This is a genomic window from Mycobacterium sp. E787 (genome assembly GCF_001668725.1).
In the GTDB taxonomy this organism is placed as follows: Bacteria; Actinomycetota; Actinomycetes; order Mycobacteriales; family Mycobacteriaceae; genus Mycobacterium.
In genome coordinates, this window is the sequence record NZ_LZKL01000085.1 from 57,532 (window position 1) to 102,739 (window position 45,208).

Sequence of the window (45,208 nt, forward strand, 5' to 3'; positions counted from 1 at the left end):
CGCGAAAGCCGACGAGCTGGCCGCACCCCTCGACCTGCTGCTGAGCAGTGCCACCAAACCGTTTGCCAGCCGGATGATGCCGGACGCCACCTGGGCCCGCTTCGGCGCCAACCTCGCGCAGCGTCCCGGCGCGGTGGCCGGCCGGGCCGCCGCCCTCACCCGCGAACTCGGCGCCATCGCGGCCGGCAACTCGCACCGCGTGCCGGCCCGGGCCGACAAGCGCTTCAGCGACACCGCCTGGCAGGACAATCCATTGCTGCACCGGATCATGCAGGCCTATCTGGCGACCGCCGAGGCCGCCGAGGGGCTGCTCGCCGAAGCCGAGCTGGATTGGCGCGACAATCAGCGGATGCAGTTCGTCGTCGACAACCTCGTCGAGGGCCTGGCGCCCAGCAACAACCCGCTGATCAGCCCGCTCGGCTGGAAGGCGATGATCGACACCGGCGGCCTGAGCGCCGTCCGGGGCGTCAAAGCCTTTGCGCGGGACATGCTTTCGAAGCCTCGGGTCCCCGCAATGGTGGAGCCGGACGCCTTCGCGGTGGGCGAGACCCTGGCGGTCACCAAGGGGGCGGTCGTGCTGCAGACCTCGATGTTCGAGCTGATCCAGTACGCCCCGCAGACACCGAAGGTCAATGCGATCCCGTTGTTGATGGTGCCGCCGGTGATCAACAAGTTCTACATCATGGACATCGCACCCGGGCGCAGCATGATCGAGTACTTCGTGCAGCAGGGCCAGCAGGTCTTCGCCATCTCCTGGCGCAATCCGCAAAAGCGGCACCGGGATTGGGGCTTCGACGCGTACGGCGCCGCGATCGTCGAGGCGATGGACGCGGTGCAGAAGATCGCCGGGACGGACAGCACCCATCTGTTGGCCACCTGCTCGGGCGGAATCCTGGCCGCGATGACGGCGGCGCACCTGGCTGACATCGGCGAGGGTGACCGGGTGGCCGGCCTGAACCTATCGGTCACCGTGCTGGACGAGACGCGCGCCGGTTTCGCGGCCGCCATGATGAGCGATCGCGGCGCCCAGGCGGCGATCCGCGTCTCGGGCCGCAAGGGCTATCTCGACGGGCGCGACATGGCGGAGATCTTCGCCTGGCTGCGGCCCACCGATCTGGTCTGGCGGTACTGGGTGAACAACTACGTGCAGGGCCGCAAGCCCGCGGCGTTCGACGTGTTGTTCTGGAATGCCGACACCACCCGGATGACCGCCGCATTGCACCGCGACATGATTTTGATGGCGCAACGCAACGCCCTCGTCACCCCTGGCGCGCTCACCATGCTGGACAGCCCGGTCGACCTGGGGAAGGTCACCGCCGACGCGTACGTCGTCGGAGGCGTCGCCGATCACATCTCACCGTGGCAGGCGACCTATCGCAGCGCCCGACTGCTCGGCAGCAAGGACAACCGCTACGTGCTGTCCACCAGCGGCCACATTGCGGCGTTGGTCAACCCGCCGGGCAACCCGAAGGCGTCCTACCGCACCGGACCGGTCGACGCCGAGGATCCGCAACAGTGGCTGGAGTCGTCGACGCAGTCGAGCGACTCCTGGTGGCCGGACTACGTCGAGTGGCTCGACGAGCGCAGCGGCCCGAAGGTCGATGCTCCGAAAGCGCTCGGCGGCGAGGGGCTTCCGCCACTTGGGCCGGCCCCCGGCGGTTATGTGATGGAGAAGTGAGCAAGCGTGGCGCACCGCAGAGGCGCCTGCGCGTGGTAACGCCGAGCACGATCGGCGAGGAGCGCTACGTCAGTGCCGGCGGGCAGCGGATCCGGGTGAACGTGCGCGAAGGCACGGGCGTGCCGCTGGTGCTGTGCAACGGCATCGGGGCGAGCCTGGAGGTGCTCGATCCGCTGGTCGAGCAGCTGCCGATGACCGTGGTCAGGTTCGACGTGCCGGGCACCGGGGGATCGCCGACGTCGCCGCTGCCGTATGGGTTTCCCTACCTGGCCTGGGTTTTGGGCCGGGTGCTGTCCAAGCTCGACATCGGCGTGGTGGACATCTTCGGGCTGTCGTGGGGCGGCGCGCTGGCGCAGCAGTTCGCCTTCCAGAATCCGCGTCGTTGCCGGCGGATGGTGTTGGTGGCGACCGGCACCGGCGTGCTCATGGTGCCCGCCCGCTTATCGGTGCTGTCGAAAATGATCACCCCGCGGCGGTTTTCGGATCCCGACTACGCCGCGTCGATCGCCGGTGATCTCTACGGCGGTACCGTGCGCGCCCACGGTGAAGACGTGGCGCGCCTGTTCGTGCGGCAGTTGCACGCCGGGTCGAAGCTCGGCTACCTGCACCAACTGCTCGCGGGCTCGGTGTGGACCAGCCTGTTCGCGCTGCCCGCGGTGCGGCAGGAGACGCTGATCGTCTCGGGCACCGACGACCCGATCATCCCGGTGGTCAACGCGCACATCCTGCACCGGCTGCTGCCCCATGCGATTCTCTACCTGCATTCGGGCGGCCACATCGACATCGTGCACAACGCGACCGAACTCGCACCCGTCATCGAGGGCTTTCTCAGCGAGGCGGGCGACCGAGCCTGAGCCGCGGCGCGTTCCGCGCGCTTCGAGCCTGACCGCACTGCGAAAATCCACCCGGAAAACCGCAGCCCGGTTACGCTCGCGGGCTCAGGCCGCGATGTCGGCGGTGATCGCGGCGGTGAGCCGGATCAGATCCTGCGGCGCGACACCGACGTCCCAGCCGCGCCTTCCCGCGCTGCAGTACACCCGCTCCCAGTCGAGGGCGCCGGCGTCGATGACCGTGGGCAGCGCCCGGCGCTGACCGAACGGCGAAATGGCGCCGACGACGTAGCCGGTGGCCCGCTGGGCGGCCGCCGGTTCGGCCATGCTCGCCTTGGCGACACCCAGCGCGGCGGCGGCCGCCTTCAGCGACAGCCGGGCCGGTGCGGGCAGCACCGCGACCGCCAGCCCGCCAGGCACCGCCATGACCAGGGTCTTGTAGATCTGCCCCGGCGCGATCCCGTGCGCTTCGGTCAGCGCGTGCACCGCCTCGGCGCCGTACGACGCTTCGCGGGGATCGTGGGAGAATCTGACGACCTCGTGCGCAACGCCGGCCTGCACCAGTGCGGCGATCGCCGGCGTGGCGGCACCGGCCACGACTACGTCCCATGGTCGTGACCCGCTGCGCCCGGCTGCGCCGCGCTTGCGATCACGACTACGTCCCATGGTCGTGACCCGCTGCGCCTGGCTGCGCCGCGCTTGCGATCACGACTACGGACCCGTGTACCCCGGCGGGTTGACGCCGTCCACCCAGAAGTCGACGCCGAGCTGCGAACCCGGTACGCAGTTGTACACCGACAGGTCGGTGACGCCCGATTCCACCAGCACGTCTTCGCACAGCAGCGTGTTGCCGGTGTACTCGCGGGCGGGCTTGTTGAGGATGACGTAGGCCGCGTCGGAGTACACCTCGGGCTTGCGGGCCCGGCCCATGGCCTCGTCGCCGCCGAGCAGGTTCTGCACCGCGGCCGTGGCCACCAAGGTGCGCGGCCACAGCGTGTTCGACGCGATGCCCGCCTCGCGCATCTCCTCGGCAATCCCCAACGCGCACAACGTCATTCCGAACTTGGCCATCATGTACGCGGTCGGCTTGAGCCACTCCTTGCCGAGCAGCACCGGCGGCGACAGCGTCAGGATGTGCGGGTTCTCCCGGCCCTTCAGATGGGGGATGCAGGCCTGCGACACCGCATACGTGCCGCGCACCTGGATGCCGTTCATCAGGTCGAACCGCTTCATCGGCACCTCGGTGATGGAGCCCAGGTTGATCGCCGAGGCGTTGTTGACGCAGATGTCGATGCCGCCGAATTGCTCGACGGTCTTGGCCACCGCGGACTCCACCGAATCGGGGTCGCGCACGTCCCCGACGATCGGCAGGGCCTGTCCGCCCGCGTCCTCGAGCTCCTTGGCGGCGGTGAACACCGTGCCCGGCAGCTTCGGGTGCGGCTCGGCGGTCTTGGCGATCAGGGCGATGTTGGCGCCATCCTGTGCGGCGCGTTTGGCGATGGCCAGGCCGATACCGCGACTGGCGCCGGAGATGAACATGGTCTTGCCGTTCAGGGACATGGCGTCACACTAACGCCACCGGGAGACCCGGGAATTAGCTGGTCGCCCGGCGCTGTTACAGCAGTCGGTTTCTGATGCAGACGCGGCAGGCCCAGGCAGACACTGTCGGGGGCAGCCTCTAGATTGGGAGGAGCAGTCTGGTGCCAACGGCGACGTGCCTGCTTGCGCGCCCGGCGGCGCTTTCGATGCCGCTCGGCGACACCGCTGCGGAAGGGACCGTGTTAATCGAAATGGCCGATATCGACGGCGCTAGCGGTTTAGAGGCTCTCGAGCCGGCACCGCCGGAGGAGACCGACGAGGAGCTGATGGCGCGCTTCGAGCGCGACGCGATTCCCCTGCTGGACCAGCTGTACGGCGGCGCGCTGCGCATGACGCGCAACCCCGCCGACGCGGAGGACCTGCTGCAGGAGACGATGGTGAAGGCCTACGCGGGATTCCGCTCGTTTCGGGCCGGCACCAACCTCAAGGCGTGGCTGTACCGCATCCTGACCAACACCTATATCAACAGCTACCGCAAGAGGCAGCGTCAGCCGGCGGAATACCCGACCGAGGAGATCACCGACTGGCAGTTGGCGTCCAACGCCGAGCATTCCTCGACGGGGTTGCGTTCGGCGGAGGTCGAGGCGCTGGAATCGCTGCCCGACGACGAGATCAAAGCGGCGCTGCAGGCCCTGCCGGAGGAGTTCCGGATGGCGGTCTACTACGCCGACGTCGAGGGATTTCCGTACAAGGAAATCGCCGAGATCATGGATACGCCGATCGGGACGGTAATGTCACGGCTGCACCGCGGCAGACGGCAACTCCGCGGTCTGTTGGCCGACGTGGCCAAGGAGCGCGGTTTCAACCGCGGTCAGCAAGCGCACGAGGAGGTGTCGTCATGAGCGAGTCCGCCGGTCCCCCCGACCCGCGCGCCGACGACGACAGCCACTCCCACGGCATCGGGTGTGCCGAAGTGATTGCCGAGGTATGGACCCTGCTCGACGGCGAGTGCACCCCGGAGGCCAAGGAGCGGCTGCGCCATCATCTCGAGGCGTGCCCCGGGTGCTTCCAGCACTACGGCATCGAGGAGCGGCTCAAGGCCCTGATCGCGACGAAATGCACCGGCGAGAAGGCCCCCGAGGGGCTGAAGGAGCGCCTCCGGCTGGAAATCCGCCGGACCACCATCATCCGCGGAGCGGACTAGCGGCCCCGACTAGGAGTTGGGCCGCTTGCCGTGGTTGGCCTTGCTGTACTTGCGGTCGCGCTTCTTCCGGCCACGCTTGGCCATCGTCATCCTCCGTGATTGCTTCGTCGCTGATTGGTTCGCCGAGAAAGGGCGCCGGGCGCCCGTCAGGTTGCCTCACATTGTCTCACGCCCCGCGTCCCGCCCTCGGAACCGGTCCTATGGTTCGATATACATGACCTTGATGCACCAGCAGCCAGCATGCACAGATGGCCCGGGACGAGTGGGGTGAAGATGGCGGAGGATGTTCGCGCCGAGATCGTGGCCAGCGTGCTCGAGGTTGTTGTGAGCGAGGGTGACCCGATCGGCAAGGGCGACGTCGTCGTGCTGCTGGAGTCGATGAAGATGGAGATCCCCGTCCTGGCCGAGGTCGACGGCACGGTCAGCAAGGTCAGTGTGGCGGTGGGCGACGTCATTCAGGCGGGCGACCTCATCGCCGTGATCAGCTAGCCGCTTGACGCTTTCTCTCTGCCGCCCGGAAACGACGCGGGAGTAATCCATGTCCACGCTCGGTGACCTGCTTGCCGAACACACGATGCTGCCGGGCAACGCGGTCGACCACCTGCACGCGGTGGTGGGGGAGTGGCAGCTGCTGGCCGACCTGTCCTTCGCTGACTACCTGATGTGGGTGCGCCGCGACGACGGCATGCTGGTGTGCGTGGCGCAGTGCCGACCCAACACCGCGCCCACGGTTCTGCAAACCGATGCGGTGGGCACCGTCGTCACCGCCGACCGGCTGCCGCTCGTCGACGAGGTGTTCGTCTCCGGCGCCGGCGTGGTGGAAGCCGATGCGGGCCAAGAGCATTCGTGGCCGCTGCCCGGCCCCCACGTCACGGCCTCCCCGGTGCGGTACGGCGGCCACGTGGTCGCGGCGATCACACGACACCAGACCGCCGAAGCGGCCGACCGCACGCCCGGCCAGCTGGAGACCGCCTACCGCGACTGCGCCATGGACTTGGTGCAGATGCTTGCCGAGGGCACCTTTCCCGACGTCGGGGACGTCGTCATGTCGCGCTCCACCCCGCGCGCGGGCGACGGCTTCATCCGCCTCGACGTCGACGGCGTCGTCGCCTACGCCAGCCCCAACGCGCTGTCGGCCTACCACCGGATGGGCCTGACGTCGGAGCTGGAGGGCCACCATCTCGTCGAAGCGACGCGGCCGCTGATCTCCGACCCGTTCGAGGCGCAGGAGGTGGCCGAGCACGTGCGCGACCTGCTCGCCGGCGGCCGGAGCATGCGGATGGAGGTCGACGCCGGCGGCGCCACGGTCTTGTTGCGGACGCTGCCGTTGGTGGTTCACGGCGCCAGCGCGGGCGCCGCCGTGCTGATCCGCGACATCACCGAGGTCAAGCGCCGCGACCGGGCGCTGATCTCCAAGGACGCCACCATCCGCGAGATCCACCACCGGGTGAAGAACAACCTGCAGACGGTGGCGGCCCTGCTGCGCCTGCAGGCGCGGCGCACGGCCAATGCCGAAGGCCGGGAAGCCCTGATCGAGTCGGTGCGCCGCGTGTCGTCGATCGCGTTGGTCCACGACGCGCTGTCGATGTCGGTGGACGAGCAGGTGAACCTCGACGAGGTCATCGACCGGATCCTGCCGATCATGAACGACGTGGCCTCGGTGGACCGGCCGATCCGGATCAACCGGGTCGGCGACCTGGGCGTGCTGGACTCCGACCGGGCTACGGCCCTGATCATGGTGATCACCGAACTCGTCCAGAACGCGATCGAGCACGCATTCGACCCGGCGGCCCAGGAGGGTTCGGTGACCATTCGCGCCGAGCGTTCCGCGCGCTGGCTCGACGTCGTCGTGCACGACGACGGCCGCGGACTGCCGGACGGGTTCAGCCTGGAGAACTCCGACAGCCTGGGCCTGCAGATCGTGCGGACCCTGGTGTCGGCTGAACTGGACGGGACGCTGGGGATGCGTCGCGCCGCCGCCCGCGGCACCGACGTGGTGCTGCGGGTGCCGATCGGCCGCCGGAGCAGGTTGCTGCTGTAGATCCCCTGACGCAACAGTGCGGCCCCGACGAATGTCGGGGCCGCACTGTTAGCGATCTGCTGGTCAGACTCCGCTACGGGCCTTCGTCCGGGCGTTGCGGCGCTTGAGTGCGCGCCGCTCGTCTTCGCTCATGCCCCCCCAGACGCCCGAGTCCTGGCCGGTGTTCAGCGCCCACGAAAGGCATTCCGTGGTCACCGAGCACCGATTGCAGACCAGTTTCGCGTCAGCGATCTGCGCGAGCGCCGGGCCGCTGTTCCCGACCGGGAAGAACAGCTCCGGGTCCTCGTCACGACAGACCGCCTTGTGGCGCCAATCCATAAGTAATTACTCCTCACTGAGTGCGCAGCAAGGCGCACGGCCAATTTTCTTCGCTGTTAACGCGTGCACAAGAAAAGGGTCCGCACCCCTACACAAATTTCTGCATGCAACCTTTCGATCGTTTCACAGGCTCAACAGATGTCAATAGCGTGAGTAACCCTCGTGGGCTATCTCACTACCCTGATTTCTTAGTCAGGCCCTTACTCCGTTGTACTACACTAACGGGCCGCTCCAGGCGAAGGGTTTTTCGGGCCGTTTCGTTACCGCAGGTCAGGGATAGTTTTTACCGGGGGGCGCGACCACCGGCAGCACATCGGGGACCGACCTGAACGTCATCGATTGGCGCAGGCCGAGATAATCGCCGTCGAACTGGCTGGCGACCGGCTCGCCGGTCGCCGTCACCCGCACGCAAGGGGCGTCGTCGTCGCGGATCAGCTGTTTGGGTTCCCCCTTGGGCCCCTTGCCGAGCAGCTGGGCGACCAGTCGGAGCGTCGGAAGCACCTTCATGTCGGTGAGCGCGAACACACCGAGGCCCGACTCGAAGCTGCAGCCCGGGTTGGTCACCAACGGCCGGCTGTTGCTGTAGGTCCACGGGCTGGTGTTGGACACCCAGGCGAAGTGCACCCCTGCGACCGGCTCGCGGCCGGCCAACTCGACGGTCAGGGTGGGTTCGCGGCGCCTGAAGGCCACCGTGACGGGTATCGCCACGCGCCAATACCGGAACGCGTTGACCTTGATGCCCTTGTTGCGCTGGGCCTCCACCGCGGCGACCACCTCGGCATCGACGCCCATCCCGGCGTTGATCACCGCCCAGCGCTCGCCGCAGTCGATCAGGCTGATGCGGCGCCAGGTCTGGCGGCGACGGTAGTCGTCGAGCAGCTGGATGAGCTGATTGGTGGCGGCGATCGGGTCCGGCGAGATGCCCAGCGACCTGGCCAGCACGTTCGCCGAGCCGCCGGGGACCACCGCGAGCGCGGGCACCGGTCCCGACGGGGAGGCGCCCGGGCGGCCCAGCAATCCGTTGACCACGCCGCTGACGGTGCCGTCGCCGCCGTGCACGACGATCAGGTCGATCCCGTCCTGCACAGCCCGTTGCGCGAGTTCGGCGCCGTGACCGCGATGGGTGGTGTGCTCGACGTTGAGCTGCAGGCGGCTCTTGAGCGCGTGCGCAAGCAGGTCGCGACCGGCTGGAGTGGTGGAAGTGGCTGTGGGGTTCACGATCAGCACGGCGCGCATGATGCACGAGCTTATGCGGGGCGGTTAAGGCCCCGCTTTGGGGCAAGTGCCGGTGATTACGCTGACGCTGTGAATCCGCCACCCCCTCCGGCCGCGGTCCGCGTGGCGGGTCTGCTCGTCGCGGTGCAGGGCGTGGCCGCCCTGGCGGTGGCCGTGGCGCTGGTGGTGCGGGGCATCGCGGGGGCCGACCAGCGGGTGGTCAACGGACTCGGCACGGCGGTGTGGTTCCTCCTGGTCGGCGGGGTGGTGCTGGCCGCCGGGCGGGCGCTGGCGCGCGGCAGGCGCTGGGGTCGCGGGCTGGGGATCTTCACCCAGCTGCTGCTGCTTCCGGTGGCGTGGTACCTCGCGGCCGGCTCACACCGGCCGGCGGTCGGCGTCCCGGTGGGCATCCTGGCGGCCGCGGTGTTGGTCCTGCTGTTCAGTCCGCCGGCCCTGCGCTGGGCCGCGGGCCGCGATCAGGGCGGTCCGGCGAGTTCGGCCAACCGCGGGCCGGACAGCCGATAGGTGGTCCACTCGGGCTGCGGCGCGGCGCCGACGCCGTCGTACAGCGCGATCGCGTCGGCGTTCCAGTTCAGCACCGCCCACGACAGCCGCGTGTAGCCCTGGTCGAGGCACTCGCGCGCGAGTGCCGCCAGCAGGGCGCGGGCCAGGCCGCGGCGCCGAAAACCCGGCCGCACGAACAGGTCTTCGAGGTAGATGCCCGCGACACCGTCCCAGGTGGAGAAGTTGGCGAACCACAGCGCCATGGCGGCGACCTCGCCGTCGACTTCGGCGACATGCCCGTGCACGGTGGGTGGAGTACCGAAAAGCGCTGTGGAAATTTGCGTTTCGGTGACCGTGCATTGCTCGGCGGCGCGTTCGAATTCGGCCAGCGCGTGGATCATGCCGGTAATGTCGGCGACGTCTTCCGGTGTTGCGCGGCGTATGTGTTTTGTCATTGCTCAACGCCCAGCGCGGTGAGGATAGTGCCGAATTTCGTTGTGGTTTCCGCGACCTCGGCGTCGGGGTCGGATTCGGCGACGATGCCGCCGCCGGCGCGCGCCAGCGCGGTGCGGCGGTCCGCCGACAGCTGCGCGCACCGGATGGACACCACCCAGCGGCCGTCGCCGGCGGCGTCGCACCAGCCGACCGCCCCGGCATAGAAACCGCGGTCACCCTCCAGCTCGGCGATGAGCTCGGTGGCGGCCTTGGTCGGAACGCCGCCGACAGCCGGGGTGGGGTGCAGCGCCAACGCCAAATCGATTGCGGTGGTGGACGTGTCGCGCAGCCGACCGCTGATCGGCGTGCACAGGTGCCAGACCGCCGCGGTACGGCTCAACTCCGGTTCGGGCGCGATGGTCAGCTCGTCGCACAGGGGTTCCAGCGCGGCGCGCATCGCGTCGATCACCAGCCGATGCTCGTGCCGGTCCTTGGCCGAGGCGGCCAGCATGGCGCCGTTGGCGGCGTCGGCCTCCGGGTCGGCGGCGCGCGGGGCCGAACCGGCGAACGGCCGGCACACCACGCGGTCGCCGGTGCGCGCGACAAGAAGCTCCGGGCTGGCGCCCACCAGCGCGGTTCCCGCGCACTCGTCGCCGGCGGCGGTCAGGTCGACGAGGTAGCCGTAGGCGGCCGGGTCCGCCGCGACGAGCCGGCGCAGGATGACCCGCGCGTCCAGGGGAGCGTCGGCGACCAGCCGCAACGCGCGCGCCAACACCACCTTGTGCAGCGGATTGTCCGACGCGGCCAGCACGTCCCGCGCGCGGCCGATCCGCTCGCGGTAGTCGGCCGGCGGCGGCAGCGCGGCGGCCACGCGCACCCGCGGCAGCGGGCCCGTCGGCCAATCGGGCGGGCCGGCGAGGGACCGCACGGCGTCCGGCGCCAGCAAGGCCGCGGGTCCGCTCACGTCGAAAGGCAACGCGCCCAACACTATTGGGGCCGCTCCCGAGCGCAGCGCCGCCTGGGCCGCGCCGACGTCGCGGTAGGCCGCCCGCACGTTGTCGGCAACCAGGGTCCCGCGCGGCCCGCACAGCGCGAACGGCGGTTGGGTCGCGCTCACCCGGGCGCGATCGCCTGCGGGTTGCCCGTCAATCCGAGCGCGGCGAGCTGGCGCACGCCGTGCTCGAACCCGCACACCGCGATCGAGCCGGCGAGCATCCAGAAGCGGCTGCCCTCGACGAGGGGCAATTCGACCCAGCGCGTGATGACCGAGCGGGAAAAGTGGCTGTGGCCCACGAAGACGACGTCGCGCGAGCCCATGTGCCCCAGCGCGAATTCGACGGCCTTGTCCGCGCGGTCGCTGACCTGCTGCACGCTCTCGCCGCCCGGGCAGCCGTGCGTCCACACCAGCCAGTCGGGGTCGGATTCGCGGATCTGCGGGGTCGTCAGCCCCTCGTAGGCACCGTAATCCCATTCGGCGAGCAGCTCGGACACCTCGTCGACGGCCAGCCCGGCCAGCTTGGCCGTGGTCAGCGCCCGGATGCGCGGGCTGCTGACCACCAGGGGGTCGGCGAGGTTCAGTTCGCGCAGAACCCGGCCGGCGAGCTCGGCCTGGACCCGCCCGTGATCGGTGAGCTCGAGATCCGTACGGCCCGTGTGCTGGCCGGACTTGGACCACGGCGTCTCGCCATGGCGCAGCAGGACCAGCCGGTGGTTGTAGATGCCCATGCCGACCGATTCTGCCGGACGGGCGTGCCCGAAGCGCTCGGCGTTCGAACATGCCAGGATGGGCACTGTGACCGCGGCAACAAGGAGGGGCGGGCGCCTGTGAATAAGACCCGGGTACTGGCGGTGGCCAATCAGAAGGGGGGCGTCGCCAAGACGACGACGGTTGCCTCGCTGGGCGCGGCGATGGCGGACGAGGGCAAGCGGGTGCTGCTGGTCGACCTGGACCCGCAGGGCTGTCTGACCTTCTCGCTCGGCCAGGATCCCGACAAGCTGCCGGTGTCCGTGCACGAGGTCCTGCTCGGCGAGGTCGAGCCGAACGCCGCGCTGGTCTCCACCATGGAGGGAATGACGCTGCTGCCGGCCAACATTGACCTCGCGGGCGCCGAGGCGATGCTGCTGATGCGGGCCGGTCGCGAATACGCGCTGAAGCGTGGGCTGGCCAAGCTCTCCGACCAGTTCGACGTGGTCGTCATCGACTGCCCGCCGTCGCTGGGTGTGCTCACCCTCAACGGCCTGACGGCCGCCGACGAGGTCATCGTGCCGCTGCAGTGCGAGACGCTCGCGCACCGCGGCGTCGGCCAGTTCCTGCGCACGGTCGCCGACGTCCAGCAGATCACCAATCCGGAGTTGCGGCTGCTGGGCGCCCTCCCGACGCTGTACGACTCCCGCACCACCCACACCCGCGACGTGTTGCTCGACGTCGCCGACCGCTACGACCTGCCGGTGCTCGCCCCGCCGATCCCGCGCACGGTGCGCTTCGCCGAGGCCAGCGCGTCGGGCTCGTCGGTGATGGCGGGGCGCAAGAACAAGGGTGCCGTCGCCTACGGCGAGCTGGCCAAGGCGTTGATCAGGCACTGGAAGACCGGCAAGCCGCTGCCGACGTTCGCCGTCGAGGTTTAGCTTCAGCGCGAGCAGACGCAAAAGCCCCCGAATGCACGGCGTGTCGGGGGCTTTTGCGTCTGCTCGGCACGCCAGGCCGAGGGCCGTCAGCCCAACGCCACCACGGTGTCACCGCGCTGCTCGAACACCCGCGATCCCGACACTGCCGGGACCACCGCCGCGTCGCCGGGCGCCCGGTTCACCGGGATGTAGCGTTGGTTCGCGCCGCTGACCGGGTCGTACACGCCGATCGAGCCGGTGACCGGCACCAGCAGCCGGCCGGCCATCATCACGCCCGGACCCAGCGGCGCGGTCGTCTCTCCCTTGGCGATCGTGTAACGCAGGGTCATGGTGCCGGCGTCGAACACCATCAGCGAGTCGCCGGTCCACCAGGTCACCAGGTTGCCCGTCTGCGACACCTCCGCCGAGGCCGACGGCGGCCCGGGCAGCAGCGTGCTGGCCACGGTGGTGCCGGTGTCGTCGACCACGTCGACCCGGGGCTGCGGTGACGGCAGGTACACCGCGGTGTTGTTCTCGTAGACGGCGAGCACGCGGGCGCCCGAAGCCGCCCCTATCCCGGGCTCGGCGACGACGTGTTGTTGGGGCTCGTCGTCCTCCTTGCCGGGGCGCAACAGCACCAGCCGCAGGTCGGCCTGCTGCGCGCAGCTCTCCAGCACCGACACCGCCGACGAGCTGGCCGCCGCCGAGATCAGCCGGCACCCCGAGTGCAGGCCCCGCGCCGACGGCTTCACCCGGGCGTCGGTCTCGCCGTAGGCGAGCATCCGGACCATGTCCGAGCGCCACAGCTCCAGCCGGGTGTCGCCGACCGACAACACCGTGGTGCCGTCGGAGGACAGGCGCACGCGCGGGTCGGCGTAGCCGCTGCGGGCGGCGCCGCGCCGGCCCGTGGCCCCGTCGAGGGTGCTGACCTGCCCGCAGCCGCGGTCGTCCCTGAAGACCGCGACGGCGTAGTGGTAGACCCACGACAGGCCGCACAGCTCGGTGTCACGCGCGTAGCTCCACCGGGACTGGCCCGTGCTCGGGTCGCGCCCGTCGACCCGGCGGCCGTCGGCCGTGGCGATCGTCCCGCTGACCACCACCGGCGCCGTGGTGCCGGGGCTGCGAGCGGTCCACAGTTGCTTCAGGGTGGCCGGGACCTCCCGCGCGGGGGTCGGGGCGGGCACCGGAATCGCGGCCGGGCGGCTGACGGTGGCCCGCGCATCGCTGGTCCACCAGATCAGCGCCGCCCCGAGGGCGATGACGACCGCGATCGCCGCGGCTGCCAGGACGTCGCCCTTGGTCCGGCGTTCCGGTTTGACCATGCGGCGGGGCGGGCCTCAGTTCGCGGTGGCTGCAGTGGTTTGGGAGGTGGGCTTGCGGCGCCGCCGGCGCCGCCGGGGGGTCCCGGCGTTCCCCGCGGGCGCGCCGGAAGCCGATTCCGACGGCGCGGTCGCGGCGGCGTCGCCGTTGGCCGCGGCGCCGCCGTTGGCGGCGGGGTGCCCGGTGACGGGCTGGCCGCCACGGGTGCGGCGGCGGGTGCCGGACCGCTTCCGGGCCGGCTTCTCCGGTGCCGGGCCTTCAATCGAATCCCTGCGATCGGCGTCGCGCCGCTTGCCCGGCGACCTGTGCGGCGCCCCGACCGTGCCGCTTGCCTCCGCGGGGATGCCGAGCTCGTCGAACAGGTGCGGTGAGCTCGAGTAGGTCTCGGCGGGATCGGGGGATTCCAGGCCCAGGGCCTTGTCGATCATCGTCCAGCGTGGAAGCTCGTCCCAGTCCACCAGGGTGACCGCGACCCCGGTCTTGCCGGCGCGCCCGGTGCGGCCGATCCGGTGCACGTAGGCCTGCTCGTCCTCGGGGATCTGGTAGTTGATGACGTGCGTGACGTCGTCGATGTCGATGCCGCGGGCGGCCACGTCGGTGGCGACCAGCACGTCGATGTCGCCGGTGCGGAACGCCTTCAGCGCCTTCTCGCGGGCGATCTGACCCAGGTCGCCGTGCACGGCGCCGACCTTGAAGCCGCGCTCGGCCAGTTCGTCGGCGACCTTCTGCGCGGTGCGCTTGGTGCGGGTGAAGATCATCGTCGCGCCGCGGCCGTGGGCCTGCAGCACGCGGCTCACCAGCTCCACCTTGTCCAGCGCGTGGGCGCGGTAGACGAACTGCTCGGTGGTGTCGTGCGTGGCGGCGGAATGCGGCGCCTCGGCGCGGATGTGGGTGGGCTGGTTCATGAAGGTGCGGGCCAGCGTGATGATCGGGTCCGGCATGGTCGCCGAGAACAGCATCGACTGCCGTTCGGCGGGGATCTGGCGCAGGATGCGCTCGATGTCCGGCAAAAAGCCCAGGTCGAGCATCTCGTCGGCCTCGTCGAGGACCAGTGCCGACAGGCCGCCCAGCTGCAGGTGGCCCTGCTGGCACAGGTCGAGCAGCCGGCCGGGGGTGCCCACCACGACGTCGGCGCCGGCACGCAGCGCGTCGATCTGCGGCTCGTAGGCGCGCCCGCCGTAGATGGACACCACGGCCAGCGCACGGCCACCCTCGGCGGTCAGATACTTGGCGGCCGTCGCCAGGTCGTCGGTCACCTGCAGGCAGAGCTCGCGGGTGGGCACCACGACCAGCGCCCGCGGGGCGCCGTTGAGCGGCCGAAGCGCGGCGCCGTCGGTGATGCGCTGCAGCAGCGGCACCCCGAACGCCAGGGTCTTGCCCATGCCGGTGCGGGCCTGGCCGATGACGTCGTCGCCGGCCAGTGCCATGGGCAGGGTCAGTTCTTGGATGGCGAAGGGGCGTTCGATCCCCTTTTCGGCCAGTGCGCGGACGATTTCGTCGCGAACGCCGAGTTTGGCAAAAGTCAGTTCAGTTGTGCTGTCAAGTGCGGTCATACGTGGGGGACAAGCCTTTCGGGGACGGTATCGGTGTTGTCGGTGTTTCTGTGTCGCGGTCACGCGCGCACGAGTTCCGACTCCGAATACGTCGCCGAGTCGCGGCCCTGTCACGGTCTGGGCCAGCTGTGCACGCACATTTCGCCGGTACTGGCAGATGAAGATTGAAGAATTCAGCCAATACCTGTGTCCATGATAGCTGGTCGAAAGCTGGCGCCCATTTCGTGCTAATCCCGCCGACTACAGTGTTGCCATGACCCCGCCCCTTTCCGGGCCCTCGCGCGCCGACCAGGTGGACGATCCGCCCGCTTCTCGGCTGTCGGCGGATCACCCGGGCGTCAACGAGTTGTTCGCCGTTTTGGCCTACGGCGAGGTCGCCGCGTTCTATCGGCTCACCGACGAGGCGCGGATGGCGCCCGACCTGCGCGGGCGGATCTCGATGGCCAGCATGGCCGCCGCCGAGATGCAGCACTACGAGCTGCTGCGCGACGCGCTGGAACGCCGCGGCGTGGACGTGGTGCCTGCGATGGCGAAGTACGTCTCGGCGCTGGAGAACTATCACCGGCTGACGATGCCCAGCACCTGGCTGGAAGCCCTGGTGAAGACCTATGTCGGCGACGCGCTGGCCGCCGACCTCTACCTCGAGATCGCCGACGGTCTGCCCGACGAGGTCGCCGACGTCGTGCGCGCGGCGCTGTCGGAGACCGGGCACTCGCAGTTCGTGGTCGCCGAGGTGCGCGCCGCGGTGACCGCCAGCGGCAAGCAGCGCAGCCGGCTGGCGCTGTGGTCTCGCCGCCTGTTCGGCGAGGCGATCACCCAGGCCCAATACGTGCTGGCCGAGCACGACGAGCTGGTCGACCTGGTGGTCTCGGGCCCCGGGGGCCTGGGTCAGCTCACCGCGTTCTTCGACCGGCTGCAGCAGACGCACGACCGGCGGATGCGCGAACTCGGCCTGAGCTGACCGGAGCCGCCTCAGCGGGTGCAGGTGGCCACGGGGCCGTTGTTGGCCGACATCACCACCGGCTGGCCGGCGGCATTGACCACCTCGCAATCGAGCTGGCCGTAGAAGCTCGTCGCCACCACCGACACCGTCTGAACGCCCGGATTCAACACGATCACCTTCGACCACGGCAGCGACACGTTGAACTCCGAGTGCGGGTAGCCCCGGGCGTCGGTGTAGACGACGTTCACCAGGTCCAGCAGCTGTTTCGTGCCGGTCACGCTGTAGACCACGGTGCGCGGGTTGAGCGCCACCGGCGGCGGCGCGGCCGTCGGCGTCGGCGCCGCGGTCGGCGTCTGGGCCGGCGCCGGGCTGAGCGTGACGCTGGGCGGCGGGGTCACCGTCGTCACCGTCTCGGGGGGCAACGGGGTCGGCGACGCGCTGGGCGGGGCCACCGGGGCCGTCGTCCTGGGCGCCGAGGACGTCAGCGGCGGTGGCACCGGGGCCCCGACGGTCGCCTTGGTCGAGGCGCTGTCGCCGCTGTTGATGATGACCGCGGTCGCGATGGCTCGCACGGCGACCACGACGCCGAGGATCGCGGCGGCGGGACGCCAGCGGGTGTCTCCCGGCCAGGCCAGATCGCCGTAGCCGTCCAGTACGTCGGTGTCGGCTCCGTCGTAGTCGTCGTCGGGGTAGTCCTCGATGGGGCCGGAGACTGGGCCGAGACGATCGGTGACCATGTGTCTGATGGTGCCGATGTTACCGATGTGAATATGCCGGTTTCGCCGGCGAGCGGCATGTTGGCCGAGCTGGGAGCGAATCGTTATGTTCGGGCGGGCCGGGTTTCGCTTACCGCGAACCGGGCCCCGGGGGGACATGCGGCGCCGGGCCGTCCACTAGCCTGCTGCTGACGCGTCTGCGAACTTCGAAGCCAATGGAAGGGGCCACCGTGGAGGTCAAGATCGGTATCACGGACAGTCCGCGGGAGCTGGTCTTGTCCAGTACGCAGACGCAAGCCGAAATCGAAGAGCTCGTCGCGTCCGCGCTGCGCGACGACTCGGGCCTGCTCACCCTCAACGACGAGCGGGGCCGCCGCTTCCTGGTGCAAAGCGCCAAGATCGCCTACGTCGAGATCGGTGTCGCCGACGCCCGCAGGGTCGGCTTCGGGATCGGGGCGGCCGAATCGGCCGCCAGGCACGCGAGCAAGGCCGCTAAGAGCGAGTAAGCGGGACGTGGGACAGCCCGCCCCAGGCGAACTGGACGGTGCCGTCGACGGCGTCCGCCTTGGAGATCGGGCGGTCGGAGTCCAGCCAGTACCTGGCGCAGTCGACACTGATGCCGACCAGTCCGACCGCGATCATGCGGGCCCGGTGCGGATCGAGGCCGGAATCGGCGCTGATCAGGTCGAACACGGCGTCGATGCAGGATTCGGTGGCCACCCGCACCTGCGCCGCCACCTCCGGCTCGGTGACATAGTCGTTCTCGAAGATCAGCCGGTAACCCTGGCTGTCGTGCTCGATGAAGTCGAAGAAGGCCTGCACCGCCGCGTGCAGCCGCCGTCGGTTGTCGGTGGTGGTGCTCAACGCCTGCTGCACGCCCGACACCAGGTTCTCGACGTGCCGCGCCAGCACCGCCAGGTAGAGCTCTAGCTTGCTCGAAAAGTGTTGATACAGAACGGGTTTGCTGACGCCGGCCCGGTCGGCGATCTCGTCCATGCCGGCCGCGTGGTAGCCGCGGTTGACGAAGACGTCGCTGGCCACGATCAGCAATTGGCCCCGGCGCTCGTCGCGCGGCAGGCGGTTGCCACGCCGATTGGCGGGCACCACGCCGTCGCCCGGTCGACCACGGTCGGCCGGCTTCATCGTGCGCCGGGCCGCCTTGGCGAGATCGCTCATCGAATCCTCATCTGATCGTTGGCAACTGGCCGTCGGCCCGCCGGGGCCAGCCGCACGCGGCTAGTCGCAACGACATTACTACCCGTAACGGCCCGGTGACTGCCATCGCCGTCGTCGGCGCTGGCAGGAGCGGTGTCGTGGGTCGCATTCGGGCGCGCCAAGGGTGGTCATGGTGCCGGGCTGTGCAATCCTGGGGAAATGACGTCCCAGCGGCCTGTGCGCGGCACCGGTCGAGTTCCGGTGCTGCGCGACGAGTGGCGAGAACCACTGCGGGCCCTGCGCGACCCGATCGCGCGGGACGCGGGACGGACCCGCGCCGACCGCGAGCGGCCGCGCCAATGGCGCAAGCAGACGTGGTTGGGACGGTTCGTCTCCACCTATGGCTGGCGCGCCTATGCGTTGCCCGCCTTGGTGGTGCTCACCGGGCTGGTGATCTATCAGACCGTCACCGGCACCGGCGCGCCGAAACCGACGGCGACGCAATCCATTCAGGGCACGCCCGACATCGGCGCGGTGGGCACGTCGATCATCGACGCACCGCCGCGCGGCCTGGCCGCCTTCGACGCGAACCTGCCGGCCGGCACCCTGCCCGACGGCGGTCCGTTCACCGAGGCGGGCGACAAGACCTGGCACATCGTGCCGGGCGTGACGCCGCAGATCGGCCAGGGCACCGCCAAGGTGTTCCGGTACACCGTCGAGGTCGAAAACGGCATCGACGCCACGATGTTCGGCGGCGACGAGGCCTTCGCCCAGATGGTCGATCAGACGCTCGGCAACCCCAAGGGCTGGACGCACAATCCGCAATTCGCCTTCGTGCGGATCGATAACGGCAAACCCGACTTCCGCATCTCGCTGGTGTCGCCGGTCACGGTGCGTGGCGGGTGCGGCTACGAGTTCCGGCTCGAGACGTCCTGCTACAACCCGGTTTACGGGCCCGGCCGGGAGGCGCGGGTTTTCATCAACGAGGCGCGCTGGGTGCGTGGGGCGGTCCCGTTCGAGGGCGACGTCGGGTCCTATCGGCAGTATGTGATCAACCACGAGGTCGGCCACGCCATCGGCTACGTCCGCCACGAGCCGTGTGAGCAGCAGGGCGGCCTGGCGCCGGTGATGATGCAGCAGACGTTCTCCACCTCGAACGACGACGCGGCCAAGTTCGACCCCGACGTCGTCAAGGCCGACGGCAAGACCTGCCGGTTCAACCCCTGGCCGTATCCCATCGCCTGACCCGGCAGGCCGGAGTGCGGCGAGACTGCGCTCAGAGCGTGGGTCAGCGCGCCAACCGCGATCGGTGCGCAGTCTCGACGCCCACGGGGCCCGCCCCGGGAAGCGGCGCCGGCGGTTTGCCGTTGCTCCGGGCAACTGCTGTGATGGATAGAGCGGACGAAAGCTACCGAGGAGATGTTCGGTGTCGACATCGCAGACGCCACTGCCGCCACTGGTCGAGCCCGCAGCCGGGCTGAGCCGCGATGAGGTGGCCCGCTACAGCCGCCATCTGATCATTCCCGAGCTCGGTGTCGAGGGTCAGAAGCGGCTGAAGAACGCGCGGGTGCTGGTGATCGGCGCGGGCGGGCTCGGCGCCCCCGCCCTGCTCTATCTGGCCGCGGCCGGCGTCGGCACCATCGGCATCGTCGACTTCGACGTCGTCGACGAGTCGAACCTGCAGCGCCAGATCATCCACGGGGTGGCCGACGTCGGGCGGCCGAAGTCGCGGTCGGCGCGCGACTCGATCGCCGCCATCAACCCGCTGGTCGACGTGCGGTTGCACGAGTTCCGGCTGGATTCGCACAACGCCGTCGAGCTGTTCGGGCAGTACGACCTGATCCTCGACGGCACCGACAACTTCGCCACCCGCTACCTGGTCAACGACGCCGCCGTGCTCGCCGGGAAGCCGTACGTGTGGGGCTCGATCTACCGGTTCGAGGGCCAGGTGTCGGTGTTCTGGGAGGACGCCCCCGACGGGCGGGGCCTGAATTACCGCGACCTCTACCCCGAGCCGCCGCCACCGGGGTCGGTGCCCTCCTGCGCCGAGGGTGGCGTGCTGGGCATCGTCTGCTCCTCCATCGCGTCGGTGATGGGCACCGAGGCGATCAAGCTGATCACCGGCATCGGCGAACCGCTGCTCGGCCGGCTGATGATCTACGACGCCCTTCAGATGAGCTACCGCACGATCATCGTCCGCAAGGACCCCGCCAGGCCGAGGATCACCGGGCTGATCGACTACGACGATTTCTGCGGCGCGGTGTCCTCCGAAGGCACCGCCGCCGCGGCCGATTCCACCATCACCCCGCGGGAGTTGCGCGAGCTGCTGGACTCGGGCAAGAAGCTCGCCCTGATCGACGTGCGCGAGCCGGTGGAGTGGAACATCAACCACATCGACGGCGCGCAGCTGATCCCGAAGTCGCTGCTCAGCTCCGGCGAGGGCCTGGCGCAGCTGCCCCACGACCGCACGGCGGTGCTGTACTGCAAGACCGGCGTGCGCTCGGCCGAGGCGCTGGCCGCGGTGAAGAAGGCCGGTTTCTCCGACGCGGTCCACCTGCAGGGCGGCATCGTGGCGTGGGCCGAGCAGATGCAGCCCGACATGGTCATGTACTGACCCGAGACCGCAGGTCGGCTCGTCTACGCTACCGGTGTGACAGTCGAGCCACCGCCGGAGCATGTGCTGGCGGCGTTCGGTTTGACCGGTGTGCAGCCCGTCCCGTTGGGCGCCAGTTGGGAAGGCGGCTGGCGATGCGGCGAAGTCGTGTTGTCGATCGTCGCCGACCATGCCCGCGCGGCCTGGTCGGCCCGGGTGCGCGAGACGCTGTTCGTCGACGGCGTCCGCCTGGCCCGGCCGGTCCGCTCCACCGACGGGCGCTACGTGGTGTCCGGGTGGCGGGCGGACACCTTCGTCGCCGGCACCCCGGAGCCCCGGCATGACGAAGTCGTCTCGGCGGCGGTGCGGCTGCACGAGGCGACCGGCAAACTGGAACGCCCCCGATTCCTGACCCAGGGCCCCACCGCGCCGTGGTCGGACGTCGACGTCTTCATCGCCGCCGACCGCGCGGCGTGGGAGGAGCGGCCGCTGGCCTCGGTCCCGCCGGGCGCCCGAACCGCCCCGCCGTCGGCGGACGCCGAACGATCCGTCGAGCTGATCAACCAGCTCGCCACCCTGCGCCGGCCGACCAAGAGCCCCAACCAGCTGGTCCACGGGGACCTTTACGGCACAGTGCTTTTCATCGGCACCGCGGCGCCGGGGATCACCGACATCACGCCGTACTGGCGCCCCGCGTCGTGGGCCGCGGGCGTCGTCGTGGTCGACGCGCTGTCCTGGGGCGAGGCCGACGACGGCCTGATCGAACGGTGGAACGCGCTGCCGGAGTGGCCGCAGATGTTGTTGCGCGCGTTGATGTTTCGTCTCGCTGTCCACGCGCTGCACCCGCGCTCGACGGCCGAGGCGTTTCCCGGCCTGGCGCGCACCGCGGCCCTGGTCCGGCTGGTGATTTAGCCTTAGTAACACGCTTGAGTGTGAACCCACGGCTTCGAGTGTGTGTGGGGGGCGGTAGATCCGCGAAATCTGCACCGTGGACTCACACTCAAAGCCGTGAGCGCACACCGGACTTCAGCGAAAAGTGTGCCCAGCGAGATCACCGGCGCGGCCTCCTAGCCCCCGGCGGGAACTCGTGGCGCACCTCATCCAGCGCGATCCTGCCGTCGACGGCGAGCACGCCCTCGGCGCGCAGCAACTCCAGCTGCCTGGAGGTCAGGTGCCGCGCCGGGCGTCCGGACGCCGTGATCACCCGGTGCCAGGGCAGGTCCGAGGAGTCGGTCCGCATGATCCATCCGACGATGCGCGGGCTGGAAAGCCCTGCGACAGAAGCGATGTCGCCGTAGGTGGCGACCCGGCCGGACGGAATCGCCGCGACCAGCGAACGCACCCGCTCCACCTGCTCGTCGGTCACCGGCGCCACGGTCAGCGGTCTTCCAGCAGCCCGCGGATCAGCGCCGCGGTTTCGGTGGGCTTGGCGTGGGGCACCATGTGGTTGCAGTCGAAATCCAGCAGCTCGAAATCGGAACCCAGCCGTTCCTGCAGCGAATCGATCAATCGATCGCTCACGTACGGCGGCGAGGTTCGCTTCGCCCGCACCAGGATCGTGGTCGTCCCGGCCGGCGGCAGCACGACGTCGCGGGCCAGTTCGCTCCAGTAGGACATCATCGCCGGCAGGCTGACCCGCCAGCCGTAGCGCCCGTTGGGCAGCTCGACGAGGTGCTCGTCGATCTCGGACGCCAGCAGCGCCGGGTCCACATCCGCCCAGGAGCCTGTCGCCTTTTCCATGCGGGCCTCCCTGGCGCCGGGGTAGTCGGGGGAGGAGAACATCCCGTCGGCGATGTCGCGCATCCACGCACCGTCCAACCCGACCGCCGGATCGAGCAGCAGCAGCGCCGCCACCCGGTCCGGGCGGGACGCTGCCAGGTGCAGCGCCAGGCCGCCACCGAACGAGTGGCCGACCACCAGCACCGGTGCGGCGGCATCGTCGAGCAGCGCGGACAGCGCCGAGACGTTGGCGTCGATGGTCCACGGCGCCGCCCACGCCGAGCGACCGTGGCCCAGCAGATCGGGCGCGGCGACGGCGGTCTCGGGCACGTGGCCGGCCAGATGCCGCCAGCGTCCCCCGTAACCGGTCAGCCCGTGCAGGGCCAGCACCCGCATCGGGCCCGGCGGGCCGTAGCGGTGTACGTGCAGGTCGGCGCTCACCCGTTGCCGTCGTCCCAGTCGTCGTCGGTGGGGACGATGAAAGCCTGCTCGATCACGTCGGCTTCGTTGGCATCCCGATCGGTGGCGTCGTCCAGGTACGCGGTGTCCAGGCCCGCCTCCTGACCGTCCCAGTCGGAGTCGACAATCTGCCGCTGTTCTGCGGCGTCGGCTTCAGGCACTGCGTCATCGGGGCCGATACCCATCCAATCCCTCCTCACCTGCCGGGGTTTCCGGCGTCTCGGTCCAGTATCCGGATCTTGTCGTACCCCCGTGATTGCATGCAGCCATGTCATACACCTGGGACGACGGGGCGCGTGCCGTGCTGGCGCCCGGTCTGCGCGGGCGGGTGCGTGTCCTGGGCGGGCCCGGCACCGGGAAGAGCAGCCTGCTGGTCGACGCGGCGGTCGCCCGGATCGGCGTCGGGGTCGAACCGGAATCGGTTCTGCTGCTTACCGGTTCCGGTCGGATCGGGGTCCGGGCCCGCAGCGCGTTGACGAGGGCGCTGCTGCGGTCGCGGTCCACCGGTCCCGGCCGCGCGGCGGTGCGCGAGCCGCTGGTGCGCACCGTGCACGGCTATGCGTACGCGGTGTTGCGGCGGGCAGCCGAGCGGGCCGGCGATGCGCCCCCGCGGCTGGTCACCAGCGCCGAACAGGACGCCATCATCCGGGAACTGCTGGCCGGTGACCTCGAGGACGGGACGCGCTCGGCCAGCGGGTGGCCGGCCCACCTGCGGCCCGCGCTGGCCACCGCCGGTTTCGCCACCGAGGTGCGAAACCTGTTGGCGCGCTGCGCGGAACGCGGCGTGGATCCGCAGGAACTGGAGCGGCTGGGCCGTCGGTGCGGGCGTCCGGAATGGACCGCGGCCGGCCGGTTCGCGCGCCAGTACGAGCAGGTGATGTTGCTGCGGGCGGCGGTCGGGACGGCGGCCCCGCAGGCGACGACGCCGGCGCTGGGTGCCGCCGAATTGGTGGGCGCCGCGCTGGAGGCCTTCGCGGTTGACCCGAAGCTGCTGGCGGCCGAACGCGCCCGGGTCCGCGTCCTGCTGATCGACGACGCCCAGCAACTCGACCCGCAGGCCGCCGGCCTGGTTCGGGCGCTGGCGGCGGGCACCGAGACGACGCTGATCGCCGGCGACCCCAACCAGGCCGTGTTCGGCTTCCGCGGCGGCGAGGGGTCCGGGCTGTTGGCCGACGATTCACCGTCGGTGACGCTGACGGTGTCGCATCGCTGCGCGCCGGCCGTGGCGCGCGCGGTCAGCGGCGTGGCGGGCCGGTTGCCGGGCGGCAGCGCGGGCAGACGCATCGACGGCACCGGGCCCGAGGAGGGATCCGTCGCGGTGCGCCTGGCGGCCTCGGCGCACGCCGAGGCGGCAATGATCGCCGACGCGTTGCGGCGCGCCCACCTGGTCGACGGCGTGCCGTGGTCGCAGATGGCCGTCATCGTCCGGTCGGTGCCGCGCGCCGGAGCGCGCTTGCCGCGCGCGCTCGCGGCCGCCGGCGTCCCGATCGCCGCGCCTTCATCGAGCGGGTCGTTGTCCGACGAGCCCGCGGCCCGGGCGCTGCTCACCGTGCTGGCGGCCACCGCCGGCGGGCTCGACGGCGACCTGGCCCTGGCGCTGCTGACCGGCCCCATCGGCCGCGTCGATCCGGTGTCGCTGCGGCAGCTACGCCGAACGCTGCAGCGCGCCAACCCCGATCGCGCGCCGGGCGATTTCGGCGGCCTGCTCGTCGAGGCCCTGCACGCCGACGCGCCGCTCCCCGGGCCGCAGTCCCGCGCGCTGCGGCGGGTGCGGGCGGTGCTGGACGCGGCCGCGCGCTGCGATCGCGACGGCCAGGATCCGCGCTACACCCTGTGGGCCGCCTGGCAGCGGTCCGGTCTGCAGCGCCGCTGGCTGTCGGCCGCCGAGCGCGGCGGCCCCGCCGGTGCCCAGGCCGCCAAGGACCTGGAGGCGGTGACCGCCCTGTTCGACATCACCGATCACTACGTGGCCCGCACCCCGGGCGCGTCGCTGCGCGGGCTCGTCGAGCACGTCGCGGCGCTGCAAGTGCCCGGCGCCAACACCGAGCCCGACTGCCGGGCCGAGCAGGTCAGGGTGCTCAGCGCGCACGCCGCGCTGGGACACGAATGGGACTTCGTGGTCATCGCCGGCCTGCAGGATGGATTGTGGCCCAACACCGTTCCGCGCGGTGGCGTGCTGCACACCCAGCGGCTGCTCGACGCTCTCGACGGTGTCAGCGGGGACGCCTCGGTGCGGGCGCCGCTGCTGGCCGAGGAGCGCAGGCTGCTGGTGGCCGCACTGGGCCGGGCGCGGCGCCGGTTGCTGGTGACGGCGGTGGACGGCGACGCGGGCGGGGCCGATGCGGAGGCCGCGCTGCCCTCGGCGTTCTTCTCCGAAATCGCGCAATGGGCCGACTGCGGCGATCCCGTTGCGGCGCAACCGGTCTCGGCACCGCGGGTGCTGTCCACGGCCGCCGTGGTGGGCCGGCTGCGCAGTGTCGTGTGTGCGCCCGCCGGCGCGGTCGACGATGCGGTCCGCCGTTGCGCCGCAACGCAATTGGCGCGGCTAGCCCAGGCCGGTGTCCCGGGTGCCGACCCGGCCGGCTGGCATGGCCTGCTGCCGGTCAGCACCGGTGCACCGCTGCGGGCGAGCGGCGAGCCCGTCACGCTGACCCCGTCGACCCTGCAGACGCTCAACGACTGCCCGCTGCGCTGGCTGGCCGAACGGCACGGGGGGAGCAGCCCACGGGAGCTGCGCTCCACCCTCGGCTCGGTGCTGCACGCGCTGATCGCCCAACCCGGCAAGACCGAATCCGAACTGCTGGCCGAGCTGGACCGCGCCTGGAGGCATCTGCCCTTCGAGGCGCGGTGGCACTCGGCCAACGAGCTGGCCCGGCATCGCGCGATGGTTCGAGCGTTCCTCGAGTGGCGGGCGCAGACCCGGGGCGAGCTCACCGAGGTCGGCGTCGAGGTGGGCGTCGACGGAACGCTCGGCACACCCCGCGAAGACGGCGGCGAGATCCGGCTGCGCGGGCGGGTCGACCGGCTGGAGCGCGACGCGGCCGGCCGGCTCGTCATCGTCGACGTCAAGACCGGCAAGACACCGGTCAGCAAGGACGATGCCCAGCAACACGCGCAGCTGGCGGCGTACCAGCTGGCGGTCGCCGAGGGCTTGATCGCCGGCGGCGACGAGCCCGGCGGGGCGCGGCTGGTGTACGTGGGCAAGGCGGGCGCCGGCGGTGCCATCGTGCGCGAGCAGGACCCGCTGACGGCGGCCGCCCGGGACGAATGGCGCGACCTGGTGCGCCACGCCGCCGACGCGACGGCCGGGCCGCAGTTCGTCGCCCGGCGCAATGACGGTTGCGCGCACTGCCCGATCCGGCCGTGCTGTCCCGCCCACGCCGACGGGACCACGCCGTGAACCCGCGCTACAGCCCCGCCGAATTGGCCTGCGCGCTCGGGCTTTTCCCGCCCACCGACGAACAGGCCGCCGTCATCGCGGCGCCACCGGGCCCGCTGGTCGTCATCGCCGGGGCCGGCGCCGGCAAGACCGAGACGATGGCCGCGCGGGTGGTGTGGCTCATCGCCAACGGCCACGCCGAGCCCGGCCAGGTGCTCGGGCTGACGTTCACCCGCAAGGCGGCCGGCCAGCTGCTGCGCCGCGTGCGCTCCCGGCTGGCCCGCCTGGCCGGCATCGGCCTGGGCGGCGCCGCCGCGGTCGAACCCGACGGCGCCCCCGCGGTCAGCACCTATCACGCCTTCGCGGGCGCGCTGTTGCGCGACCACGGCCTGCTGCTGCCCGTCGAGCCGGACACCCGGCTGCTCGGCGAAACCGAGCTGTGGCAGCTGGCCTTCGACGTGGTCAACGGATATGGCGGCGAGCTGCGCACCGACAAGACGCCGGCCGCGGTCACCTCGATGGTGCTGCGGCTGTGGGGCCAGCTGGCCGAGCACCTGGTGGACACCGGCCAGCTCCGCGATACCCACGTCGAGCTGGAACGGCTGATTCACGCCCTGCCGGCCGGTCCCTATCAGCGCGACCGCGGGCCCAGCCAGTGGCTGCTGCGCCTGCTGGCGGCCCAGACCGAGCGCGCCGAGTTGGTGCCGCTGCTCGACGCGCTGGGCGACCGGTTGCGCGCCACGAAGGCGATGGACTTCGGCATGCAGATGGCCTACGCCGCCCGGCTGGCGGTGGGCTTCCCCCGGGTGGGCGAGGAGCTGCGGAACCGCTACCGGGTGGTGCTGCTCGACGAGTACCAGGACACCGGGCACGCCCAGCGCATCGCGCTGTCGGCGCTGTTCGGCGGCGGGGTCGACGACGGGCTCGCGCTCACGGCCGTCGGGGATCCGATCCAGTCGATCTACGGCTGGCGCGGCGCCTCGGCGACGAACCTGCCGCGGTTCACCACCGACTTCCCCCGCGCCGACGGCACGCCCGCGCCGGTGCTGGAGCTGCGGACCAGCTGGCGCAACCCGCCCAGCGCCCTGCGGGTGGCCAACGCCGTGTCGGCGGAGGCGCGGCGGCGGTCGGTCGCGGTGCGCGCCTTGCGCTCCCGCCCGGACGCCCCGCCGGGCGCCGTCCGCTGCGCGTTGCTCGCCGACGTTCGGGCCGAACGCGAGTGGATCGCCGACCAGCTGCAGGGGCACTACCGCCGGGCCCGAGCCGACGGCGTCGCCCCGCCGACCGCCGCGGTGCTGGTACGCCGCAACGCCGACGCCGCACCCATCGCCGACGCGCTGCGCGCGCGGGGAGTCCCGGTCGAGGTGGTGGGTTTGGCGGGGCTGCTGTCGGTCCCCGAGGTCGCCGAGGTCGTGGCCATGCTGCGGCTGGTGGCCGACCCGACCGCCGGCGCGGCGGCGATGCGCGTGCTGACGGGCCCACGCTGGCGGCTCGGGGGACGGGATATCGCCGCGCTGTGGCAACGTGCGCTGGACCTGGCCGGGGGACGGACGGGCGCGGCGCCGTCGCCCGAGTCGATCGCGCTGGCCGCCGGCCCCGACTCCGACGGTGCGTGCCTGGCGGACGCGATCAGCGACCCCGGTCCGGCCGCCGCGTATTCGGCGGCGGGGTATCGACGCATCACGGCGCTGGCCGCCGAACTGTGCGCGCTGCGCGGGCATCTCGGCCATTCGCTGCCCAACCTGGTCGCCGAGGTGCGCCGCGTGCTGGGTGTCGACTGCGAGGTGCGCGCGGCGGCCGCCGTGGGGCAGCCGTGGACCGGGGCCGAACACCTCGACGCCTTCGCCGACGTCGTCGCGGGTTACGCCGAACGCACGATGGACGCCTCAGCGGTGGCATCGGTCGCCGGCCTGCTGGCCTACCTGGATGTCGCCGAGGCGGTGGAGAACGGCTTGCCGCCGGCCCCGCCGGCGGTGGCGCAAGACCGGGTCCAGGTGCTCACGGTGCACTCGGCGAAGGGCCTGGAGTGGCAGGTGGTCGCGGTGGCGCACCTGTCGGGCGGGGTCTTTCCGTCGACCGCGTCGCGCAGCACGTGGCTCACCGACGCCGGCGAGCTGCCGCCGCTGCTGCGCGGCGACCGTGCCTCGGCCGGCTCGCTGGGCATCCCGGTGCTGGACGTCTCCGACGTCACCAACCGGAAGCAGCTGTCCGACAAGGTCTTCGAGCATCGGCGCCAGCTCGAGCAGCGCCGTGTCGACGAGGAGCGCCGGCTGCTGTACGTGGCCATCACCCGCGCCGAGGACACCCTGCTGGTGTCCGGCCATCAGTGGGGATCCACGGGCGTCAAACCCCGGGGCCCGTCGGAATTCCTGTGCGAGCTCAAGGACGTCATCGACGGTTCGGCCGCCGACGGGGACCCCTGCGGCGTGGTGGAACAGTGGGCGCCCGCGCCCGCCGAGGGCGAGCGCAACCCCTTGCGCGACAACGTCATCGAGGCGACGTGGCCGACCGACCCGTTGGCCACGCGCCGCGGCGACGTCGAGGGCGGGGCGGCGCTGGTGGTCCGGGCCATGTCCGCCGACTTCGGCGAGTCCGTCGCCGACGCCGAGGGTCCCCCGCAAGCGGGAGGTGCCCCCAGGGACCCCGACGTCGATGCGTTACTGGCCGAGCGGGTGCGCTCGGAGCGCCGGCGCGCCCGCGCCCTGCCCAGTCAGGTGTCGGTCAGCGGGCTGGTCGACCTGGCGCGCGACCCGGCGGCCGCGGCGCAGCGGCTGGTGTACCGGCTGCCGACGCGCCCGGACCCCCACGCCTCCCTCGGCACGGCCTTCCACGCGTGGGTCCAGCGGTTCTACGGCGCGGACTCGCTGTTCGATCTCGGCGACCTGCCGGGCGCGGCGGATTCCGACCTCGGCGACACCTCGGAATTGACCGCGCTGCAGGCGACGTTCGCCGGATCGCGCTGGGCGTCGCGCACCCCGGTGGCCGTCGAGGTGCCGTTCGACATGCCGATCGGCGACACCGTCGTCCGCGGCCGCATCGACGCCGTGTTCGCCGACCCCGACGGTGGCGCCACCGTCGTGGACTGGAAGACCGGTGAGCCGCCGCGCGGGGCGGAAGCCCTGCGCCAGGCCGCCGTCCAGCTCGCCGTCTACCGGTTGGCCTGGTCCGCGCTGTCCGGGGTTCCGGAGTCGTTGGTGCGCACCGCCTTCTATTACGTACGCACCGGCGTCACGGTCACGCCCGATGAACTGCCCGAACCCGCCGAGCTGGCCGCGTTGCTCACCGGGCCGCCCGGCGGCGGCGCCGTCGCGGTGTGAGGTGCGCCGCTCGCGTCATGGGCCGCGCGCCACCGTGGTTACATAGGAGTCGTGCGTGTCTCGTGCGCTGGGTTCCGGCCGATGATGGAGCGCCGTGGGCAACGGTAGGGCCCGCAAATTGAGCGGTCTGGACGAGACACTGACCGCCCAGCCCGGTCATCAGCTGGTCGGCGTTCTGCGCATCCCCGAGAACCACGCCGGCCCCACCCGCGTCATCGCGCGCCGGGTCGCGATCGCGTTGCTGGTGCTGTTCGGCGCCGCCGTCATCGTCTACCTGGACGCCGGCGGCTACCGCGACCTGCGCGGCCAGCCGCTGACCTTCCTCGATTGCCTGTATTTCTCCGCGGTGTCGCTGTCGACGACGGGCTACGGCGACATCACCCCGTACACCGAAACGGCGCGGCTGGTTCACACCGTGATCTTCACGCCGCTGCGGATCGCGTTCCTGGCCGTGTTGGTCGGCACGACGCTCGAGGTGCTGTCGGAGCGGTCGCGGCAGGGGTGGAAGATCCAGCGTTGGAGGAGCAAAGTGCGCAACCACACCATCGTGATCGGCTACGGCACCAAGGGCAAAACGGCGGTCGCGGCCATCCTCGGCGACGAGGAGGCTCAGGGTGAGATCGTCGTCGTCGACACCGACGCGATCGCGCTCGAACACGCCGCCTCGGCCGGCCTGGTCACCGTCCGCGGCGACGCCACCAAGTCCGATGTGCTGCGGCTGGCGGGGGCGCAACACGCGGCGTCGATCGTCGTCGCCACCAGCCGCGACGACACCGCCGTGCTGGTCACGCTGACGGCGCGGGAGATCGCGCCGAAAGCCAAGATCGTGGCGTCGATCCGCGAGGCCGAGAACCAGCACCTGCTGGGGCAGTCCGGCGCCGACTCGGTGGTGGTCTCCTCCGAAACCGCCGGCCGGCTGCTCGGGCTTGCGACCACCACGCCGAGCGTCGTGGAGATGATCGAGGACCTGCTGACCCCCGACGCCGGCCTGGCGATCGCCGAACGAGAGGTCGAGCAGACCGAAATAGGGGGATCGCCAAGGCATTTGCGCGACATCGTGCTGGGCGTGGTGCGCGACGGCCACCTGTTGCGCATCGGCGCCCCCGAGGTGGACGCAATCGAGGCCAGCGACCGGCTGCTCTACATCCGCAACGCGGGGCACTGATGGCGATCGCGAGCGCGGCGGAGCCGGGCGAGGCGGGTCGCCGTCAATCGGATCCGGTGGCGATTGGGGAGTTTCGCCTGCGCGAGGTTCCGGTGCTGTCGCGCGTCGGCGCCGACCGCGCCGATCAGCTGCGCACCGACGTCGAGGCGGCGACCGCGGGCTGGCCGGACGCCGCGCTGTTGCGGGTGGATTCGCGCAACCAGGTGTTGGTCGCCGACGGCCGGGTGGTGCTCGGTAACGCGGCCACACTGGCCGACAAGCCGCCGCCGGAGGCGGTGTTCCTGGGCTGCATCGAAGGCGGCCGCCACGTCTGGGCGATCCGCGGCCCGCTGGAGGCGCCCGAGGATCCCGATGTGCAGGCCGAGGTGGTGAACCTGCGCAGCCTCGGCCGGATCTTCGACGACACCAGCAGCCAACTGGTGTCGTCGGCCCTCGCGCTGCTGAATTGGCATGACAGCGCGCGATTCAGCGCGACGGACGGCTCACCGACCAGACCTGCCCGTGGTGGCTGGTCGCGGGTCAACCCGGTCACGGGTCACGAGGAGTTCCCTCGCATCGACCCGGCGGTGATCTGCCTGGTGCACGACGGCGGCGACCGCGCGGTCCTGGCCCGCCAGGCGGTGTGGCCGGAGCGGATGTTCTCCCTGCTGGCCGGGTTCGTGGAGGCCGGCGAGTCCTTCGAGGTGTGCGTCGCCCGCGAGATCCGCGAGGAAATCGGCCTGACGGTGCGCGACGTGCGCTACCTGGGCAGTCAGCCCTGGCCGTTCCCGCGCTCGCTGATGGTCGGCTTCCACGCGGTGGCCGACCCGGACGAGGGGTTCTCGTTCAACGACGGTGAGATCGCCGAGGCGAGCTGGTTCACCCGCGACGAGGTGCGGGCGGCGCTGGACGCCGGCGACTGGAGCAGCGCGTCGAACTCCGAGGGGTCCAAACTGCTGTTGCCCGGCTCGATTTCGATCGCGCGGGTCATCATCGAATCCTGGGCCGCGCTCGACTGAGGCGCCCTAGCCCACTTCGGCGAGCTTCGCCTTGACCTGGGCCGCGCTCGGGTTGGTCAGCGTGGACCCGTCGGCGAACCTCACCGTCGGGACCGTCCGGTTGCCGCCGTTGACCGAGCCGACGAACTCCGCCGCGGCCCGGTCCTCCTCGATGTCGACCTCGTCGTAGGAGATCCCGTCGGACTTGAGCGCCGTCTTGAGCCGATGGCAGTAGCCGCACCAGGACGTCGTGTACATCGTGAGAGCGTTGGCCATAGCCCGCTCAACGTACCGCGGCGACGCGGAATTCCGCGGCGACCCGATTCACGCACGGCGCCACGGCGTGTTTGTCGGCCACTCCTGCTTTCATGGAAGCCAAGATGAAGCCCATGCCGCTGCTCGCCGACGCGCTGACCGCCGAGCTCGACGACGAGCAACGCGAGGCCGTGCTGGCGCCCCGGGGCCCGGTCTGCGTGCTGGCGGGCGCCGGGACGGGCAAGACCCGCACCATCACGCACCGGATCGCCCAGCTGGTCGCCGGCGGGCACGTGGCGGCGGGGCAGGTCCTGGCGGTCACCTTCACCCAGCGTGCCGCGGGGGAGATGCGGTCGCGGTTGCGCGCGCTCGCCCAGAGCGGGCACCCGGGTTCGGGTGCCGTGCAGGCCCTGACCTTCCACGCGGCCGCGCACCGCCAGCTGCGCTACTTCTGGCCGCGGGTGGTCGGCGACACCGGCTGGCAGCTGCTCGACAGCAAGTTCCCCGTCGTGGCCAGGGCCGCCGGCCGCAGCCGGCTCAACGTCAGCACCGACGACGTCCGCGACCTGGCCGGGGAGATCGAGTGGGCCAAGGCGTCGCTCATCGGCCCCGAGGAGTACGCGTCGGCGGTGGCCGACGCCGCCCGCGACGTCCCGATGGACGCCAAGCAGATCGCGGCCGTCTACTCCGCCTACGAGGCCCTCAAGGTGCGCGACGAGTCGATGGCGCTGCTCGACTTCGACGACCTGCTGCTGCACACCGCGGCCGCGATCGAGAACGACGCCGCCGTCGCCGAGGAGTTCCGCGACCGCTATCGCTGCTTCGTCGTCGACGAGTACCAGGACGTCACCCCGCTGCAGCAGCGCGTGCTCGCCGCCTGGCTCGGCGACCGCGACGACCTCACCGTCGTCGGCGACGCCAACCAGACCATCTACTCGTTCACCGGCGCCACGCCCCGGTTCCTGCTCGACTTCTCGCGTCGGTTCCCGGACGCCACGGTGGTGCGCCTGGAACGCGACTACCGCTCCACCCCGCAGGTCGTCTCCCTGGCCAATCAGGTGATCGCCGCGGCCCGCGGCCGCGTCGCCGGGAGCAAGCTGCAGCTGTCCGGGCAGCGCGCGCCGGGCCCGGCACCGTCGTTTCACGAGCACCCCGACGAAACCGCCGAGGCCGCCGCGGTCGCCAAGTCGATCGGCCGGCTGATCGAAGCCGGGACGCCGCCCGCCGAGATCGCGGTGCTGTACCGGGTCAACGCGCAATCCGAGGTCTACGAGGAGGCCCTGACCGAGGCGGGCATCACCTACCAGATCCGCGGCGGGGAGGGGTTTTTCAACCGGCAGGAGATCAAGCAGGCGCTGTTGGCGCTGCAGCGTGCGGCCGACCGGGGCGAAGAGGGCCCGCTCCCCGAGGTCGTCCGCGCGGTGCTGGAGCCGCTGGGCCTGACGGCCGAGGAACCGACCGGAACCCGGGCCCGGGATCGCTGGGAGGCGCTGTCCGGGCTGGCCGAGCTGGTCGACGACGAAGTGGCGCAGCGCCCGCAGCTCGACCTGGCCGGGCTGGTGGCCGAGCTGCGCCTGCGCGCCGACGCGCGCCACCCGCCGGTGGTCCAGGGCGTCACGCTGGCCTCGCTGCACGCGGCCAAGGGGCTCGAGTGGGACGCGGTGTTCCTGGTCGGATTGGCCGACGGCACGCTGCCCATCTCGCACGCGCTGGCGCACGGACCCGAAAGCGAGGCCGTCGAGGAGGAGCGCCGGCTGCTCTACGTCGGAATCACCAGGGCGCGAGTCCATTTGGCGCTGAGCTGGGCGCTGGCCCGCAGCCCGGGCGGGCGGCAGAGCCGCAAGCCGTCGCGGTTCCTCAACGGGATCGCCCCGCAGGCGCGCGCCGACGCCGCCCCGGCCAGGTCCCGTCGCAACAAGGGCACCGCGACGCGCTGCCGGATCTGCAACAACAACCTGACCACCCCGGCGGCCATCATGCTGCGGCGGTGTGAGACGTGCGCGGCCGACATCGACGAGGACTTGTTGTTGAGGCTCAAGGCCTGGCGGATGGACGTCGCCAAGGAACAGAAGGTGCCGGCCTACGTCGTCTTCACCGACAACACCCTGATCGCGATCGCCGAGCTGCTGCCCGCCGACGAAGCGGCCCTGATCGCGATCCCGGGCATCGGCTCGCGCAAGCTCGAACAGTACGGACCCGACGTGCTGGAGCTGGTCCGGGCGGCCCGCTGAGGGCGATTGCGCAGGTCAGAAATTCGGTTGTGCGGCCCGGCGGCTACCCTTTACCCTCGAAACCGCACACCGCTGCCGGCTGAGAGGAGGCTCGCCACGATGATCACGAACGCGTTCGGCGTAGGCGTGGCCTCCGCGGTGCCGGCTGAAGGTCTGCCCGAGGCCGCCTCCCATGCTGCCCATGCCGCCGCCAAGGCGGCAGCGGTGAAGCACCGCGTCGCCGCCGCGACCGACGCGTCCGTGGATTGGGGCCCCACCTAACCAGCCCCCTTTGATGGCCACGGACCCGAAGTCAGCAGGATCCGTGGCCATTGTTTTCGGGTCGAAAACCCGCCCTGGTCCGGATCACCACGAAGGACAACCATCCGACCAGGAAGCAGGTGAGCAGGACATGTCGGCATTGCCAGTCCGAAGACCGACGCTGCCGGAATTGCCTTGTCACGTCGACCATCCCGACCTGTGGTTCGCCGAGGCCCCGGCCGACCTCGAGCGCGCCAAGACGCTGTGCGCGCCCTGCCCGGTGCGCCGCCAGTGCCTGACCGCGGCGCTGGAACGGGCGGAACCCTGGGGTGTGTGGGGCGGCGAGATCTTCGAGCGCGGCGCGATCGTGAGCCGCAAACGCCCGCGCGGACGGCCCCGCAAAGACGCCGTCGCGGCCTAGAACGCAGGAGCGGCCTAGACCGCCGCGGTGTCGGGCTCGGCGAAACCGGGGATCAGTTCCTCCGACAGCGCCTTGATCGGCACGTGCGCGTCCAGCTGGCACAGGATGGCGGCGACCGAGGCGATGACCCGCATCGGTATCGCCAGCTTGGGCGGCAGGTCCATCTGCCGGGCCGTCTTGATCTGCGACACCGACCGGTCGATCTGCACCACGGTCATCTTCTGCAGCCACTTGCGGGTGTAGTGGAAGACGTCGACTTGGATGGGCTCGACGTACTGGCGCAGCATCTCGTCGATGTCGCGCACCGAGACCTGCTGGCCCTTCTGGATGAAGCCGACCTTCTCCATCGTCGGCAACAGCAGGTCGTAGTTCTTGTCGCGGGCCAACCGGATCGTCATCCCGAGCTCGACGGGATAGCCACCGGGCAGGGGCGCGACGGCGCCGAAGTCGATGACGCCCATCCGGCCGTCGGGCATCAGCATGAAGTTCCCCGGGTGGGCGTCGCCGTGCAGCATCTCCAGCCGGCGCGGGGCGTCGAAGGTGAGCTCGAGCAGGCGGGTGCCGATCAGGTCGCGCTGCTCGCGGGTTCCGTTGCGGATGATCTCCGCCATGTGGATCCCCTCGATCCACTCCTGGACCACGACCTTGGGCGAGCTGGCCACGACGTGCGGCACCAGGAAGTGCGGGCTGTCCTGATACGCCTTGGCGAACCGGCGCTGGTTGTCGGCCTCGAGCCGGTAGTCGAGTTCCATCTCGGTGCGCTCGACCAACTCGTCGACCACGCCCTGGACGTCGGCGCCCGGCGAAAGCTGCTTGAGCACGCCGACCATCCGCTGCATCGTCTTCAGGTCGGCGCGCAGCGCCTCGTCGGCGCCGGGGTACTGGATCTTCACGGCCACCTCGCGGCCGTCGGACCACACCGCCTTGTGTACCTGGCCGATGCTGGCCGACGCCACCGGGGTGTCGTCGAACGAACTGAACCGGTCCCGCCACTTGGTGCCGAGCTGCGCGTCGAGCACCCGGTGCACCTTCGCGGCGGGCAGCGGCGGCGCGTCCTTCTGCAGCTTGGTCAGCGCCTCGCGGTAGGGCTCGCCGTACTCCTCGGGGATGGCGGCCTCCATCACCGACAGGGCCTGGCCGACCTTCATCGCCCCGCCCTTGAGCTCACCCAGCACCGTGAACAGCTGGTTGGCGGCCTTCTCCAGCATCTCCGCCTGGACTTCGTCCTTCGACTTGCCCGTCAACCGCTTGCCGAAGCCGAGCGCCGCCCGGCCGGCGAAGCCGACGGGGATGCTGGCCAGCTTCGCGTTGCGCGCCGCGCGTCCGCGTTTGATGTCTGACACACATCCATCATCCACGACGGTCAGCGCGCGGGACCGGTGATCCGGACCATAGGTTGTCTTTGCACTTGGGAGACATAGGAGAAAAGACAGCAGAGGAGGCAAAGCCATGGCAGCAAAGCAAGCGCAGCACGACGCCGCCGACGCCTTGTTCAGGGCGATCATCGAAACCCTGGACAAGAACCGCAAGGACGGCACCCTCACCGCGGAGATCCTGGAGGAATTCGCCAGGGCCTACGCCGCGGTGTCGACGTGCGTTCCGGAACAGGGACGGCTCGGCTAGCACGAGCACAGCGGGTGCCTGGTCCATTGCCGCGCGACGATCGACCCGGCGTCGAGGTCGAACTCCAGCGTGGCGTTCAGGGCCGGCGGCGGCGCGGGATCGGGCACCGCCTGCTGCCCGCGCACCGCCGCGATCACGCGGTTCACCTGGCTGAGTGCCAGCGCCGCCGTCGCGAGCAGGGTGGCCCGGTCGGCCACCCCGACGGTGTCGCGCAGCTGGGCGGCGATGGCCGGCCACGAGGCGTCGCGGTCGCTGCGGTGCAGGTCGGCGCAGCCCAGGCAGCTGGTCTTGCCGGGAATGACGAGCGGGCCCACCAGGCCGGTGCCGTCTCGCACCCGCACCGGAAGGTGCGGGACGCCCCGGCTGTGCAGGTCGCGCACCATGCGCGGGTCGGCGACCAGGAAGTCCGACAGCACCACGAGGTCGACGGCCGCGGGTGACACGGCCGCGTGCGGCTGGCTGCTGTGCGCGATGCGCGCCCCCGAGCAGCGCAGCGCGTCGGCGAGCAGCTCGGACAGCGGCCCGCGGCCGTGGATGCGGATGGACGGCGACCGGCCGGGGGACTTCGCGGATTCGGTCGCCACACCCGCCGCGACCAGCTGGGCCACCATGTCGTTCAGCCCGTCGGCGGCCCGCAGGCCGCGCTCGGCGGCCCGTCGGCGCAACTCCGAGAGCGGCGTCGGCGATCGCATGGACCGCAGCAAGCCGGCCAGGTCCGCCGCGGTCAGCTCACCCGGTGGACGCACCAGCACGGCGCGGCGCGGATCCCAGCCGACCTGCACGGCACCATCGGGCCGCAGCAGCACCGGCATGGCGGGGTTCAGCGCGTACATCGACAGCGTGGCGGCCGACATGGGGTCAGACTGTGCCACGCCGGCGGCAACCGCCGTCCTCAGCTATCCACAGGCCCGCGCTTGGGCGGAAGGCATTTAACGGCAACCCAATGCGGCCTAGAATTTCTTTCTGTTCTGACGGTGGAGGACCGCCGGGCTAGTGACAACCAGGGGCTAGCTATAGGTGGACTGACATGTCGTCTGTGATCGCGGCGCCGGAGCTAATGATATCGGCGGCAACGGATTTGGCGACCATCGGCACGAACGTCGGCGCGGCCCGGACGGTGGCGGCGGCCCAGACCACGAGGCTGCTGGCCGGCGCCGGCGATGAGGTGTCGGTGGCCATCGCGGCGGTGTTCTCCGCCCATGGGGAGGGCTTTCAGGCGCTCGGCGCGCAGGCGGCGGCGTTTCACGATCAGTTTGTGCTGGCGCTGAGCGCGGGGGCGGGCTCCTACGCCGACGCGGAAGCCGCCAATGTTGCGGCGTTTGCGGCCAATCCGGCGCAAGCGGTCGTGCAGGATGTGCTCGGCCTGATCAATGCGCCCTTCCTGGCGCTGACCGGGCGCCCGTTGATCGGCAACGGTGCCAACGGCGCGCCGTTGAGCGGGGCAAACGGCGCACCCGGCGGGTGGCTGATCGGCGACGGCGGCAACGGCGGGTCAGGCGGGTCTGGGTTCGCTCCAGGTACCGGCCCCGGCGGCCCCGGCGGCAACGGCGGGGCCGGCGGGCTGCTTTGGGGCAACGGCGGCGCCGGCGGCCCCGGCGGCCACGGCGTTGGGGACCTCGGCGGCGTTGGCGGTCACGGCGGGCGCGCAGGGCTGATCGGCGTCGGCGGAGCCGGGGGCACCGGCACGGGCGGCAACAACGGCGGGAACGGCGGGGCCGGCGGGCTGCTGTGGGGCATCGGCGGTGCCGGGGGCACCGGCTCCGAGACAGAGTCGGCCATGACCGGGGCCGGTGGCGCCGGCGGGCCTGCCGGGCTGTTCGGCCACGGCGGTGCCGGTGGCGCCGGCGGGTTCGGCCAGGTCGGTGGCGGTGGTGGCACCGGCACCGTCGGTGGCACCGGCGGCACCGGTGGTGCCGGCGGCATGCTGTTCGGCGCCGGTGGCACCGGCGGGGCCGGTGGGTTCGGTGCCACCGGTCCCCTCGGTACCGGCCTCAGCGGCAACGGCGGCGCCGGCGGGGCTGCCGGGCTCTTCGGCGACGGCGGCACCGGCGGCGCCGGCGGAGCAAGCACTGCTCACAACGGCGGCGCCGGCGGGAGTGGCGGCAACGGCGGTTTCCTCAATGGTGTCGGTGGCGCCGGTGGCGCCGGCGGCTTCGGCCTCATCGGCGGGACCGGCGGGGCCGGCGGGGCTGGCGGCACGCTGTCCGGTTCCGGTGGCGCCGGCGGCATCGGCGGGTTCGGCACCACCAGCGGCGGGGGTAATGGCGGAGGCGGCGGCAACGCCGGCATCGTCTTCGGCTTCGGTGGCGCCGGCGGCACCGGCGGCGATACCGCAGGCGGTCCCGGCGGCACCGGCGGCACCGGCGGCATCTCCGGGCTGATCGGCAACGGCGGCAACGGCGGCAACGGCGGCAACAGCGCCGCGCTCCTCATCGCAGCCGGCGGCGCCGGCGGCAAAGCGCGGTTATTCGGCGCGAATGGGTTGCCCGGGTCGGAGGGTTGACCCACAGCGCCGCTATCACGAGGTGACGACGATCGATTTCTGCCCGACTTTCCAGGCGGTCATGAATCTTTTGATGCTGACCTTGGTGTTGGCGTGATCGGCGTACGGGTCGTTGAGGTGCACGGTCTCGGTGTTCGTGTCGACCCCGGTGACGACGAGCAAGTGGTCGGGCGCGGTGCGCTGGTCGTCGCTGTCCAAGATCGTTCCGCCGTTGACCCACGCGATCACCTTGCGGTTGGCGCCGAGGTACTGCTCCAGGGCCGGCAGCCCGGTCTGGTCGGGCTGCGTGTCGTAGATCATCCGCGACTTGATGCCGTAGTGCTCGAGCAGCACGACGGTGTCGGCCATGTCGATGCCGCCGGCATCGGTTTCGTGGCCGGGGTCGCCGGTGGGAAGGTAGATCGGACCATCACGGATCACCGAGGGTGTGTTCTGTGCCAGCTTGATGATCTGCTTCTCCGTCGGAGCGTTGCCCGTGACCTCACCCACCACGTCGGCCACCGACGCCAGCCCGCAGGTGTCCTCGAGCGACTGCTGCACCCAATATTTGGCCGCCGCCTCCGGGTCGCCGTATACGCCGTCGGCGGCCGGCCGCGCGGTCGCCGACGGGCTGCCGGAGGCGCCGCCGGTGGCGCGCATCGGCGGGGGCGCCGGGCCGCACGCCGCTACCGATGAAACGCCGGCGGTCGCGATGCAGGCCGCCGCCAGGGCGGTGCGCACCGCGGTGGCGATCCGGAGGTTGACCATGTTCGCTCGCAAAGACCGGCCCGACAATCGGTTGGTCGCAAAGTAGCACTTCAGCGGGCGGCCGGGGCCCAATCAGACATGATTCCAGCAGGACGGGTGAACGCGGCTCAGTTGTCCGCGCCGCCGCCGGCCGAGTCGTCGGTGCCGGAGTCTTCGAGCCGCGCGATGGCCTCGTCGATGCCGCTGGTGTCCCCGCCGATGACGCGGTCGATGAAGCCGGCCGGCTCGTCGAGGTCGTCGGCGCCGGGCAACAGGTCCGGGTGCTGCCAGACGGCGTCGCGGGCGTCCGCGCCGACGGCCTCGGTCAGCCGCTCCCACAGCGCCGCGGCCTCCCGCAGCTTGCGCGGCCGCAGCTCGAGGCCGACGAGCGTCGCGAAGGTCTGCTCGGCCGGCCCGCCGCTGGCCCGGCGCCGGCGTAGCGTCTCGCTGAGCGCGGCCGTGCCCGGGATCCGATCGCCCAGGGCCGCGGTGACCACCACCTGCACCCAGCCGTCGATCAGCGCCAGCAGGGTCTCGAGCCGCTCCAGCGCCTGCTGCTGTTCCGGCGTCGCCTTCGGCTCGAAAACCCCCTGGCCGAGCAGGCTCTCGATGGCCGCGGGATCGGACAGCGACGCCGGGTTGAAGTCGCGTGCAAGCTCCTCGATCCCGCTCATGTCGATCTTCATGCCCCGGGCGTAGGCCTCGACCGCCCCCAGCAACTGGCTGGACAGCCACGGCACGTGGCTGAACAGCCGGTGGTGGGCGGCCTCGCGCGCGGCCAGGAACGTCAGGATCTCGCTGCGCGGCTGCTCGAGCCCGGCGGCGAACGATTCGAGCGCGTCGGGCAGGATCGCGGCGACCCCCTTGGGGCCGAGCGGCAGGCCGATGTCGGTCGAGGTCAGCACCTCACGCGACAGCCGGCCCAGCGCCTGGCCCAGCTGCGAGCCGAAGGCCATGCCGCCCATCTGCGACATCATCGCCATCAGCGGACCCGCCATGGTTTTGGCCTCTTCGGGCAGCGACGACGACCACACCGTGGCGATCTGCTCGGCCATCGGATCGCACAGCCGCTTCCAGGTCTGCATCGTGTTGTCGACCCAGTCGGTCGGGCTCCAGCCCACCGCCTTGGACGTGCCCGCGGGCAGCGCCGTCGCGCCGTCCAGCCAGGTTTCGGCGAGGTGGACGGCGTCGGCGATCGCCTTGCTCGTCGAGGCGGGAATGGGCGCGACGAACCCGATCGAGTTGGACGCGACGCGCCGCGCCAGCTCGTAGTTGACCGGTCCCGACGCCTCGCCGCCGGTCGCGACGCTGCCCGCGCTGCTGAACATCTGGCCCAACTGGGTGAAGATCTGGCCCAGGTCGCCCATGCCGAAGTCCCCGCCCAGGCCGAAGGCACCCAGCGGGTCGGAGCCCCCCGAGCCGGAATCGGGATCTTTCTTCCCGTGCTTCTCGTGCTCCGGGTCCTCGCCGGAGGAGAAGCCGAAAGGCAGGTCAGGCATACCGCTAACGGTACTCACCGCCGGGGCGCCACGGGGTATCCCGGGTCACGCTCGTAGCTGAACGTCCCGGCGCTGGCTCCGGCTAGGGTAAGCGGCGTGAACAGGCGGATTCTGACCCTGATCGTCGCGCTGGTGCCGATCATCGTGTTCGGCGTGCTGCTCGCGGTGGTGACGGTGCCGTTCGTGTCGCTGGGGCCGGGCCCGACGTTCGACACCCTCGGCGAGGTCGACGGCAAGCAGGTGGTCGCCATCCAGGGCGCCGTGACACACCCGACGACCGGCCACCTGAACATGACGACGGTGTCCCAGCGCGACGAGCTGAGCCTAGGCGAAGCGCTGACGCTGTGGCTGTCGGGACAGGAACAGCTGATTCCGCGCGACCTCGTCTACCCCCCGGGCAAGTCGCGGGAGGACGTCGACAAGGCCAACAACGCCGACTTCAAGAACTCCGAGGACAGCGCCGAATACGCGGCCCTGGGGTACCTGAAGTACCCGGCCGCGGTGACGGTCGCGACGGTCACCGACCCCGGGCCGTCGGCGGGCAAGCTGAAATCCGGTGACGCCATCGACGCGGTCGACGGCAAACCGGTGGCCAACGTCGAGCAGTTCACGGGATTCCTGAAGAACACCAAACCCGGCCAGGTGGTGACGATCGACTACCGCCGCAAGAACGACGCGGCCGCCCCCATCGGCACCACGCAGATCACGCTGGGCACCAACAAGGATCGTGACTACGGCTTCATGGGTGTGGCGGTGCTCGACGCGCCCTGGGCGCCGTTCGTCATCGACTTCAACCTCGCCAACGTGGGCGGCCCGTCGGCCGGGCTGATGTTCAGCCTCGCGGTCGTCGACAAGCTCACCACCGGCGATCTGGCCGGCTCGAAGTTCATCGCGGGAACCGGCACCATCTCCGTCGACGGCAAGGTGGGCCAGATCGGCGGCATCACGCACAAGATGGTCGCCGCGCACGCGGCCGGGGCCACGGTGTTCCTGGTGCCGGCCAAGAATTGCTACGAGGCGACCTCGGACAACCCGTCCGGGTTGCGCTTGGTGAAGGTGGAGACGCTCGGCCAGGCGGTGGACGCGCTGCACACGATCACGTCGGGCGGTCAGCCGCCCAGTTGCTAGCCCCCCGGGCGGCCGCGCGCGATGCGTACAGTTGTGAGCTAGAAATCTCGGGAATCTCTTGAGCCCGGCCAGATCGATCAGGGAGCGTAGCCAGTGGGGATGCGGCCCACCGCACGGATGCCGAAGCTGACTCGGCGCAGCCGGATTCTGATCCTGATCGCACTGGGTGTGATCGTTTTGCTGCTCGCCGGCCCACGCCTGATCGACGCCTACGTCGACTGGCTGTGGTTCGGTGAGCTCGGCTATCGCGCGGTGTTCACCACGGTGCTGGTCACCCGCATCGTGGTCTTTCTGGTCGCCGGCCTGCTGGTCGGCGGCATCGTGTTCGCCGGGCTCGCCGTGGCCTACCGCACCCGGCCCGTGTTCGTCCCCAGCAACAACAACGATCCCGTGGCGCGGTATCGCGCCGTCGTGGTGTCGCGGCTGCGGGTGGTGGGCATCGGAATCCCGGTCGCGGTCGGCCTGCTGGCCGGCATCATCGCGCAGAGCTACTGGGTGCGGGTCCAGCTGTTCCTGCACGGCGGGACCTTCGGTATCAGGGACCCCCAGTTCGGCAAGGACCTCGGCTTCTACGCGTTCGAGCTCCCGTTCTACCGGCTGCTGCTCAGCTACATGTTCGTGGCGGTGTTTCTGGCGTTCCTCGCGAACCTGCTGTCGCACTACATCTTCGGCGGCATCCGGCTGTCCGGCCGCACCGGCGCGCTGAGCCGCTCGGCGCGCATCCAGCTGGTGACCCTGGTCGGAATCCTGGTGCTGCTCAAGGCCGTCGCCTATTGGCTGGACCGGTACGAGCTGTTGTCGCACACCCGCGGCGGCAAGCCGTTCACCGGCGCCGGGTACACCGACATCAACGCGGTGCTGCCGGCGAAGCTGATCCTGATGGCGATCGCGGTGATCTGCGCCGCCGCGGTGTTCTCCGCGATCACCCTGCGCGACTTGCGGATTCCGGCCATCGGCCTGGTGCTGTTGCTGCTGTCGTCACTGATCGTGGGCGCCGGGTGGCCGTTGATCGTCGAGCAGATCAGCGTCAGGCCCAACGCGGCGCAGAAGGAAAGCGAATACATCAGCCGCAGCATCGCCGCGACGCGGCAGGCCTACGGCCTGACGTCCGACCAGGTGAGCTACCGCAACTACACCGGCGACGGGCAGGCCACCGCCCAGCAGGTCGCCGCCGACCGGGCCACCACCTCCAACATCCGGCTGCTGGACCCCACGATCGTCAGCCCGGCGTTCACGCAGTTTCAGCAGGGCAAGAACTTCTACTACTTCCCCGACCAGCTGTCCATCGACCGCTACCTGGATCGCAACGGCGCGCTGCGCGACTATGTCGTCGCCGCAAGGGAACTCAACCCCGACCGGCTGATCGACAATCAGCGGGACTGGATCAACCGGCACACCGTCTACACCCACGGCAACGGTTTCATCGCGTCGCCGGCCAACACGGTGCGCGGAATCGCCAACGACCCCAACCAGAACGGCGGCTACCCCGAATTCCTCGCCAACGTCGTCGGCGCCAACGGCAGCATCGTGTCCGACGGGCCGGCGCCGCTGGACCAGCCGCGCATCTATTACGGGCCCGTCATCTCCAACACCTCCGCCGACTACGCGATCGTCGGGCGCAACGGCAACGACCGCGAATACGACTACGAAACCAGCACCGAGACCAAGAACTACACCTACACCGGGCTCGGGGGCGTCCCGGTCGGCGACTGGTTGTCCCGCAGCGTCTTCGCCGCCAAGTTCGCCGAGCGAAACTTCTTGTTCTCCAACGTGATCGGCGCAAACAGCAAGATCCTGTTCAACCGTGATCCCGCGCGGCGGGTGGAGGCGGTGGCGCCGTGGCTGACGACCGACAGCTCGGTGTACCCGGCGATCGTCAACAAGCGGCTGGTGTGGATCATCGACGGCTACACCACGCTGGACAACTACCCGTATTCCGAATTGACCTCCCTGGAATCGGCCACCGCCGACTCCACCGAGGTGGCGTTCAACCGGCTGGCGCCCGACAAGCAGGTGTCCTACATCCGAAACTCGGTGAAGGCCACCGTGGATGCCTACGACGGCACCGTCACGCTCTACCAGCAGGACGAGCAGGATCCGGTGCTGAAAGCCTGGATGCAGGTGTTCCCCGGCACTGTCAAGCCGAAGAGCGACATCACCCCCGAGCTCGCCGAGCATCTGCGCTACCCCGAAGACCTGTTCAAGGTGCAGCGGATGCTGCTGGCCAAGTACCACGTCAACGACCCGGTGACCTTCTTCTCCACGTCGGATTTCTGGGACGTGCCGCTGGATCCCAACCCCACCGCCAGCAGCTATCAGCCGCCCTACTACATCGTCGCGAAAAACATTGCGAAGAACGATAATTCGGCGTCATACCAGTTGATCAGCGCGATGAACAGGTTCAAGCGCGACTATCTGGCGGCCTACATCAGCGCCAGTTCGGACCCGGCGACGTACGGCAGGATCACCGTGCTGACCATCCCGGGTCAGGTCAACGGCCCGAAGCTGGCCAACAACGCGATCACCACCGACCCGGCGGTGTCCCAGGACCTGGGCGTGATCGGGCGCGACAACCAGAACCGGATCCGGTGGGGCAACCTGCTCACCCTGCCGGTGGGCCAGGGCGGCCTGCTCTACGTCGAACCCGTCTACGCCTCGCCGGGGGCCAGCGACGCCGCGTCGTCGTACCCGCGGCTGATCCGGGTGGCCATGATGTACAACGACAAGATCGGTTACGGCCCCACGGTGGGCGACGCCCTCAACGGGCTGTTCGGACCCGGCGCCGGCGCGACCGCGACGGGGATCCAGCCCACCGAGCCGGGCGCGGCGCCGATCCCGCCGGCCAGCCCGCCCAGCCCCGGCGCCCCACCGGATCCGGTTCTGGTTGTCGCGCCCGATCACGCCCAGGTCCTGGGACC

Annotated in this window: 44 protein-coding genes (1 of these 44 cut by a window edge); 24 read left to right on the top strand and 20 right to left on the bottom strand. The window is 70.8% G+C overall.

What is annotated here, in order from left to right; genetic code table 11:
• Together A5705_RS16790 and A5705_RS16795 are read left to right on the top strand one after the other, a co-directional pair.
• Nucleotides 1–1,678: the 3' portion of an alpha/beta hydrolase gene (locus A5705_RS16790; protein WP_068278707.1), read on the top strand. It extends 14 nt beyond the left edge of the window; the window shows 1,678 of its 1,692 coding nt (coding positions 15–1,692); its start codon lies off the left edge, out of view; its stop codon occupies nucleotides 1,676–1,678.
• 26 nt (nucleotides 1,679–1,704) lie between these two features.
• The gene (locus A5705_RS16795) at nucleotides 1,705–2,532 is read left to right on the top strand and encodes an alpha/beta fold hydrolase (protein WP_067883150.1); all 828 of its coding nucleotides are present in this window, start codon (nucleotides 1,705–1,707) and stop codon (nucleotides 2,530–2,532) included.
• Between the two features lie 84 nt (nucleotides 2,533–2,616).
• Here A5705_RS16795 and A5705_RS16800 read toward each other — a convergent pair whose 3' ends face one another.
• Both A5705_RS16800 and A5705_RS16805 read right to left on the bottom strand, forming a co-directional pair.
• On the bottom strand, nucleotides 2,617–3,105 hold the full coding sequence (locus A5705_RS16800; protein ID WP_068278709.1) for a YbaK/EbsC family protein: 489 nt from the start codon (nucleotides 3,103–3,105) through the stop codon (nucleotides 2,617–2,619).
• Between the two features lie 114 nt (nucleotides 3,106–3,219).
• The gene (locus A5705_RS16805; protein WP_067883065.1) at nucleotides 3,220–4,068 is read right to left on the bottom strand and encodes an NAD(P)-dependent oxidoreductase; all 849 of its coding nucleotides are present in this window, start codon (nucleotides 4,066–4,068) and stop codon (nucleotides 3,220–3,222) included.
• Between the two features lie 230 nt (nucleotides 4,069–4,298).
• Between A5705_RS16805 and A5705_RS16810 the strand changes: the two genes are divergently transcribed.
• A complete protein-coding gene (locus A5705_RS16810) occupies nucleotides 4,299–4,949 on the top strand; it encodes a sigma-70 family RNA polymerase sigma factor (protein ID WP_067883066.1) in 651 nt (216 codons plus the stop codon).
• Entirely contained in the window at nucleotides 4,946–5,251 is a 306-nt protein-coding gene (gene rsrA / locus A5705_RS16815; protein ID WP_067883067.1) for a mycothiol system anti-sigma-R factor, read from the top strand. Before A5705_RS16810 ends, rsrA begins: the two co-directional genes overlap by 4 nt.
• A gap of 9 nt (nucleotides 5,252–5,260) precedes the next feature.
• Here the strand turns inward: rsrA and A5705_RS29200 are convergent, their stop codons facing one another.
• Nucleotides 5,261–5,335, bottom strand: coding sequence for a 50S ribosomal protein bL37 (locus A5705_RS29200; RefSeq protein ID WP_003416889.1), 75 nt, complete (start codon nucleotides 5,333–5,335; stop codon nucleotides 5,261–5,263).
• Between the two features lie 189 nt (nucleotides 5,336–5,524).
• Between A5705_RS29200 and A5705_RS16820 the strand changes: the two genes are divergently transcribed.
• Nucleotides 5,525–5,740: a biotin/lipoyl-binding carrier protein gene (locus A5705_RS16820; RefSeq protein WP_067883151.1), complete on the top strand. Its 216-nt coding sequence runs from the start codon at nucleotides 5,525–5,527 to the stop codon at nucleotides 5,738–5,740.
• Between the two features lie 49 nt (nucleotides 5,741–5,789).
• Nucleotides 5,790–7,292 carry a sensor histidine kinase gene (locus tag A5705_RS16825; protein ID WP_067883068.1) on the top strand — a complete coding sequence of 501 codons (1,503 nt, stop codon included), beginning with the start codon at nucleotides 5,790–5,792 and terminating at the stop codon, nucleotides 7,290–7,292.
• Nucleotides 7,293–7,355: 63 nt separating this feature from the next.
• Here the strand turns inward: A5705_RS16825 and whiB1 are convergent, their stop codons facing one another.
• Both whiB1 and A5705_RS16835 read right to left on the bottom strand, forming a co-directional pair.
• On the bottom strand, nucleotides 7,356–7,610 hold the full coding sequence (whiB1, locus tag A5705_RS16830; protein ID WP_066962223.1) for a transcriptional regulator WhiB1: 255 nt from the start codon (nucleotides 7,608–7,610) through the stop codon (nucleotides 7,356–7,358).
• A 270-nt stretch (nucleotides 7,611–7,880) separates the two neighbouring features.
• A complete protein-coding gene (locus tag A5705_RS16835) occupies nucleotides 7,881–8,846 on the bottom strand; it encodes a diacylglycerol kinase family protein (RefSeq protein WP_067883069.1) in 966 nt (321 codons plus the stop codon).
• A gap of 69 nt (nucleotides 8,847–8,915) precedes the next feature.
• Here A5705_RS16835 and A5705_RS16840 point away from each other — a divergent pair, with 69 nt between their 5' ends.
• Nucleotides 8,916–9,350 carry a hypothetical protein gene (locus A5705_RS16840; protein WP_067883070.1) on the top strand — a complete coding sequence of 145 codons (435 nt, stop codon included), beginning with the start codon at nucleotides 8,916–8,918 and terminating at the stop codon, nucleotides 9,348–9,350.
• Here the strand turns inward: A5705_RS16840 and A5705_RS16845 are convergent.
• Genes A5705_RS16845 through A5705_RS16855 form a run of 3 tightly spaced genes read right to left on the bottom strand, consistent with a single transcriptional unit; the run spans nucleotide 9,302 to nucleotide 11,489 of the window.
• Nucleotides 9,302–9,784: a GNAT family N-acetyltransferase gene (locus A5705_RS16845; RefSeq protein WP_067883071.1), complete on the bottom strand. Its 483-nt coding sequence runs from the start codon at nucleotides 9,782–9,784 to the stop codon at nucleotides 9,302–9,304. The genes A5705_RS16840 and A5705_RS16845 overlap by 49 nt on opposite strands.
• Nucleotides 9,781–10,881, bottom strand: a complete 1,101-nt coding sequence (locus tag A5705_RS16850; RefSeq protein WP_067883072.1) for an isochorismate synthase MenF — start codon at nucleotides 10,879–10,881, stop codon at nucleotides 9,781–9,783. Before A5705_RS16850 ends, A5705_RS16845 begins: the two co-directional genes overlap by 4 nt.
• Entirely contained in the window at nucleotides 10,878–11,489 is a 612-nt protein-coding gene (locus tag A5705_RS16855; protein ID WP_067883073.1) for an acid phosphatase, read from the bottom strand. The genes A5705_RS16850 and A5705_RS16855 overlap by 4 nt, the downstream gene beginning before the upstream one ends.
• 99 nt (nucleotides 11,490–11,588) lie before the next feature.
• Between A5705_RS16855 and A5705_RS16860 the strand changes: the two genes are divergently transcribed.
• Nucleotides 11,589–12,389 carry a ParA family protein gene (locus A5705_RS16860; protein WP_067883074.1) on the top strand — a complete coding sequence of 267 codons (801 nt, stop codon included), beginning with the start codon at nucleotides 11,589–11,591 and terminating at the stop codon, nucleotides 12,387–12,389.
• Between the two features lie 86 nt (nucleotides 12,390–12,475).
• On the opposite strand, the gene A5705_RS16865 is transcribed toward A5705_RS16860, so the two are convergent.
• A complete protein-coding gene (locus tag A5705_RS16865; RefSeq protein ID WP_068278711.1) occupies nucleotides 12,476–13,690 on the bottom strand; it encodes a hypothetical protein in 1,215 nt (404 codons plus the stop codon).
• A 15-nt stretch (nucleotides 13,691–13,705) separates the two neighbouring features.
• Nucleotides 13,706–15,241 (bottom strand): DEAD/DEAH box helicase, encoded by a 1,536-nt coding sequence (locus tag A5705_RS16870; RefSeq protein ID WP_068278713.1) that lies wholly within the window; start codon nucleotides 15,239–15,241, stop codon nucleotides 13,706–13,708.
• A gap of 253 nt (nucleotides 15,242–15,494) precedes the next feature.
• On the opposite strand from A5705_RS16870, the gene A5705_RS16875 reads away from it, so the two are divergent.
• The gene (locus tag A5705_RS16875) at nucleotides 15,495–16,202 is read left to right on the top strand and encodes a ferritin-like fold-containing protein (RefSeq protein WP_067883077.1); all 708 of its coding nucleotides are present in this window, start codon (nucleotides 15,495–15,497) and stop codon (nucleotides 16,200–16,202) included.
• 11 nt (nucleotides 16,203–16,213) lie between these two features.
• Here the strand turns inward: A5705_RS16875 and A5705_RS16880 are convergent, their stop codons facing one another.
• Nucleotides 16,214–16,939 (bottom strand): MmpS family transport accessory protein, encoded by a 726-nt coding sequence (locus A5705_RS16880; RefSeq protein WP_369829605.1) that lies wholly within the window; start codon nucleotides 16,937–16,939, stop codon nucleotides 16,214–16,216.
• Between the two features lie 191 nt (nucleotides 16,940–17,130).
• Here A5705_RS16880 and A5705_RS16885 point away from each other — a divergent pair, with 191 nt between their 5' ends.
• Nucleotides 17,131–17,406, top strand: a complete 276-nt coding sequence (locus A5705_RS16885; protein ID WP_067883152.1) for a DUF3107 domain-containing protein — start codon at nucleotides 17,131–17,133, stop codon at nucleotides 17,404–17,406.
• Here A5705_RS16885 and A5705_RS16890 read toward each other — a convergent pair.
• On the bottom strand, nucleotides 17,393–18,076 hold the full coding sequence (locus A5705_RS16890) for a TetR/AcrR family transcriptional regulator (RefSeq protein ID WP_067883079.1): 684 nt from the start codon (nucleotides 18,074–18,076) through the stop codon (nucleotides 17,393–17,395). The two genes, A5705_RS16885 and A5705_RS16890, sit on opposite strands and share 14 nt — an antisense overlap.
• Before the next feature lie 198 nt (nucleotides 18,077–18,274).
• On the opposite strand from A5705_RS16890, the gene A5705_RS16895 reads away from it, so the two are divergent.
• The 3 genes from A5705_RS16895 (at nucleotide 18,275) to A5705_RS16905 (ending at nucleotide 21,560) form a co-directional block, all read left to right on the top strand.
• Nucleotides 18,275–19,300 carry a DUF3152 domain-containing protein gene (locus A5705_RS16895; RefSeq protein ID WP_197517047.1) on the top strand — a complete coding sequence of 342 codons (1,026 nt, stop codon included), beginning with the start codon at nucleotides 18,275–18,277 and terminating at the stop codon, nucleotides 19,298–19,300.
• Between the two features lie 181 nt (nucleotides 19,301–19,481).
• Nucleotides 19,482–20,669, top strand: a complete 1,188-nt coding sequence (gene moeZ / locus A5705_RS16900; protein ID WP_068278717.1) for an adenylyltransferase/sulfurtransferase MoeZ — start codon at nucleotides 19,482–19,484, stop codon at nucleotides 20,667–20,669.
• Between the two features lie 36 nt (nucleotides 20,670–20,705).
• The gene (locus A5705_RS16905) at nucleotides 20,706–21,560 is read left to right on the top strand and encodes a TIGR02569 family protein (protein WP_067883082.1); all 855 of its coding nucleotides are present in this window, start codon (nucleotides 20,706–20,708) and stop codon (nucleotides 21,558–21,560) included.
• Between the two features lie 139 nt (nucleotides 21,561–21,699).
• On the opposite strand, the gene A5705_RS16910 is transcribed toward A5705_RS16905, so the two are convergent.
• From A5705_RS16910 to A5705_RS16920, 3 genes are read right to left on the bottom strand one after another with little or no spacing between them, the layout of a single operon-like run.
• A complete protein-coding gene (locus A5705_RS16910; protein WP_068278718.1) occupies nucleotides 21,700–22,023 on the bottom strand; it encodes an MGMT family protein in 324 nt (107 codons plus the stop codon).
• Between the two features lie 2 nt (nucleotides 22,024–22,025).
• The gene (locus A5705_RS16915) at nucleotides 22,026–22,808 is read right to left on the bottom strand and encodes an alpha/beta hydrolase (protein ID WP_068278720.1); all 783 of its coding nucleotides are present in this window, start codon (nucleotides 22,806–22,808) and stop codon (nucleotides 22,026–22,028) included.
• The gene (locus A5705_RS16920) at nucleotides 22,805–23,011 is read right to left on the bottom strand and encodes a hypothetical protein (RefSeq protein WP_067883085.1); all 207 of its coding nucleotides are present in this window, start codon (nucleotides 23,009–23,011) and stop codon (nucleotides 22,805–22,807) included. The genes A5705_RS16915 and A5705_RS16920 overlap by 4 nt, the downstream gene beginning before the upstream one ends.
• An 83-nt stretch (nucleotides 23,012–23,094) precedes the next feature.
• On the opposite strand from A5705_RS16920, the gene A5705_RS16925 reads away from it, so the two are divergent.
• The 4 genes from A5705_RS16925 (at nucleotide 23,095) to nudC (ending at nucleotide 31,685) form a co-directional block, all read left to right on the top strand.
• The gene (locus tag A5705_RS16925) at nucleotides 23,095–26,226 is read left to right on the top strand and encodes an ATP-dependent DNA helicase (RefSeq protein ID WP_068278722.1); all 3,132 of its coding nucleotides are present in this window, start codon (nucleotides 23,095–23,097) and stop codon (nucleotides 26,224–26,226) included.
• Complete coding sequence (locus A5705_RS16930) at nucleotides 26,193–29,522, top strand: ATP-dependent helicase (protein ID WP_369829606.1); 3,330 nt, start codon at nucleotides 26,193–26,195, stop codon at nucleotides 29,520–29,522. Before A5705_RS16925 ends, A5705_RS16930 begins: the two co-directional genes overlap by 34 nt.
• Nucleotides 29,523–29,616: 94 nt before the next feature.
• Complete coding sequence (locus A5705_RS16935) at nucleotides 29,617–30,687, top strand: TrkA family potassium uptake protein (protein ID WP_067883087.1); 1,071 nt, start codon at nucleotides 29,617–29,619, stop codon at nucleotides 30,685–30,687.
• A gap of 56 nt (nucleotides 30,688–30,743) precedes the next feature.
• Complete coding sequence (gene nudC / locus A5705_RS16940; protein WP_068278742.1) at nucleotides 30,744–31,685, top strand: NAD(+) diphosphatase; 942 nt, start codon at nucleotides 30,744–30,746, stop codon at nucleotides 31,683–31,685.
• Nucleotides 31,686–31,691: 6 nt separating this feature from the next.
• On the opposite strand, the gene mrx1 is transcribed toward nudC, so the two are convergent.
• Nucleotides 31,692–31,940 (bottom strand): mycoredoxin Mrx1, encoded by a 249-nt coding sequence (gene mrx1 / locus A5705_RS16945; protein WP_067883088.1) that lies wholly within the window; start codon nucleotides 31,938–31,940, stop codon nucleotides 31,692–31,694.
• A gap of 113 nt (nucleotides 31,941–32,053) precedes the next feature.
• Here mrx1 and A5705_RS16950 point away from each other — a divergent pair, with 113 nt between their 5' ends.
• The 3 genes from A5705_RS16950 to A5705_RS16955 all read left to right on the top strand — a co-directional run bounded on the left by A5705_RS16950 (nucleotide 32,054) and on the right by A5705_RS16955 (nucleotide 34,811).
• Nucleotides 32,054–34,150, top strand: a complete 2,097-nt coding sequence (locus tag A5705_RS16950; RefSeq protein WP_197517051.1) for an ATP-dependent DNA helicase UvrD2 — start codon at nucleotides 32,054–32,056, stop codon at nucleotides 34,148–34,150.
• A 99-nt stretch (nucleotides 34,151–34,249) separates the two neighbouring features.
• Nucleotides 34,250–34,411, top strand: coding sequence for a hypothetical protein (locus tag A5705_RS28650; protein WP_231964549.1), 162 nt, complete (start codon nucleotides 34,250–34,252; stop codon nucleotides 34,409–34,411).
• A 130-nt stretch (nucleotides 34,412–34,541) separates the two neighbouring features.
• Nucleotides 34,542–34,811, top strand: coding sequence for a WhiB family transcriptional regulator (locus A5705_RS16955; RefSeq protein ID WP_068278724.1), 270 nt, complete (start codon nucleotides 34,542–34,544; stop codon nucleotides 34,809–34,811).
• Between the two features lie 14 nt (nucleotides 34,812–34,825).
• Here A5705_RS16955 and A5705_RS16960 read toward each other — a convergent pair whose 3' ends face one another.
• Complete coding sequence (locus A5705_RS16960; RefSeq protein WP_067883090.1) at nucleotides 34,826–36,169, bottom strand: AarF/ABC1/UbiB kinase family protein; 1,344 nt, start codon at nucleotides 36,167–36,169, stop codon at nucleotides 34,826–34,828.
• 91 nt (nucleotides 36,170–36,260) lie between these two features.
• Between A5705_RS16960 and A5705_RS28190 the strand changes: the two genes are divergently transcribed.
• Complete coding sequence (locus A5705_RS28190; RefSeq protein WP_197517048.1) at nucleotides 36,261–36,434, top strand: hypothetical protein; 174 nt, start codon at nucleotides 36,261–36,263, stop codon at nucleotides 36,432–36,434.
• On the opposite strand, the gene A5705_RS16965 is transcribed toward A5705_RS28190, so the two are convergent.
• Entirely contained in the window at nucleotides 36,431–37,288 is an 858-nt protein-coding gene (locus A5705_RS16965; protein WP_067883091.1) for a cyclodehydratase, read from the bottom strand. The genes A5705_RS28190 and A5705_RS16965 overlap by 4 nt on opposite strands.
• Nucleotides 37,289–37,461: 173 nt before the next feature.
• Here A5705_RS16965 and A5705_RS16970 point away from each other — a divergent pair, with 173 nt between their 5' ends.
• Nucleotides 37,462–38,937, top strand: coding sequence for a PE family protein (locus A5705_RS16970; RefSeq protein ID WP_082956518.1), 1,476 nt, complete (start codon nucleotides 37,462–37,464; stop codon nucleotides 38,935–38,937).
• A gap of 15 nt (nucleotides 38,938–38,952) precedes the next feature.
• Here the strand turns inward: A5705_RS16970 and A5705_RS16975 are convergent, their stop codons facing one another.
• Both A5705_RS16975 and A5705_RS16980 read right to left on the bottom strand, forming a co-directional pair.
• Nucleotides 38,953–39,684: a C39 family peptidase gene (locus A5705_RS16975; protein ID WP_068278728.1), complete on the bottom strand. Its 732-nt coding sequence runs from the start codon at nucleotides 39,682–39,684 to the stop codon at nucleotides 38,953–38,955.
• A 107-nt stretch (nucleotides 39,685–39,791) separates the two neighbouring features.
• Nucleotides 39,792–41,180: a zinc-dependent metalloprotease gene (locus A5705_RS16980; RefSeq protein ID WP_197521291.1), complete on the bottom strand. Its 1,389-nt coding sequence runs from the start codon at nucleotides 41,178–41,180 to the stop codon at nucleotides 39,792–39,794.
• Between the two features lie 78 nt (nucleotides 41,181–41,258).
• Here A5705_RS16980 and A5705_RS16985 point away from each other — a divergent pair, with 78 nt between their 5' ends.
• Nucleotides 41,259–42,290: a PDZ domain-containing protein gene (locus tag A5705_RS16985; protein WP_067883095.1), complete on the top strand. Its 1,032-nt coding sequence runs from the start codon at nucleotides 41,259–41,261 to the stop codon at nucleotides 42,288–42,290.
• Between the two features lie 93 nt (nucleotides 42,291–42,383).
• Nucleotides 42,384–45,208: UPF0182 family protein (locus A5705_RS16990; RefSeq protein ID WP_068278743.1), on the top strand; the 2,825-nt coding region annotated here is incomplete at its 3' end.

Coding starts and splice junctions, on each gene's coding strand:
- A5705_RS16805 (WP_067883065.1), bottom strand. CDS start 4,068: ATGTCCCTGAACGGCAAGACCATGTTCATCTCCGGCGCCAGTCGCGGT.
- A5705_RS16810 (WP_067883066.1), top strand. CDS start 4,299: ATGGCCGATATCGACGGCGCTAGCGGTTTAGAGGCTCTCGAGCCGGCA.
- rsrA (WP_067883067.1), top strand. CDS start 4,946: ATGAGCGAGTCCGCCGGTCCCCCCGACCCGCGCGCCGACGACGACAGC.
- A5705_RS16820 (WP_067883151.1), top strand. CDS start 5,525: ATGGCGGAGGATGTTCGCGCCGAGATCGTGGCCAGCGTGCTCGAGGTT.
- A5705_RS16825 (WP_067883068.1), top strand. CDS start 5,790: ATGTCCACGCTCGGTGACCTGCTTGCCGAACACACGATGCTGCCGGGC.
- whiB1 (WP_066962223.1), bottom strand. CDS start 7,610: ATGGATTGGCGCCACAAGGCGGTCTGTCGTGACGAGGACCCGGAGCTG.
- A5705_RS16835 (WP_067883069.1), bottom strand. CDS start 8,846: ATGCGCGCCGTGCTGATCGTGAACCCCACAGCCACTTCCACCACTCCA.
- A5705_RS16845 (WP_067883071.1), bottom strand. CDS start 9,784: ATGACAAAACACATACGCCGCGCAACACCGGAAGACGTCGCCGACATT.
- A5705_RS16855 (WP_067883073.1), bottom strand. CDS start 11,489: ATGGGCATCTACAACCACCGGCTGGTCCTGCTGCGCCATGGCGAGACG.
- A5705_RS16865 (WP_068278711.1), bottom strand. CDS start 13,690: ATGGTCAAACCGGAACGCCGGACCAAGGGCGACGTCCTGGCAGCCGCG.
- A5705_RS16870 (WP_068278713.1), bottom strand. CDS start 15,241: ATGACCGCACTTGACAGCACAACTGAACTGACTTTTGCCAAACTCGGC.
- A5705_RS16875 (WP_067883077.1), top strand. CDS start 15,495: ATGACCCCGCCCCTTTCCGGGCCCTCGCGCGCCGACCAGGTGGACGAT.
- A5705_RS16890 (WP_067883079.1), bottom strand. CDS start 18,076: ATGAGCGATCTCGCCAAGGCGGCCCGGCGCACGATGAAGCCGGCCGAC.
- A5705_RS16895 (WP_197517047.1), top strand. CDS start 18,275: ATGACGTCCCAGCGGCCTGTGCGCGGCACCGGTCGAGTTCCGGTGCTG.
- A5705_RS16920 (WP_067883085.1), bottom strand. CDS start 23,011: ATGGGTATCGGCCCCGATGACGCAGTGCCTGAAGCCGACGCCGCAGAA.
- A5705_RS16925 (WP_068278722.1), top strand. CDS start 23,095: ATGTCATACACCTGGGACGACGGGGCGCGTGCCGTGCTGGCGCCCGGT.
- mrx1 (WP_067883088.1), bottom strand. CDS start 31,940: ATGGCCAACGCTCTCACGATGTACACGACGTCCTGGTGCGGCTACTGC.
- A5705_RS16950 (WP_197517051.1), top strand. CDS start 32,054: ATGCCGCTGCTCGCCGACGCGCTGACCGCCGAGCTCGACGACGAGCAA.
- A5705_RS28650 (WP_231964549.1), top strand. CDS start 34,250: ATGATCACGAACGCGTTCGGCGTAGGCGTGGCCTCCGCGGTGCCGGCT.
- A5705_RS16955 (WP_068278724.1), top strand. CDS start 34,542: ATGTCGGCATTGCCAGTCCGAAGACCGACGCTGCCGGAATTGCCTTGT.
- A5705_RS28190 (WP_197517048.1), top strand. CDS start 36,261: ATGGCAGCAAAGCAAGCGCAGCACGACGCCGCCGACGCCTTGTTCAGG.
- A5705_RS16965 (WP_067883091.1), bottom strand. CDS start 37,288: ATGTCGGCCGCCACGCTGTCGATGTACGCGCTGAACCCCGCCATGCCG.
- A5705_RS16970 (WP_082956518.1), top strand. CDS start 37,462: ATGTCGTCTGTGATCGCGGCGCCGGAGCTAATGATATCGGCGGCAACG.
- A5705_RS16975 (WP_068278728.1), bottom strand. CDS start 39,684: ATGGTCAACCTCCGGATCGCCACCGCGGTGCGCACCGCCCTGGCGGCG.